Annotated in this window: 40 protein-coding genes (2 of these 40 cut by a window edge); 18 read left to right on the top strand and 22 right to left on the bottom strand. The window is 46.5% G+C overall.

Annotated elements, in window-relative coordinates:
* On the bottom strand, window positions 1–1413 hold the 5' portion of the coding sequence (locus H8K55_RS13955; RefSeq protein WP_186942669.1) for a DUF4214 domain-containing protein. 714 nt of this gene lie to the left of the window's left edge; the window shows 1413 of its 2127 coding nt (coding positions 1–1413); its start codon is at window positions 1411–1413; its stop codon lies off the left edge, out of view.
* A gap of 154 nt (window positions 1414–1567) precedes the next feature.
* On the opposite strand from H8K55_RS13955, the gene H8K55_RS13950 reads away from it, so the two are divergent.
* Entirely contained in the window at window positions 1568–3808 is a 2241-nt protein-coding gene (locus H8K55_RS13950) for an NHL domain-containing protein (protein WP_186942668.1), read from the top strand.
* A 112-nt stretch (window positions 3809–3920) separates the two neighbouring features.
* On the opposite strand, the gene H8K55_RS13945 is transcribed toward H8K55_RS13950, so the two are convergent.
* From H8K55_RS13945 to H8K55_RS13920, 6 genes are all read right to left on the bottom strand, one after another.
* Entirely contained in the window at window positions 3921–6569 is a 2649-nt protein-coding gene (locus H8K55_RS13945; RefSeq protein WP_186942667.1) for a M14 metallopeptidase family protein, read from the bottom strand.
* A gap of 324 nt (window positions 6570–6893) precedes the next feature.
* Complete coding sequence (locus H8K55_RS13940) at window positions 6894–7406, bottom strand: DUF1269 domain-containing protein (RefSeq protein ID WP_230408623.1); 513 nt, start codon at window positions 7404–7406, stop codon at window positions 6894–6896.
* Window positions 7407–7664: 258 nt separating this feature from the next.
* On the bottom strand, window positions 7665–8087 hold the full coding sequence (gene trxC, locus H8K55_RS13935) for a thioredoxin TrxC (protein ID WP_186942666.1): 423 nt from the start codon (window positions 8085–8087) through the stop codon (window positions 7665–7667).
* A gap of 98 nt (window positions 8088–8185) precedes the next feature.
* On the bottom strand, window positions 8186–8395 hold the full coding sequence (locus H8K55_RS13930; protein WP_186942665.1) for a YgaP family membrane protein: 210 nt from the start codon (window positions 8393–8395) through the stop codon (window positions 8186–8188).
* Between the two features lie 80 nt (window positions 8396–8475).
* Window positions 8476–11685, bottom strand: a complete 3210-nt coding sequence (locus tag H8K55_RS13925) for an efflux RND transporter permease subunit (protein ID WP_230408622.1) — start codon at window positions 11683–11685, stop codon at window positions 8476–8478.
* 9 nt (window positions 11686–11694) lie between these two features.
* Window positions 11695–12870: an efflux RND transporter periplasmic adaptor subunit gene (locus H8K55_RS13920; protein ID WP_186942664.1), complete on the bottom strand. Its 1176-nt coding sequence runs from the start codon at window positions 12868–12870 to the stop codon at window positions 11695–11697.
* Between the two features lie 197 nt (window positions 12871–13067).
* On the opposite strand from H8K55_RS13920, the gene H8K55_RS13915 reads away from it, so the two are divergent.
* Complete coding sequence (locus H8K55_RS13915; RefSeq protein ID WP_186942724.1) at window positions 13068–13409, top strand: ArsR/SmtB family transcription factor; 342 nt, start codon at window positions 13068–13070, stop codon at window positions 13407–13409.
* A gap of 30 nt (window positions 13410–13439) precedes the next feature.
* Here the strand turns inward: H8K55_RS13915 and H8K55_RS13910 are convergent, their stop codons facing one another.
* The 4 genes from H8K55_RS13910 to H8K55_RS13895 form a co-directional block, all read right to left on the bottom strand.
* The gene (locus tag H8K55_RS13910; RefSeq protein ID WP_186942663.1) at window positions 13440–13913 is read right to left on the bottom strand and encodes a YybH family protein; all 474 of its coding nucleotides are present in this window, start codon (window positions 13911–13913) and stop codon (window positions 13440–13442) included.
* A gap of 359 nt (window positions 13914–14272) precedes the next feature.
* Window positions 14273–16876 carry a putative bifunctional diguanylate cyclase/phosphodiesterase gene (locus tag H8K55_RS13905; RefSeq protein WP_186942662.1) on the bottom strand — a complete coding sequence of 868 codons (2604 nt, stop codon included), beginning with the start codon at window positions 16874–16876 and terminating at the stop codon, window positions 14273–14275.
* 46 nt (window positions 16877–16922) lie between these two features.
* Window positions 16923–17822 carry a hypothetical protein gene (locus H8K55_RS13900; RefSeq protein WP_186942661.1) on the bottom strand — a complete coding sequence of 300 codons (900 nt, stop codon included), beginning with the start codon at window positions 17820–17822 and terminating at the stop codon, window positions 16923–16925.
* A gap of 61 nt (window positions 17823–17883) precedes the next feature.
* Window positions 17884–18693, bottom strand: coding sequence for a sulfite exporter TauE/SafE family protein (locus tag H8K55_RS13895; protein ID WP_222612477.1), 810 nt, complete (start codon window positions 18691–18693; stop codon window positions 17884–17886).
* Between the two features lie 188 nt (window positions 18694–18881).
* Here H8K55_RS13895 and H8K55_RS13890 point away from each other — a divergent pair, with 188 nt between their 5' ends.
* The 3 genes from H8K55_RS13890 (at window position 18882) to H8K55_RS13880 (ending at window position 21268) form a co-directional block, all read left to right on the top strand.
* Complete coding sequence (locus H8K55_RS13890) at window positions 18882–19742, top strand: MBL fold metallo-hydrolase (RefSeq protein ID WP_186942660.1); 861 nt, start codon at window positions 18882–18884, stop codon at window positions 19740–19742.
* 165 nt (window positions 19743–19907) lie between these two features.
* On the top strand, window positions 19908–20096 hold the full coding sequence (locus tag H8K55_RS13885) for a YgaP family membrane protein (RefSeq protein WP_186942659.1): 189 nt from the start codon (window positions 19908–19910) through the stop codon (window positions 20094–20096).
* A 23-nt stretch (window positions 20097–20119) separates the two neighbouring features.
* Window positions 20120–21268, top strand: coding sequence for a 6-phosphofructokinase (locus tag H8K55_RS13880; RefSeq protein ID WP_186942658.1), 1149 nt, complete (start codon window positions 20120–20122; stop codon window positions 21266–21268).
* A 133-nt stretch (window positions 21269–21401) separates the two neighbouring features.
* On the opposite strand, the gene H8K55_RS13875 is transcribed toward H8K55_RS13880, so the two are convergent.
* Together H8K55_RS13875 and H8K55_RS13870 are read right to left on the bottom strand one after the other, a co-directional pair.
* Window positions 21402–24983, bottom strand: a complete 3582-nt coding sequence (locus H8K55_RS13875) for a bifunctional diguanylate cyclase/phosphodiesterase (protein ID WP_222612476.1) — start codon at window positions 24981–24983, stop codon at window positions 21402–21404.
* Window positions 24984–25404: 421 nt separating this feature from the next.
* Window positions 25405–26724 carry a hemolysin family protein gene (locus tag H8K55_RS13870; RefSeq protein WP_186942656.1) on the bottom strand — a complete coding sequence of 440 codons (1320 nt, stop codon included), beginning with the start codon at window positions 26722–26724 and terminating at the stop codon, window positions 25405–25407.
* A 321-nt stretch (window positions 26725–27045) separates the two neighbouring features.
* Here H8K55_RS13870 and H8K55_RS13865 point away from each other — a divergent pair, with 321 nt between their 5' ends.
* The 3 genes from H8K55_RS13865 (at window position 27046) to H8K55_RS13855 (ending at window position 30196) form a co-directional block, all read left to right on the top strand.
* A complete protein-coding gene (locus H8K55_RS13865; RefSeq protein ID WP_186942655.1) occupies window positions 27046–28032 on the top strand; it encodes a tetratricopeptide repeat protein in 987 nt (328 codons plus the stop codon).
* Between the two features lie 202 nt (window positions 28033–28234).
* Entirely contained in the window at window positions 28235–28855 is a 621-nt protein-coding gene (locus tag H8K55_RS13860) for a YitT family protein (RefSeq protein WP_186942654.1), read from the top strand.
* Window positions 28856–29071: 216 nt separating this feature from the next.
* Window positions 29072–30196 (top strand): beta-ketoacyl-ACP synthase III, encoded by a 1125-nt coding sequence (locus H8K55_RS13855; RefSeq protein WP_186942653.1) that lies wholly within the window; start codon window positions 29072–29074, stop codon window positions 30194–30196.
* 317 nt (window positions 30197–30513) lie between these two features.
* On the opposite strand, the gene H8K55_RS13850 is transcribed toward H8K55_RS13855, so the two are convergent.
* The 4 genes from H8K55_RS13850 to pgmB form a co-directional block, all read right to left on the bottom strand.
* Entirely contained in the window at window positions 30514–31233 is a 720-nt protein-coding gene (locus H8K55_RS13850) for a thiol:disulfide interchange protein DsbA/DsbL (protein WP_186942652.1), read from the bottom strand.
* 68 nt (window positions 31234–31301) lie between these two features.
* Window positions 31302–32936, bottom strand: coding sequence for an alpha-amylase family glycosyl hydrolase (locus H8K55_RS13845; protein ID WP_186942651.1), 1635 nt, complete (start codon window positions 32934–32936; stop codon window positions 31302–31304).
* A gap of 442 nt (window positions 32937–33378) precedes the next feature.
* A complete protein-coding gene (locus H8K55_RS13840; RefSeq protein WP_186942650.1) occupies window positions 33379–35691 on the bottom strand; it encodes a family 65 glycosyl hydrolase domain-containing protein in 2313 nt (770 codons plus the stop codon).
* Between the two features lie 61 nt (window positions 35692–35752).
* Window positions 35753–36403, bottom strand: coding sequence for a beta-phosphoglucomutase (gene pgmB, locus H8K55_RS13835; protein ID WP_186942649.1), 651 nt, complete (start codon window positions 36401–36403; stop codon window positions 35753–35755).
* A 556-nt stretch (window positions 36404–36959) separates the two neighbouring features.
* Between pgmB and H8K55_RS13830 the strand changes: the two genes are divergently transcribed.
* Window positions 36960–37523 (top strand): hypothetical protein, encoded by a 564-nt coding sequence (locus H8K55_RS13830; protein ID WP_186942648.1) that lies wholly within the window; start codon window positions 36960–36962, stop codon window positions 37521–37523.
* A gap of 180 nt (window positions 37524–37703) precedes the next feature.
* Here the strand turns inward: H8K55_RS13830 and H8K55_RS13825 are convergent, their stop codons facing one another.
* Window positions 37704–40760: a VIT domain-containing protein gene (locus H8K55_RS13825; RefSeq protein WP_186942647.1), complete on the bottom strand. Its 3057-nt coding sequence runs from the start codon at window positions 40758–40760 to the stop codon at window positions 37704–37706.
* Window positions 40761–41222: 462 nt separating this feature from the next.
* Between H8K55_RS13825 and H8K55_RS13820 the strand changes: the two genes are divergently transcribed.
* Together H8K55_RS13820 and H8K55_RS13815 are read left to right on the top strand one after the other, a co-directional pair.
* Complete coding sequence (locus tag H8K55_RS13820; protein ID WP_186942646.1) at window positions 41223–41720, top strand: hypothetical protein; 498 nt, start codon at window positions 41223–41225, stop codon at window positions 41718–41720.
* Between the two features lie 173 nt (window positions 41721–41893).
* Window positions 41894–42211 carry a single-stranded DNA-binding protein gene (locus tag H8K55_RS13815; RefSeq protein WP_186942645.1) on the top strand — a complete coding sequence of 106 codons (318 nt, stop codon included), beginning with the start codon at window positions 41894–41896 and terminating at the stop codon, window positions 42209–42211.
* Window positions 42212–42403: 192 nt separating this feature from the next.
* Here the strand turns inward: H8K55_RS13815 and H8K55_RS13810 are convergent, their stop codons facing one another.
* Complete coding sequence (locus H8K55_RS13810) at window positions 42404–43072, bottom strand: outer membrane lipoprotein (protein ID WP_186942644.1); 669 nt, start codon at window positions 43070–43072, stop codon at window positions 42404–42406.
* 394 nt (window positions 43073–43466) lie between these two features.
* Here H8K55_RS13810 and H8K55_RS13805 point away from each other — a divergent pair, with 394 nt between their 5' ends.
* The 6 genes from H8K55_RS13805 (at window position 43467) to H8K55_RS13780 (ending at window position 54334) form a co-directional block, all read left to right on the top strand.
* A complete protein-coding gene (locus H8K55_RS13805; protein ID WP_230408621.1) occupies window positions 43467–45434 on the top strand; it encodes a methyl-accepting chemotaxis protein in 1968 nt (655 codons plus the stop codon).
* A gap of 108 nt (window positions 45435–45542) precedes the next feature.
* Window positions 45543–46385 (top strand): outer envelope protein, encoded by an 843-nt coding sequence (locus H8K55_RS13800; protein ID WP_186942721.1) that lies wholly within the window; start codon window positions 45543–45545, stop codon window positions 46383–46385.
* A gap of 260 nt (window positions 46386–46645) precedes the next feature.
* Window positions 46646–48844 carry a S9 family peptidase gene (locus H8K55_RS13795; protein WP_230408620.1) on the top strand — a complete coding sequence of 733 codons (2199 nt, stop codon included), beginning with the start codon at window positions 46646–46648 and terminating at the stop codon, window positions 48842–48844.
* 268 nt (window positions 48845–49112) lie between these two features.
* Window positions 49113–50342: a cytochrome P450 gene (locus H8K55_RS13790; protein ID WP_186942643.1), complete on the top strand. Its 1230-nt coding sequence runs from the start codon at window positions 49113–49115 to the stop codon at window positions 50340–50342.
* A gap of 176 nt (window positions 50343–50518) precedes the next feature.
* On the top strand, window positions 50519–52906 hold the full coding sequence (locus H8K55_RS13785; RefSeq protein WP_186942642.1) for a patatin-like phospholipase family protein: 2388 nt from the start codon (window positions 50519–50521) through the stop codon (window positions 52904–52906).
* Window positions 52907–52993: 87 nt separating this feature from the next.
* The gene (locus H8K55_RS13780) at window positions 52994–54334 is read left to right on the top strand and encodes an OmpP1/FadL family transporter (protein WP_186942641.1); all 1341 of its coding nucleotides are present in this window, start codon (window positions 52994–52996) and stop codon (window positions 54332–54334) included.
* A gap of 284 nt (window positions 54335–54618) precedes the next feature.
* On the opposite strand, the gene H8K55_RS13775 is transcribed toward H8K55_RS13780, so the two are convergent.
* Window positions 54619–55092: a TFIIB-type zinc ribbon-containing protein gene (locus H8K55_RS13775; RefSeq protein ID WP_186942640.1), complete on the bottom strand. Its 474-nt coding sequence runs from the start codon at window positions 55090–55092 to the stop codon at window positions 54619–54621.
* 232 nt (window positions 55093–55324) lie between these two features.
* Here H8K55_RS13775 and H8K55_RS13770 point away from each other — a divergent pair, with 232 nt between their 5' ends.
* Window positions 55325–56188 carry a hypothetical protein gene (locus H8K55_RS13770; RefSeq protein ID WP_186942639.1) on the top strand — a complete coding sequence of 288 codons (864 nt, stop codon included), beginning with the start codon at window positions 55325–55327 and terminating at the stop codon, window positions 56186–56188.
* A 129-nt stretch (window positions 56189–56317) separates the two neighbouring features.
* Here the strand turns inward: H8K55_RS13770 and H8K55_RS13765 are convergent, their stop codons facing one another.
* Window positions 56318–56767, bottom strand: coding sequence for a YiaA/YiaB family inner membrane protein (locus H8K55_RS13765; RefSeq protein ID WP_186942638.1), 450 nt, complete (start codon window positions 56765–56767; stop codon window positions 56318–56320).
* Window positions 56768–56847: 80 nt separating this feature from the next.
* Window positions 56848–57671: the 3' portion of a toxic anion resistance protein gene (locus H8K55_RS13760; protein ID WP_186942637.1), read on the bottom strand. 472 nt of this gene lie beyond the right edge of the window; 824 of the gene's 1296 nt are visible here — the last part of the coding sequence; its start codon lies off the right edge, out of view — the gene reads right to left on this strand; it ends in the stop codon at window positions 56848–56850.

Below are 57671 nucleotides of genomic sequence, written 5' to 3'. Positions count from 1 at the left end.
TGCACGCGTTTTTTCATATGTTAATGGCGCAGATTGAAATTTTGAGAGATCCGCTGCACGCTCCCTAAGTACGCGAACAACGTTCGCAGTGCCTGTATTACCGATTGCTCTGCCATTAGGATGAAGGATATCCGGTGTTGAAAAATAATTAGTTCGGACACTCAGATCGTTGGGATCTACGCTCCCGTCCGCTTTTAGATCGGGATAAGCCATAATAGTTCGAACATCACCTTCCGCGCTACCCTGCTTAAAACCATGACCAAATTTGTACGGGATTTGCAAATCATCTGCCTTAGCATCATGGCGCGCACCAAAAAGATGGGCGATTTCATGCGAAAAACTATTATTACCAATTGCACATCTCATGTCTACGACGACGTATGCTTGTGTTGCATCTGCTTTAATTTCTTTGGATCGCCCACAGGCGTTAGCATTGGTTGCATTCGTTAATAGCACAGCAACATCAGCGAGATGTGTTTGTCTTGATGTGTGAACTTCATTCATAAACGTATCTGTACTGCTCCAATATCTATCCAGATCGGTCGCAACATTACCAGTTTCGGTATAAGTAACCGGTGCTGCAAACGCTAGTGAAAAACGTACTGGTGCGAGAGAATTAAGTGCTGCGAGATTAACTTGGTCGACCAGCCACTCGATAGCTTGTTGATTTGTCGCGCCCGAAGGGTAGGCTTCTGCTTTTGCGGTGAAGTTCACCAAAATCCGAACGACTGGCACATAATCACTAGGAATTGCCGCCATTACATTTTTACTACCAAATTGTGCTTTTGCCTGCGCCAAGTATTTTTCTTGATCAAATTCTGCGAATTCTATCCGCCTATTCACCGACTTAGACATTACGGGGCTCACTACCTGCGGTAATGGAGGCACAGTGAGCGCGGCTGCCTTATAAGCACGCTCATCATGATCTGGAATCACATTATTCATTTTGAATTCTGCGAGAACATGGGAGCCATCACTTGCTGCATTCACCATATAGCGTTTACCATTGACTGTAACGCTACCAAAGATTCTGCCATCCCGTACAACCAAATGAGTTTCATTAGTTACATAATCGAGCGTTCCCAAACTCGCCTTTGTACTTTTCCCAATCCATACAGTAGATCCACCGTGAGTCGTATAGCGTTTGATACGTTTAGAACTGACCGTTTTGCCGTTAGGAAGCGTAATCGTCATTTCATCCGCATCTAAAGCTTTGGGATTAATACGCAAACCGATTTGCGCATTGATGACAGAAGCATCTCCTTCAAATGGCAAAATCACGCCTTGAGTCAAGCCTGCTTTAACCTGCCCCTGAATATTTCTGCTTCCACTTTTGGCCAAAAACAAGGGTTCGGCAGCATAGCTTAAGCTGTAACATGCGGATAAAAGCGCACTTACTAAGATTTTTTTCACAATCATAGACTTCCTGTGTTGATTAATTTACGAAAATATTTACTGTCTAGAGCTAATTTTTTTGTTAATTAGTAGACAATGTCTTTATAATTGCAAATGTAAAAAAATCAATAAAATAATTTGTTTTTAATCAAGATTAACTCTTCCTATCCTCATGCGACTTTTTTCAGCTCAACATTTTTCTCAATTCCCACTGCATTTTTCACTCTATGCATCACTCGTTACCAGTAGCATTGCACTCATAGCCTGTGGTGGTAACGGTAAATATGAAGAGCCCACTATCCCTCTCACGCCTCCGCAGCGCTTAGAATTCGTTGCTGGTGAATTGGGTGGTCAAGGCAATGCTGATGGCCCAATTGGACGTTTTACTAGCCCTCAGGGTATAGCGGTAGGACCAGATGGTGCTATCTACGTTAGTGAAAGCACGGACGAACCGATTCGAAGTATCAACAGTGACGGGGTGGTGAGTAGTCTGACTAATACCTCGAAAGACAAATTCTGGGTTGAAAAATTTTTTAGAAATGTACCCCCTCCGCGCAACTTGGCTGTCGATAGCGCGAATAATCTGTATTACGCAGTAGAAAATGAATGCCTGATTTACAAACTTGCCACTAACGGTGAAAAGAGTATTTATGCTGGTCAAACGACTTGCGGCTATGCTAATGGACATAAAAATCAAGCGCTTTTCGGCAAAATTAAATCCATCGCGATAGATAGTTCTGGCGTTCTATATCTACCCGACCCTGATAATTCTTTAATTCGTAAAATCGATAGCAATGGCATGGTTAGCACTTTGGCAGGTAAGATCAAGGAGACTGGTACAAGCGATGGTATGAAAGAGCTGGCTACGTTTACAGCCCCTTTAGGAATTACGGTGGATAAGCAAGGCATAGTGTACGTCACCGACGATTTCAATAAAATTCGGAAAATTATGCCTGATGGTCTTGTGATGACCTTAAAACCGCAATGGGAAAACACGCAGGCACCTGTCAAATTGACTGATCTCCGTGGCGCCATTGTTACCGATCAAGCACAAAACATCTATGTAATGAGTGGCATACAAATACTCAAGATTTCCCCCAATGGAAATTCACGGATTCTAGCTGGAGATGCATGGGCATCGTTCGTGCGTGATGGCAAAGGAGAAGAAGCTGGGTTTGGAGCAAGGGCTCGAGACACGATCACCGAAGACGGGGAAGGAGTCGCGCTATGGACTCCAGGACGATTAAGTATCGACCAAAAAGGCTTTCTTTACTTTGCCGACACCGTAGCTCATTGCATACGCAAAATCAGCCCCGAGGGCGCTGTAACGACCATTGCTGGTATCAAGCCACCTGAAAATTGGAGCCATCTTGATGGTCAAGGAAGTGCTGCACGTTTTTTTACAAAGACTTTTAACCCTAATGATTTGTCTATTTCTAAGTTCGAGGAAAGATATACCCTAAAAATGGATAGCAATCAAAATGTGATCGTCACGGGACGCGGCTGGGCATCGCCGAAACAAGTTGCACGGCAAGTGAGTCCCACTGGAATGGTGACTAGCTTACAGCCTTGGGGAATCAGCAACCCTGATGCAATCGCTTCCAATAATAGCAAATATTGGTATTCTGATGAACGTCACAATAACACTGCATACCTGCTATCTAGGAATAAAATTTTCACACTCGACTCCCATGGCGAGCAAATTACATTTGCAGGCGGAGGCAATAGTCAAAGTCTCAAAACACAAGATGGAAAAGGCTCAAACGCCATCTTTTATAATATTACCGACCTCACTTTGGACAATACGGACAATATCTATGTGATTGATCGCGATCTAGTCCCTTCTCCCACACCGTTTGAATTTCCAAACCGACCAGGTTATCTGGCGGAAGGCGGCTTAATCCGCAAAATCACGCCTGCAGGCGTGGTCACCACCATTGCAGGTTCTTTAGACGAACGCGGTCATGTCGATGGTCCGGGCAACAAAGCGCGTTTTCATGCACCGATGAGCATTACCGGAGATAAACATGGCAATATGTTTGTAGCAGACACACTCAATCACGCAATACGCAAAATCAGTCCCGATGGCATTGTGAGCACCTTCGCTGGCACACCTGAAAAAACAGGATACGCAGACGGAATTGGCACCAAAGCTAGCTTTAATACACCCAACATTATCGTGTTTGATCGTCATGGCAATCTCTACGTCGCCGATAGCGGCAACTTTCTGATCCGAAAAATCACTCCGGCTGGCGAGGTCACAACGATTGCTGGAACTCCTGGTTCTCGCGGTGTCATCACAGGCAAGTTACCTGCCAGCCTGTCTTTCATCTCCGGGCTCACCATTGATGATCAAGATACTTTATATATTTTTTCTGAGGGAGCCGTATTAAAAATCGTACAGAAGAAATAACTACTTGCTGTCAAGAACCTCTACACAAAATCATGCACGCTCAGTTAATGCATTCAGTCACTTATGCAGAGGTTCTTCTATGAGGAAGAATTTTTTCTAAACCCTGACGACACTATTCCTCTTCAACCTCATCACCTTCAACCCGCGCTTTTTCAAATGCTTTACCGAAGAACAGCGCATTTTCCAACACGCGGCGACTGCCGACCCAGCCACTACGGAAACCCAAAGCTGCGCTCGCTAAAATCACGCTGCCGTTGCCGACGCGTTCTGCCGTAATTGCTGCTGAGCCTGCGATACGTTTTGCGTTTTCTGGCGAAACATAACCACTGATCACAGGTGCATTGCTATACGCCGCGACCGTGCCGTAACGATCCCCTTCCAATCGATAAACATCGGCTTGCGCGCGGAACACTGGCAAAGTATCGCGAGGAATGCCTGCCGCTATCGGATGACTGCGGTCGATCTCGGTTTCAAAAATAACGCCCGCCACCAATTCTTTAGCACTATTCGCATCTTGATCCTTATAGGCTAAGCGTGTGTCCTTGGATTTCTTTTCGTCTGATTTCTTTTCATCGACTTTCTTGTCATCCGCTTTTTTGTCGTCAGTTTTTTTATCGTCTGCTTTATCTGCGTCTGATTTTTTTGTCGCATCGGCTTTCACCAATTTGGTATGCAAATAACTCTGGCTACTCGCCCAATTCAAGGCACCTTCGACACCAATAATCACGCCACCTTGTTTGACAAAACGCTCGATATTTTTATTGGCTTCGTCGCTTAAACGATAACTTCCATCGGCCATCACAATATGGGTGTAGCGCTCCAATTGCGTTGCTGCCAAGCGATCCGTACCTAACATCGTCGTGGGCAAATGCAAGTGCGTATCCAACCAATGCCAGAGTTCACCAACCGATGTCGAATCCAATCCGGCACCCGTCAATAAAGCAACACGCGGGCGTTCCACCGATTTCAAACTCGCACTACCCAAATCCGTGCCAGTGCTACCTGCGCCAGAGGTTAATACCATTACTTCCACGCTATATTTGGCCGTCGCTTTGCGCACTATCTCGGCCACATTCGCAGCCGGGGTGTTTTGCATCGCAACAGGGATCACGATACTACCTATGCCCAAATCTTTCACGCCTTCGGTGGTTTGTATGCGCATTGGTTTAGTGATGGTGCGCAAACGCAAACCGGTCTGACTCAGTTCCGCCAACAGCAATGCCGCATCGTCGTTCTCCCAAGCAAACGCGTAAGCGATATTCGATTCGGCTTTTAAGCTGGCTTTAGGCAAATCCTGCACCGGATCACCAATCACATCGCCTGCACTTTTTGCGCTGGCAAGATCGTAGGCTTTGGTTACACTCCAAGCCGAGACATCGTAAAAAGTATTGTCTTTAAATTGCGTGCGCAATTCGGTAATGCCTTCAAGCAAGCGGTTTTGTCTTTGATTGAGCGGTACGGCGATTGCATTGCGGGCATCGTAGCGTTGACCATTAATCGTAACGCTGCCCTTGACTTGATGCACCGCGATTCCATGCTGTTTCAGCAGAGTTGCAAAATCACGCAGACGCGCTGGATTGCCTTCAGCCGCAAATAGCATGGCGCGATTGGTATCAGCCTGAGCCATTTTTTTCGCTTCTTCAAAGAAGTTTTTTTGATGGGCGATTAACTGGTCGCGCATAGCATCAGCGGCTTGCAAAGTACTCAGTGAAGTCGTGATTTGATTCGCGATCGTATGTTCAAACTTCAACAAGCCATTGCGCGAATCCTGTACGTGACCACGTGAACTCGCTTGTTCAAACAAAATTCCTACGCTGCCTTGTACGTCAGGATAAGTCGAACCTTTGCCATAGTAAAAATCATCAAAGCCTTCGCGGCTAAAATAAAACTCGCCGCGCGCGTCTAAAGCTTTCACATGAAATTTAGATATTGCTTCAGTCAGGCTTTGATTACTCTGCGGGGTTAAAGGATGGGTACGGGAAGGCACGCCTGGTTGAAAAAAATACGTCGCATCAGTTCCTTGTTCATGGAAGTCTCCAAATATATGCGGACGCCAACTCTGGAACGTCGCGACATGGGCGCGCGATTCTGGATGTTGCAGCCACAACCAGTCACGATTCAAATCAAACCAATAATGATTGCCACGACCGCTAGGCCAGCCTTCTCGATGTTCTAAAGTATTCGGGTCACTCACTAAAGTCTGACCACGATTACTATTCGCCCAATGGGCAAAGCGTGCCAAACCATCTGGATTGAGCATGGGATCAATCACGACCACGGTGCGCTCTAGCATGTCATTCACCGATGCATCGCTGGAACTCGCCAAATGCCACGCCACTGCCGGTGCGGCATTCGCACCACTAGGTTCATTGCCATGCACGCTGTAACCCAGATAAACAACAAGGGGCGTATCGCTCTCACCACGCCCACGCGCCGCTTCGATCTCGGTCAGGTGCTCATGATTTTTGGGGCTAGTAATAATCACATTCAAAATCGGTCTACGCTCATGCGTATAACCGACCACGCGCACTTTAACGCGCGGTGATTGTGTGGCTAATAGCTGATAATAAGAAACCAGTTGCTCCGGGCGCGCATGCCATTCGCCAAGTTCAAAACCGAGCACAGACGCTGGCGTGCTGATTTTATCGACGCGGGCGTGGGCAGGAATGACGGTCGTTGGGGAAGCAGCAAAAACTGGCGCTGCGCTGAGAGTAAAACAAAAAGCCAGGCTGACTGCCTGTGCGATTTTTTTTAGCGACATAGATTTCCTTAGTTTATTTATTATTGAACTCGCGAACTTATACTGCCTAAATGATTTGCTACTAAAACGTGGTGTTGATTTAGATGATTTTGAGCAAGTTCAGCGCATTAAGTTCAAACTTAGCAAATCAACTTTAACATTAGATAAGCAGATCAGTGGCCTTTTTGTTGCCCTAGGAATTGCTTCAATCCACCATTAGTATGGTAAGCACAAGCATACATCGCATTGTAAAAATTGCGGGCAAAAAAAAGCTCCAGTAATTGCCGGAGCTTCATTAGCATAAATACTTGTTTTAACAGTCAAGTGGCTACTGCGATTTTCACCTCAAGAAATAATAGGAATGTGCGGATCGACACCACCAAAATCGACTTCAGGATGACGTTTTTCTATCATGTTTTCAAACTCTTCAACACGATGGAACGGTACATCGACGATCATTAATACTTGCCCCCGTTCTATACGTTCACGAAATGGTGCGAGACTCGCATTCGGTATGGCGGATGCATTCAGACCAGATATCCACGAACCCAAAATCGCACCCATCAATATGGACACCAAAAACCCCAAGAGCCGCGCTTCTATACTATTTAAAGGAAAGAGTAAAAACAAAGAAGCGGCAATCAAACCTGACACCGCGCCGATCAAAATTCCTACTTCTGCGCCGTGCACTAAATCTGTTTTTTGAAATGCATTTGCTTCGGGCATATCGGGTAACAAAGTACCCTCTTTCGCGCAGAAATGGATGCGTCGATATTCCACTCTGGCTAACAACAATTCATCTAACATGGCTCTGGCGCTGCGCACGTCAGGCAACATGTAATATAACCTGCGTTTCATAGTATCCTCCTATCAAAAACCTGACGACAATATGGCTACTATCATCACCACATCGATGAAACGCCACAGGTTTTTTTGATAAAAGAGACTACATCCACCCGCAAGCGGAACAACGATTATGTAAGCCCCTGCCTACACTTTCGTTATAGTCTGAAATTGAAGAACTTCAACCGATAATTTTCAATAAAATCACAGAATTAGTTGGCGATACGCTTACTAGGTTTACTTCGCATTTACTTCATATTTACTGACTATTTTCTATGACAAGTATTGGCGCGCCCAAGCGATAATTTGTGCCGCGGGCATCACACCACTTTGTCTTGCAATTTCTTTGCCATTTTTCATCAATAACAAAGTTGGAATGCTCCGAATACCAAATTGTTGACTAGCCACAGGAGCGGCATCGCTATCCACTTTCACAAAGCGAATGTCAGGCGCCATCTGTGCCGCTTGTTCAAATTGTGGTGCCATCGCACGACATGGGCCACACCATGCTGCCCAAAAGTCGACTAGCACCGGCAGTTCCGTTTGCGCTAAGAATTTAGGTAAGGCCTGCTCACTCAAAGCCACAGGCTCAGCCTCCATCAACGCTTGTCCGCACTTACCGCAGACCGGCTGATCACGCAGCCTTTCATCCGGAATACGATTGGTAGCACTACATTGTGGACATACTAAATGCATGGTTTATCCCCTACTCAATTTATTCAAATCTGCTTGTTCAATTCTGATCCTAAGATACCAATTTTTGATCACGCCATTTGTGCTTCACACATTAGAAATTAATTACCCGCGCTAAAACCCAACTTACGCATAATTTTTTCCATCAAACACCATTGCGTCAATCCGCTCTGAAAAATATTAACACCGATAAATGCTGTAAATGCCAACCACCATTGGTTGATAAAAACCGGACTAGCCGGAGCACCCAGTGCCACACTAATCAACATTAATACACCGGCGACGATACGCACCATTTGCCATGAAGTCATGTTATTTCTCCTCGACGAAAGTAACAGTATTGATAATAATTAACAATCAAAAAAACAAAAATCAAGCAACGCGATCACGCTTATTCCGCACATGCATATTTCTTGTGGTAAGCCGTGAAGTACAACAAAGGAATCACGACTAAAGTGAGCAAAGTCGACACAAAAATACCGAAGATCAAAGAGATCGCCAAACCATTAAAAATCGGATCATCAAGAATAAAGAAAGCGCCCATCATCGCCGCTAAACCTGTGAGGGCAATCGGCTGCGCACGGGTGATAGCGGAATTCACAACGGCCTCTTTGAACGCAATACCCGCTGCGATTTGCACATGGATGAAATCAACTAGCAAGATAGAATTTCGAACGATGATACCCGCCAAGGCGATCATGCCTATCATGCTAGTGGCGGTGTACTGTGCCCCCAATAATGCATGGCCAGGCATCACGCCAATAATAGTCAAAGGAATCGGCGCCATGATAATCAAAGGCGTCAAATAAGAACCAAACTGGGCGACCACCAAGAGATAAATCAACACTAAACCCACTGCATAAGCCGCGCCCATATCGCGGAAAGTTTCATAGGTAACTTGCCACTCACCATCCCATTTCAAACTAAAGCCGCGATAAGGATCTTGCGGTACGCTGATGAAAAATTCTTCTAACTTACCACCATCAGGCATCGTCAATTTGGCGATCTCGCTGCGCATACTGAACATGCCATACAAAGGGCTATCAATCTTGCCCGCCATATCGGCGACCACAAAATTCACGGGCAAGCCATCTTTGTGATACAGCGGTTGTTCGCGCAACGTATCGGTCACGGTCACAAGCTCACGAATCGGCACGATACCACCTTGTGCATTTTTCACACCCAGCGCCAATAAGGTATCGAGATTGCCTTGGTCACTCACAGGTAAATGCAAATTCGCCGAAACCGGATACTTACTCTCATCATGTAAAAATGCTGCTGCATCACCCGCCAAACCTGCGCGTAAAGTCGCAACAATATTCGTTTGAGAGATACCGAGTTGCGCTGCCTTTTTACGATCAACGATCAAAAGCTTACGCGGTGCATGCAAGATGCTGCTGTCATCCACATCGACGATGCCCGCAGTTTTTTCAAAAACCGCGCGCACTTGCTTAGCGGCCTGACGACGCTCAACATCACTAGCGCCGTAGATTTCGGCAACGATAGGCGCCAATACTGGCGGACCTGGTGGCACTTCTACCACCTTCACATTCGCCTCAGGATCGATCTTTTTCGCCAACGCTTGCAATTGCGAACGTACACGCGTGGCAATTACATGGCTCTTGTCTGAGCGATGATGTTTATCAACTAAATTGACTTGAATATCGCCAACTTCACCACCGGCACGCAAATAATATTGACGTACTAAGCCGTTGAAATTGATCGGTGCAGCTGTTCCCGCATACGCCTGATAGTCGCTGACCTCGGGCACTGTCTGCAAATAATTACCTAACTCACGCAACACTGCCGCGGTCTTTTCTGCGGGCGTACCGGCTGGCATATCGACAATCACCTGAAATTCGGATTTATTATCGAATGGCAGCATCTTCAATTGCACCAATCCCAGCACAGGCAAGGCGATCGACAGAGCGATCAGCGCCGCAACGCCAAGCCCGAGCTTTTTGCGTTTTTTGCTACCGGATTGCGTGTCCAAAAAGGGTTTAAATATCTTTTGAAATGTTGGTGCTAATTTAACCGCCAAGCCATCGCCTGCATGATGTCCTTCTTTCATCCAGATGCGCGCTAACCACGGTGTCACGATGAAAGCAATGGCGAGCGACAGCAACATCCCCATACTGGCATTAATAGGGATAGGGCTCATATAGGGACCCATCAAACCGCTGACAAAGGCCATAGGCAATAAGGCGGCGATGACAGTCAGAGTTGCAAGTATCGTTGGGCTGCCGACTTCATCGACCGCGCCGGGAATAATTTCCGCTAAGGTTTTATGCGGAAACAGGGCTTGATGTCTGTGGATATTTTCTACCACCACAATCGCATCATCAACCAAAATCCCGATAGAAAAAATCAACGCAAACAAGGACACGCGGTTGAGTGTAAAACCCCAAGCCCAAGACGCAAACAAGGTGACAGTCAAAGTCAAAATCACAGCGCTACCAACGATCGCCGCTTCACGCCTACCAAGCGCGATAAATACTAAAGCGACTACCGACATGGTGGCGAATAAGAGTTTTTGTATCAGCTTTTTCGCTTTGTCATCGGCAGTTTGACCGTAGTTGCGGCTGACCGATACTTCGACATCGGCCGGAATCACGGCATTTTTCAATACTTCAATTCGTTGACTAACAGCATTTGCCACATCGACCGCATTTTGCCCTGGCTTCTTGGTTACTGCGATCGTGATCGCTGGGTATTCAGCCGCATCCTTACCCGTGGTGCCGTGCCATACATAACGACTAGCAGGTAATGCACCATCTTCTATCTTCGCGACATCTTGCAAGAAAACAGGTCGCTTATTTTTCACTGCAACGACCAACTCGGCAACACTTTGCGCATCACGCAAAAATGGCCCCGCTTCTATTGCCACGGTTTGATTTCCGGCGATCAGCTCGCCACTAGGCAAACCCAAATTTGCGGCACGCAACGCGCCTTGCAAATCCATCACGGTCAATCCATTCGCCGCCAATTTTGTTGGGTCTAGTTCGATATTAATGGCACGTCCCGGACCACCGATGCTGACTACTTCACGGGTACCTGCAACTCGCTTAAGGTCCGCTTCTATACTATGCGCAACCGTCTCCAATGCAGCCGATCCTGTGTCGGGATTTTTACTCCATAAAGTTAAAGAAACGATAGGCACATCGTCGATGCCTTTTGGTTTCACGAGGGGCTCCAAAGTACCGAGATTGGCAGGCAACCAATCGCGATTACTATGGATGGTGTTATACAAACGAACCAGCGCTTCGGTGCGCGGCACACCGACTTGAAATTGTACCGTCACAATCGCCAGACCTGGTCGCGATACCGACATCACATGCTCGACATTCGCAATTTGGCTGAGCACTTGTTCCGCCGGAATACTGACCATTTGCTCAACATCTTTCACCGATGCGCCGGGAAATGGAATCAAGACATTCGCCATCGTGACATTGATTTGTGGCTCTTCCTCACGCGGTGTGACTATGACTGCAAACAAACCGAGTAAGAAAGCCACAACCGCCAATAAAGGCGTGATTTGTGCCGATTGGAAGAAAGCAGCGATACGGCCAGAAATACCCATAGTCTTATCAGAATTGGACATGTGAGCTCCCTATTTCTGTGCGCTGATTTTGCTTGCTTGCGCAGCCGCCAAAGGATCTATCGCAACTTTTTCACCCGCTGCCACGCCGCTCAAAATTTCCTGCTCATTTGCGATTTTCGGCCCCAGTTTTACTTGTCTCAGCATTGGCTTAGCTTGCGCATTGATCACATACACCGCATACAATTCTGCGCGACGAAATACTGCGGTCGCTGGCACATACACTCGCGTTGCGGTAGGATTTTTACCTGCGACATCGGCATCGGTGCCGACGTTGAACGCCAGATTGACGCGAGCGAATAAGCCGGGATTCACAGCTTGCACATCGTTAGGTAAATCAAAGCGCACTTGTACCGTATGCGTAGCGGCATCCGACAAAGGCAATATCGTCATAGCATGCGGCTTAACGAAGCGTTGGGCGCTGGGCAAGGAGGGAAATTCAATCATCACATTCTGCCCGACCTTTAAGCCCGCGATTCGCGCTTGTGGCACGGTGACGATCACGCGCAAATCTTTGGGGTCATATACCGTCATGATCGGTTTTCCCGGCATCACCATTTCACCAATTGCGGATGGCATGTCAGAAACGATGCCGTCATACGGGGCGTTAATTGTATAGAATCCGGATTGCGTTTGGACTGCGCCAGCTTGTGCAATCTGTGCATTCGCCTGAGCGCTGGCAGATTTGAATTGCGCTAATGCACGGTCTAATTGTGCCTGGCTGATGTAATTTTTTTCGAATAATAATTTCTGCCGGTCATAGTCTTTTTCAGCGACCGCCAGATTCGCTTTGGCGGCATCAACTTGTGCCTTACTCGCATTAAATTCCTGCTGTGCAGTGCGTGCATCCATACGCACCAGCAATTGCCCTGCTTTCACGGTATCGCCCGCCTTTACTGGCAGTTGCACGATAGAGCCAGAAATTTGCGCTGAGATCACCGTATTTCTGACCGCCTCGACCACACCATCCACACTCAAAAAAGCATCTGCGTGGGTGCCGCGTGCCGTTGCAGTTTGCAGCGCAGATGTGGACGCTACTGGCGTTTGTGCATATGTATTGACTTGCGCCAGCAACATTGCACTGAGCGCTACTAACTTGATCAAATCCGATGACCAAGGACTTAAAAGCTTGCGTGACAAATTGACGGACAAGAATAACTGCATGGATGAGTGCAAGGATGAACGCATGATAGGAACTCCAAAGAATTAGTGCCTGTGAACTTCAGGACAAAATACGACACATGGAATAAATTAATTTTCAATAGCACGCATAATATACCTATTTGCGCAAATGCGCAAATAGGAGATAAAATGCGTGCGCAAATAGACAAAAGTTTATGCCAGGGTTTATCATCATGACTTCAATTACGCGGACAGGATCAAAAATGGAAGGCTTATCTGAACTCGCCTTAGACCATGTGGCGCAGTATTTCTCAGCGCTTTCTGAGCCTACCAGGTTAAAAATCCTGAATAATTTACGTACAGGAGAAATGAATGTAGGCGACTTGGCGACGGCATGTGATTGTTCACAAGCAAACATTTCTCGTCACCTGTCGACACTGGCAAAACACGGTATGGTGATACGCGAAGGACGTGGTACTGCGGTGTATTATCGGATTGCAGATGAATCTATCTACGCGCTGTGTGACCTGGTGTGTGGCAATGTCGCACGACAACTCGAAGCTCAGGCGTCCTTGTTAGGATCCTTAGCGCCCAAGAAAAAATAACGGTACGGGACTATTCAAGCTCACATCCAGCTAATCTTTTTTACAATTGCAAACATCCGTGCCGCGATCAAATACGATACGCCACACGCCGGATGATTCGAGTCGCCAGATTGAACTGAAATTGGCGATGAGTTTGCCATTCGGATCACGCACGGGTCCAACACTGATCGCCAGATTGCCGCTGTCCAAGACTTCAACTTCTCCCGATTCCCATGAAAACGGTGCTTGCTCGGAGCTGTAAAACCTGCGCCAAGCTTCTGCCACTTCTTGCTTGCCCCGTAAGACCTTGCTTCCCGAAAAAAATATCGCGTCCTCGGCTAAAAAACTGACGAAACTTGCATGATCACGTTGTGCCATGCTTTTAGCAAAAGCGGTTTCGGCTTCTATCACTTGCTGTTTCAGCAGTTTTAATTGATTCGCGTCGGCGGCGTATGTATTGAAAGTTACGCTGAACAATACATACAGGCTTAACAAGAGAACCCGGTATCTAGGGTCTGTTGACATATATTTTAGGCAAGCGAATGCGCGCAAATGGGCACAGGGCTAGGCGCAAGCTGCGCGGTAGTGCGGGCACTATAAGCAGATTGCAACAACGCCATGTGCCCATTTGAGCCATTCCCGGAGGGTTTCACTCAAAACGCACGATGGACAGCGTTGCATCTCTTGCTGGGGCGCCCAGCCGCAGCGGCGAGATGCGCCTTGCCATCCTGCGTTTTGAGTGAAACGCTTGACTAAAATATATGTCAACAGACCCTAGATTGGCATCCGAACTTGATCTTCAATAAAAAATTTTCCATGATTATTTTTCCTAAGGTCGATCGCAATTGACAATCTGATTTCTGAAGAGCGAACTTGCGTACTATCTATTTGAGTAAAATTGGTGCCGCTCGCCAGCGTAAAAACTCCTCGACTGGCATAGGTTTCGCTAAGTAATAGCCCTGCACATAATCGCATTGCAAATCTTTCAGCAAGTTCCATTCGATCGCGGTTTCTGCTCCTTCGGCGACCACCGACAATCCTAAGCGATGCGCCATTACGATGGTAGATTCTAGTAACACGGCGGCGTCGCTACCGGCGACTACATCGCGTACAAATGAACGGTCTATCTTTAACTCTGCAACAGGCATTTTTTGCAGATAAGCGAGAGATGAATAGCCAGTACCGAAATCGTCTATCGATAAACTAAATCCAACGTCGCGCAAGGCGTGCATGATTTGTAGTGCCGCATTTGGATCGTGCATGGCTGCACTCTCAGTCACTTCAATTCGTATATCGCTTGCTTGTGCACCTAGCTCGGCACATAAATTCTGTAAATCAGCCACAAAACCAGGCTTATTTAAGTCGACCGCTGAGACGTTCACAGAGATTTGCAAGGCTGATCCTTGCGCACGTAAGTCTGCACTCAGACGCATAGCGCTGACAAAGATCCATTGCGTGATCAAGACGATGCGCCCGGTTTGCTCAGCAAATGGGACGAATTCTATAGGCCCGACCAAGCCACGCTGCGGATGCTGCCATCGTACTAAGGCTTCTGCACTATCGACCCGCCCACTCGCAAAATTGAATTTCGGCTGCAGAAACATGCGCAATTCGCCCTGCTCTACCGCGCGATTGAGCTCTGACAATAAGCCCAAGTCAGCGCGTCTGGCGCGTTCAAAATCTGGGTGATAGTGCATCCATTGTTGATGTTGCTGACGCGCGCTTTCCAAGGCGAGCTCTGCACGGCGCAATAGCTGCGCCATATCGAGCTTGCCGTCTTTCTGCGACTGATCCGTGTCATCCGTGCTGGCGATCCCGACTGATAAACTGAGATCGACTAATTGCCCGTGTTCGTCAATTGGTTGCGCGAAATCACGTTCTATACTTTGTTTCAGCTGGGGTATTGAATTAATATCCGGCCATAACAAACAAAATTGATCTGCATGCAGGCGTCCCACTTGGGCGCCAGAGAGCACACCGGACAGCGCACTCAGGCGATTACCGGCAACCACTAATAATTGATCACCGATTTGTGGCCCTAGCGTCGCATTAATCGCCCGAAACCGGTCTATGTTCAAAACTAGCACTGCCAGACTTTGACCTTGCTTGAGCATAGCTTCCCCAAGGCGACGTATCATTTCGCGATTCGCCAAACCGGTCAGCGCATCGTAAGACATGAGGCGCACAGCTGCTTGTTTCAACTCTAAAGTTCTGAGTGCTAGCGCAATACAGAACAACAGCGGCAAGACTAAATCCGAGGTCACGCCAAATAAACTACTTAGTGATTCACTGACAATGAATTTGGCAAATAGTGGGATCGGCCATAATCCAAATAATTGATAAGGCGCCCAGAAAATGAACAACATGCAGTTGCTCAACAAGAGTATGCCAGCAGAACGATTGCCACCGCGCCAGGCAATCCAACATCCACAAAACAATACCGGATAAGTCAGAAATAGTATGAGAGAAAAATTGATGCTTTGACCTAAGGGTGCATCTAATAACCAAAGTGGGATTTCTAACAAAAATAAAACTGCCGTCCACTTTGCCAAGCGATTTAAGCGTGGTGCAAAATGAGCAAAGTCCGCGATACGGGCATACGCCAGCATCCACACTGCATTGATAATCGGATACATAAGTCGCGATACCAAGCGTGCCAAGTCGAACTGCGCTGTGAGTGAAAAGATCAAAGGCTCAAAGGGATTAAATACCCGGATCACGACACTCAAAAAGAGATAAGCCGACATCCAGGCATAGGCGGTATCTTTCAAGGTAATGCCAAATGCCAGACAAACAAAAGCGGTAAGCAATACAGCCACCGCGACCGCCAAACTGATATTGCTTTGCTGGCGATTTTGCTCCATCAATTGCGCGACTTCAGCGGACTCAACTTGTACTCCATTAGGAATAATCAAGCCGCCGGATCGCGTGGCAATTCTGACATACAGAGGTAGACGCCATGCAGGATCTACAGCGAAAATCATGTGATTCAAACTCAATACACCAGCAGCATAATCAGGCGATGACCTACTCACCTGATTGTTCAATGCACTCTCTGGGGACTGCTCCAGAATGCGCTCACCTTTGGCAATCAAATGAAACTCTGCATCAAATAAATCCACATTTGCCCAGCCATTCGAGATTACCAATTGCTGCGGCGCACGGGGAACTTGCTGCAAGCGAATCCAGCAATGCGCATACTGTGGATTCAAACGCATACTGCCATCTACGGCGCTTTGCCAAGAAATCGACTGAATATTGACGGGCGCAGGTTCCGATGCAACGGCCTTATTTGAAGCCGTCGCCATTCCCGGTAATTCGCCACACCAATAATCAATCGGCAAAGCATTCGCGCTACAAGCATGACTGAATAAAAATAGACAGAAGATCGCCAAGCTTTGCCATGCCGCCAATACATGATGATGCGCAAATTTCCGCTCGCTCAGAAACCTAGATTTGCCTAACCGATTCATCCCACGTTTTGACATAGACGATCACTCTCACAGAGTTTAGACGCTTTTAGCGTCATTCAAATCAAGTCCAAGTGCTTTCACCATAGATTGCATCATAATCAGGAACGGCAAAAGCTTCTACCCCAACTGCCTTTAAAAAATACAGTTTGCCGATGTCGCGATCATTTTCTGTGTGCACAAACCACGCAGGTTGAAAGCGTGCCGGAAAATCCTTGTAATACTTAGCCCGTTCTATCAGCAACCAACGCAAGAACACTTCATTCTCAGCCAAGCCCAAACCAAGGATTGCCAACGGGCGATGAAATAAGATCTGCAGCCAAGTGTTCGCGCCATCCCAAGCGTGTATTGCGCCACCCGCAGATAATCGGCCACTGCCCTTGTGCAGACGCACGCGCGCCCGTTCAACCGAGCCCATGTAGTGTGTCAAACCAAGTCGTATGCTGCGATGATATTTCTGCATACCATTGATGTGCCAAATGCCAAATCCTGCGCAAGGCTCACTTAATTCCTCGGTCGAAAAATATGCTTCCCAAGGATAAAAATCAGTGAAACTGGCGCCTTTGCCGATAAATGCTTTGCCACCAATCGCGTCGCTTAAGCACTGTTCAAAGTTGGTCGTCAATACAGGACTTGCATGTTTCTGAGCCCATGCCATCACATAAGCATGTTGCGGCATCGCCCGCCAATCTGCCATCAAATCGCAAAATTGCTGTTGCAAGCCCGGCGTCTTTTTCGAGCTTGCTTGTCCACGCAAACCTAGATCCAATACGTCGTAAAACTCGGTAAGCGACATTCCCGGCGGTAATTGTTTGCCGAATTCTGGCAGATGCTGTTGCGCCAATTGTGTCAACAAAGCATCCCAAGAGTTATTGCTGGCATGGCTGTTATAGCGATTAATGCCGTTGCCTATCAAGAGTGCCAGATCTTTTTTGTGACGGCTAAGTAGTGTTTTTAATTGCATAAATATTTAAGTAAATAACTTCTCAAATTAAAAACTCAACTTTACATCAACAACCGACCAATCAGTAAATTGCTTTGATTAAAAAACTGATCGCTACACCGCAGAGCAGTGCCGCAAAAATTAGTTGCACAGTCATCGAATCTAAGCGATTCGCAATTTTTCGACCGTAGGCGACTCCAATCACGGATGCAGCCGCAAACACGGTCGAAAACAATATGGGTAAATGTATACCATGTGAAACTGCGGATGTGACCGCAACAGCCCCTACCAAAGCGATCACCATCAGCGAAGTGGCGGCGGCACTTTGCATGCTTAAATTCGAAAAATGGCGCAACAAGGGCACGATAATAAATCCACCACCAACGCCCAATAAACCGGTAGCGAATCCCGCGCAGGCACCAATCAGGCCAATGATCGCAGCGGTCGCCCAACTCCAGTCAAATTTACCCGTTTGCTGATTGACCATCGCCATCGCATCGGTTCTGACCGCTGCACTGGCTCCTGCCCTTGCTTGTAAAACTAAGCGCATCACGACAATCAACAACACCGCAGCAAACGCCAACATCAACATTTGTTGAGAAAGCTGGCTCGCGACGAACACGCCTAGCGAGGTCATCGGTGCGCCTGCCACTGCCATGAGCAATGCCGCTTTGTAACGAACCTGGTGCCGACGTAGTCCGTCAATCGCACCAATCAGAGCGCCCAGGCTCACTGCTAGCAAGGCCACTGGCATTGCTTCCTGCATAGTCCAGCCTTGGCTATATACCAAGGCAGGTACAGCCAGCATGCCACCACCAGCACCGGTTAAGCCCATGATCAAGCCAACCGTAATGCCAATCATGATCACTAACAATATCGCAAATAAACTCATTGAATAAAATTCGTGCACATAGTACGACAAAGAAAATACGACAAAGAAAAACAAGGTGCCACATTATGTGCCAAATCAAATCAAAGCGGAACGACTGTGGTTTCGCACGCAGATCTAAGAAATCTGCTTGCGTTCGAGTTCTGGTTTGCTATGATTGAGCATCACTATTTAGTTGACACCGAAGCCGCATGAAACCTCAGATACAAAGCTTTTTTGACCCCAACACCTGCACCATCACTTATCTCGTGTACGACGAAATCGGCGGGCACGCAGCGATAATTGATCCGGTGCTAGATTACGATCACAAATCCGGCCGTACCAAAACCCACTCCGCCGATCTGGTGCTGCAAGCGCTGCAAGACAAACAATTGCAACTCAGCTGGATCTTAGAAACCCATGCACACGCTGATCATTTTTCGGCTGCGCACTATTTGCAAACCTGCGCAGGTGGAAAAATCGCGATAGGAGCGCATATCCATCGGGTGCAAAGCGTTTTCAAAAAGCTTTTCCATCTCGAAGCAGAGTTTGCGGTTGATGGTTCGCAGTTTGATCATTTGTTTGCTGCAGATGACATTTTTTCGATTGGAAAATTACAAGCAAAAGCCTTGTTCGTGCCAGGACATACGCCGGCCGACATTGCCTATCAGATCGAAGATGCGATCTTTGTTGGTGACACCATGTTCATGCCCGATGTGGGCACGGCGCGCTGTGACTTTCCTGGTGGCGATGCACGTATGCTATTTGAATCGATTCAAAAATTGCTAGCATTGCCCGATACTACACGGCTCTTTATGTGCCACGATTATCCGCCTAACGGTCGCGCAGTCAGTTTTGAGACGACGGTCGCCGAACAGAAACAGAAAAACATTCATGTGCATGCAGGCATCAGTGCCGACGACTTTGTCGCCATGCGCAATAAACGTGACGCAGGTTTAGAAATGCCTTTATTAATTTTACCGGCAGTACAAATTAATATCCGCGCGGGGAATCCACCGCCGCCCGAAGAGAATGGAGTCAGCTATCTTAAAATTCCCCTAAACGGACTTTAAAGCGGACCTTATAGCAGACTTTAAGCGGACTCTAAGCGACTTAGGCAAGTGCATTTGAATGTCGCACTTGCTCGCGTTTCCACGTGATTTTCTAGGGATTGTTTCATCTTTTTTCACCGCAACACCGAGCAACAATGAGCAACATTCACCAAGCTGGAGAATAAAATGAAAATCAACGTAGGTAGCACTGATCGTATTATTCGCATCGTCGCTGGTGTATCACTGATCGCCGCAGCTGCGACTGGCTATATTGGTATGTGGGGATATCTCGGCATAGTGCCCGTATTGACAGGCACTTTCCGTTTTTGTCCGGCTTACTTACCATTTAGTATTTCCACTTGCAGCAAAGACTAAACTGTACACCCGCAAACCCTATCATGACTTCACCACTCAATCAAAGCACACCGTCACAGCCAATACGCCGCGTCGCCATCAGCACAGGCGGTGGCGATGCGCCAGGCTTAAATGCAGTCATCCGCGCGGTCGTACTATCAGCACTACAACGCGGTTGGGAGTGCTTCGGTATTCGTGAAGGATTCAATGGGATATTGCGTCCAGATCGCTTTCCAGTTGATGGTGTCTTTGCACTCAACAAAGATCATGTGCGCGGCATCAATCATTTAGGAGGCACCATACTCGGCACCACCAATCACGGCAATCCTATGCGCTTCGTGGTGACTCAGCCAGATGGCAGCCAAGCTGAAATTGATCGTACAGGTGACATCATCAGCCATCTACGAGCAATGCAGATTGATGCTTTAATTTGTATCGGTGGCGACGGCACACTCACAATCGCCCACGCCTTGCATCAACAAGGTTACGCGCAAGGTCTGCGCGTCATCGGCGTTCCTAAGACTATCGATAATGATCTAGACAAAACTTACACCACCTTTGGTTTTGATACCGCAGTGGCATTTGCAACGGATTGCATCGATCGTTTGCATAGCACGGCTGAAAGTCACAGACGGATTATGGTGGTCGAAGTGATGGGACGCTATGCCGGTTGGATTGCACTACATGCAGGGATGGCAAGTACCGCACACGCGATTCTCATTCCAGAGATTGCTTATGACGTAGAAAAAATTGCGCAAAAAATTCAAGCAAGGACACAGGCCGGTCGCCATTACAGCATCGTGGTGGTGGCAGAAGGTGCGCAGCCAAAAGATGGTCAGCGCTATCTGGAAGAACAGGCGCAATTGGGCGGTGTAGAGCGCTTAGGCGGCATCGGCGAGCAACTCGCTCATCAGTTAGAGGCCATCACAGGCAAAGAGGCGCGTGCTGTCGTGCTAGGTCATTTATTACGTGGCGGCAGCCCTACCTCCTTTGATCGATTATCCGCCATGCGTTTTGGCGCTGCAGCTGTGCGGGCTTTAAAAGAAGGCTACTCTGGGATTATGGTGGCGCTGGCATTTCCTAATGTAAATTATGTGAATCTGGATGAAGTGGCTGGACGCATGAAGGGTGTTCCACTCGATGGCGATACCTTGCAAACTGGACGTGATATCGGTATTTGCTTTGGTGATTAGATTTGTGGATTAAGCCGTGTTCGATTTAACTTGGTCAGCTTGTTTGGATCAGCTTGTTTGGATCAGCTTATTGAGCTCGATATGTTGTGCTAGTTTTGTGAAACGCAGTTTGCAAGATTCAATTCATTCAAATCTAACGCTGACGCATGAACTCTTCAAACTGCGTCGCAGCCATTGGACGAGCGAAGAAATACCCCTGCACTTCATCGCACGCTTGCTCGCTCAAAAAGTTTAACTGCTCTTCAGTTTCCACTCCCTCTGCTATCGTTTGCAAACCCAAAGTTTTTGCCATACTGATGATGGCGCGAATAATCGCTTTGTCTTCTGGATCGCTGCTGATGTCGCGAATAAAGGATTGATCAATTTTCAGCTTGGAGACTTTGAATTTTTTCAAATAACTGAGTGAAGAATAGCCTGTTCCAAAATCATCGATTGCCATGCGTACCCCACGCCTATGCAAATCGTTCATGATCGCAATCGCACCCGCAGGGTCGGTCATTGCGACTCCTTCAGTTAATTCCAATTCCAAGAAATGCGCTGCTAACTGGGCAGCCTCTAAGATTTGCGAAACTGTGCCAGGTAAATCCGTATGTCTAAATTGTATCGCCGACAGATTCACCGCGATACTCAAGTGATTCCAGCCTAGCGCATGCCATTGCTGGGTCTGCATTACCGCAGTGCGCAAGACCCATTCACCGATAGTCAAAATCAAGCCCGTCTCTTCGGCAACAGGAATAAATTCGGCCGGAGAAATCGTCCCCAGTTCAGGATGGTGCCAACGTAGCAAAGCTTCGGTACCGATAACGCGACCACTTTCCAGATCTATTTGTGGTTGATACACGACTTGCAATTGCTGTCTTTCCAAGGCATACCGCAAGGCATTCACCAACTCTAAATGACGACCAGATCGCGCCTGCATTTCTTGCGTAAAGAAACGGAAATTATTTCGCCCATCTTGCTTGGCTCTATACATTGCCGTATCCGCATTGCGTAACAAAGTTTCAAGATCTTCACCATCTTCAGGATAGACCGCAATGCCGATGGAGGCAGACACATTCAAATCATATTGACCGACCAGATAACTTTGATTCACGGTTTGTAAAAGCTTCTCGGCCACACGTTCTGCACCGATCTCATCCACACCCGATAACAACAAAATAAATTCATCACCACCCAAGCGCGAAATAATATCGTCTTCGCGCAATACGTCACGCAAGCGACGTGACAGTTCAATCAAGAGCGCGTCACCGGTACTGTGCCCCAATGAATCGTTGATATTCTTAAAGTGATCCAGATCGAAAAATATCAGGCTTACCGAAGCCGCTTTACGCTTGGCCGAGCTCAATGCAAACTGCGCGCGCTCTTCTAACAAGACGCGATTCGGCAAGCCTGTTAGCACATCGTAATGTGCTAAGTATTGGATTCTTTCTTCAGTCCGTTTTTTGTCGGTAATATCTTCTTGTAGCGACAAGAAATGCGTGACCACACCATTCCCATCACGCACGGGGGAAATATGCGCGAGCTCTATCGTTTCCTTGCCGTCTTTATAGAGATTCGTCAATTCACCTTGCCAACTTTCACCTTTACGCAAGTGTTCCCACATTTCCTCATAGACAAATGAAGGCGTTTTGCCAGATTGCAATATGCTCGGCGTCTGTCCCGTCACTTGCTCCAAATTCATACCAGTTTTTTCTACAAAGGCTTGATTCACATATTCAATGCGAGCTTCGGTATCGGTAATGATAATGATATTCGGACTTTGCTCGACAGCTTGTGACAGCTTGCGCAATTTACTTTCGGTCCTGTCTTTGGCGATCGCCAGGGCTAAAAAGTGCGCAGCCATTTCCAATAAACTGATATGCCACGTTTCAGGTTTCGTTGGTACCGCGTGATAGATTGCAAAAGCACCTAATACTTGTTTATTCGCAGAGCGAATAGGCTCTGACCAACAAGCAGCCAGCTTCGCGCTTAGGGCTAACTCTTTAAAATCGCACCAATAAGGATGGCTTTGAATTTCTTCCACGATGGTACGTTGACCGGTAAACATCGCGTGACCACAAGAGCCTATGCCATCGCCTATCGCCTGCCCTTCTATCGCTTTGACAAAAAACTCAGGGAAATCCGGCATCGCACCAATACGCAAATGCACGCCATCTGGATCAAGTAAAACGATAGAACATAGACTGCCAGGCATCATTGTTTCCAGATGCTTTACAACTTCGTAAAACAAATTCTCTAAAGATTTTTCAGCATTAATTTGTTCCAACATGAAACTACGCAAAGCTTCCATTTGACGTGAGCGCTTGCGACTCATTTCTAACTCGTAACGATTGAGAGCGAAACTCAAGTCCATTGCCATCTCAACCAAAAGAGTTTGAATTTCTTCGTCAAACGCGTAGCTGCTGCCGGCGTACAAATTGATCACACCGTACACTGCACCGTTCTTAAATAAAGGAATCGCCGCCGATGCAGCCCAGCCATATTGCTGCCCTAAGGCACGCCATTCTGGATCTGCCAATTCTGTCGCCCAATCTTGCACCCAGCTGGCGCGCGCCTGTTGAACCGTATCACTGAAGGTCTGCAGATAAAGGCTTTGTCCAAAATCAGGCTGCACCGTTGGCGCAACTGGGGCGGCCATCTCAAAACTCTTGTGCTCTAGAATTTCAACCCCAGTGCCATAGGCAGCAAGCGGCAGTATCGTTTTTTGTTCGGTATCGAGTAGACCTACCCATGCCATTCTGATACCTGCATATTGCACCATATCGTTACAGATTTGCTGCAACAATTCATATTCGGAATGGCTACGGACGATCGCCTGATTGCACTGACTCAGTACATTATAAAATTGGGTCAATCGTTGATTGCGTAGTTCCGTTTGCTGCCGTTGTTGTTCTGTGTTTGCTAAAGCTGTATGCGCAATCGAAATCAAACCTAGCACACTTTTTTCTGCCTGTTTTGGAATCTGGATGGGTTCGGAAAAGTCCGCTCGGCCCAGTTTATCGAGATGCGCACGCAACTCCGCGACAGGCGCACCCAAGGTCAATTGAAAACTTTGATAAGCTCGCCACAGTAAAATCACCATCAATACGCAAATCACCATGACTAACAGGCGTAATTGATAGGCTACTTGCTGCGCGTGTTTCACTGCCTCCAGGGTACGCGCCTCCATCATCTGATGGTATTCAGCGATTGGCCACATAATGCTGGCCTTGGTCACCCTATAGTCTTCACTGGTCAATAGCGCTAAGGGTTTGATAGTCGAAGACGTACTGCCATCACGTAGCGCCTCCACCAGATCCATCGCCTGGCGTTCGAGCAGACTAAGGCGGTTAGAATTTGCCAATGCTAAAGTCAGCTTTTGATATTCTGCTTCGCTGATTTTTGCCTGACGGATCAGGTCTTGAAAAGAGATTTTCTCGCCGCTCGATGGTCGAGGCCTTTGATTATCGGACAATACCAAATCCCAATAAATCTCATGGTAATTCAAAGGGCGCTCGGCACGACCGTCTCGGATTGCCAGTATTTCATCGTAATATTGACGATAAATCGGCATACCCGAAGTCGCATAGGCACGAGCCATGCGCGTCAAATCATCCGATGATTGACGCATTTCATTCCCTAATGCATGGGCAGCGAAACGCTGTTCATTGGCGATATCAACTTTTTTCTCGGCTTGGACGTAGATAGTAAACGCAATTGAAAACGCCAAAATCATGGCTAGAGTTAGCCAGAAATTTCGGGTGAATTTTGTCAGACTATACGTAGAGATCATAGCGATCATTGTTATTTGTCGTTCAAGATGGGAGCCGCGGATCAAGCCAAATAGGACCAGACTCGTCTATGCATAGACAGGCAGGAGCTGACCGGGTTCATTTTGTGAGCAATCAACTATCTTGTTTATAACACGTCAAACTGTTGATACCTTGATCGAAAATAAGAAAGCTGTCTAGGGAAATATGTAAAACAATCGCTGCAATGCGACAAAAAACATTCCTAAAAAACAAGCAAAAAAAATGGATGTCATGCGTAACTTCCATGACATCCATTACATCCATTCTTTACTTACCTTGATTTACCTCGACTTACCTCGGGCAGTGTTAGCCAACACCAACTTCGCTTTGCCCCATCAATCAAGCTCAATCCAGTGTATCGCTCTGCTCTCCTGTTTTAGGATGCACACGTACCAACACGATGCGTGGGCCATTCATCTTTTTCACCACCACATCAAATTGCGGGAATTCTATCTTTTGGCCTTCCTCTGGTAGATCACCGAGCGCATGCATAATCAATCCACCGATGGATTCAACTTCTTCGCTATCAAGATCGATGCCTAAAGCAATTCCCAGCGTAAATAATGGTAGGCTACCTTTACCAATCAAGGTGCCATCATCGAGCAGCGTCCAGTCGTTATCATTTTGACGGAACTCATCCCGAATCTGTCCGACCAAGGCGCTCAATAGATTATCCAAAGTTAAAAAACCTACCGGCTTACTATCGCGATAACCAACCATGGCGAAGTGTGGCGCTCCCTTACGGAAACGACGGAATAATTCAAGTGCAGGCGTATTCGGTGGCACATATTCAACATGGCGCAAATGCTTGCTAAGATCATCTAGAGACTTACCGCTTTGCTGCGCCAAAAACAAATCCTTCAAGTGCAACATGCCAAGTACAGTTTCTCCGTCACTATCGATATACGGATAACGGCTAAAACGATTGCGTGCCGCGGTCGCCATGTTTTCTTCCAGACTCACATCCTTATACATCGCCACGACTTCATTAATAGGGCGCATTAGATCTGAAATCTCGAGATCGCCGAAATCCAGCATCTGCGCCATGATGCTCCATTCATCCGGTGTGAGTTTTTTACTGGCATGACTGCCACGCAAAATCATTTTCAACTCTTCGGGAGAATAATGCGAATCACTGCCATGACTGGCATCCAAGCCCAACCACGATAAGACGGTATTGGAGCTTTTATTCAATACCCAAATCGCCGGAAACATCGTCCAGTAAAACAAATACAAAGCTGGCGCAGTCCACAAGGAAACTCGTTCAGGCGTACGGATCGCCATCGATTTTGGCGCCAATTCGCCAACTACGATATGCAAAAATGAGATCACGAAAAACGCGAAAAATAAGGAAATGCGATGTATCCATTCGGCAGAATCAATACCGACCATGGTCAGCAAAGGCTCTAAGATACGTGCGAATGCGGGCTCACCGACCCAACCTAAACCTAGCGATGCCAGCGTAATACCGAGTTGACAAGCAGAAAGATAGGCATCGAGATTTTGATGTACAGCAACAAGTAAGCGGCCACGAAATCCACCGACTTTGGCCAGGCTACGTACTCGGGTTGCCCTGAGTTTGACTAAGCCAAATTCTGCCGCCACAAAAAAACCATTGAGCAACACCAGAAACAATGCTGCCACGATATACAAAATATTATCCAACGCCGGACTTTCAAAAATAAACCAAGCTCTACTTTACCCTAGAAATACGACAAGATTGTGGCAAAACCAACTTGCCGCATAAGCTATCCCCCCAAATTGCCGGTCAAGGTACATTAAAAATTCCCATAAAGTCGATTCGGTAATTATCTCAATCAGAAAAATTGCACTCCTTTCATTCCGCTTTTCCGTCATTTCATCATTGTTAAATTCTGTGTCATCGCATTTTGATTGACAAGCGTTAATACAAAATTGACACTGCACATCGCTTCACAATTTGCACCAGTTTTTGCTTTCACATGTCGCTCTAGATGGGATTAAACAATGAACACAAAATACCAACTCTCCGCTGTATTCTTACTATTGAGCATCAGCTCTCTACAAATCAGCCAAGCTCACGAGTATGAAGCTTTAATTAAGGCAAAAAAATATGCCGAAGTCGAAAAAGCCACCAGCACTAAACTCAGCAGTGAGCCCAACAATCCAGATGCCTTAGTCGCACGAACAGAACTCATATTAATAGAAGGCAAAGAAAGCCGCCTTGACGAAGCCGTCAAACTCGCCGAGCAATGCATTGCTGCCAATCCCAAAAACTCCGAATGTCAGGAAGCGCTAGGCAATACGCTGGGCACTAAAGCAATGCGCGGTGGCGTCATGTCTGCCATCAGTTATGTCGGCAAGATTCGCGACTCCTTCAAGAAAGCCATCGAACTCGATCCATCGAACTTCAGCGCACGCAGCTCTTTGATGCAATTCTATTTACAAGCGCCTAGCTTCGTCGGTGGCGGCACAGGCAAAGCCAAAGATTTTATCGTCGAAACCATTAAATACAGCCCTGCTGCAGGCGCACTGCTACAAGCTTCACTCGATTTACATGAGGAAAATATAGAGCGCGCAACTTCTGTTGCCCTGGCGGTTAACACCTCCAACTCAGAGGCGCTCGCCAAGCATCAACGCAATGTACTGTCGAATATTGGACACGCCTTAGTCAACGATAAAAAAATGACGGAGGCAGAAAAAGTCTTCCGTGAATTATGTAACCGTTTTCCCGATTCATCGCTGGGATTTTATGGTTTAGGCAAGACTTTGCAAGAGCAAGGAAAAGCAAAAGATGCGCTGCCATTCTTAGAAAAATCCGTGGTGATTGATGCCAGCGCAAATGCACTTTATCGCATAGGCAAAGCATGGCAAACACTAGGCGATAAAGTCAAAGCGATCGCTGCCTATGAAAAAGCTTTGAGTTTCAAACCTGAACTATCTAAGAAGATTAAATCGGAAGTAGAAGATCAATTGAAAGCCTTGAAGTCATAAATCTTGTTTAGTCTTGGGGGGAGCTTAAATCAACGAGCTCCCCCTGAGCCCGCCCCCTCCCTGCATTCGCTTTGACAAGCATCAAGTAAACCCTGAATAGGCCAGGAACGTGGCCAAGTCAGGCGCAAGACACCGCTACAATGTGGACTGAGAATCCTCTCAAATCAGTCGATTAGCCAAGTTTGCCTTTATGAAAACTGCGATGTCCACCCCGCCACGCCCACCTGTTGCTGTGCCTCATAATCTTTTCGAAGATGTGCTGGCGATTTTTACCGGTACCTTATTGGTCTCGCTGGGTGTCGCCTTATTTAATCAAGCTGGCTTATTTACTGGCGGCACGGCGGGTTTGGCATTTCTGATTCATTATGCAACTGACTTATCTTTTGGCGCAGTCTTCTTTGTGTTGAATCTACCCTTTTATTGGCTGGCTTGGAAACGGTTGGGTTGGCGTTTTACGCTCAAGACTTTTATTTCTGTCGCCTTAGTTTCTGTCATGTCAGGTCTGCATCCTAAGATGGTGCAACTGAGCGCATTGACACCTTTTTATGTCGCAATGATAGGCGGCTCCTTGATGGGTGTTGGTTTTATTGTGCTATTCAGACATCAAGCTAGTTTGGGTGGTATCAATATTTTGACGCTGTATTTGCAAGAAAAACATGGCATTCGTGCGGGCAAAATGCAAATGGGCATTGATCTGTGTATTGTATGCGCCTCGTTCTTACTGGTATCGCCCATGGCAATGTTGGCTTCTGTGATTGGTGCGGTGGTCTTGAATTTGGCGATCATGCTCAATCATCGCCCAGGGCGCTATCTGGCCGTGTGATGCCGATTGTGATTCCTATCGTCATGCCGATTTTGATGCTTATCCTGATGCCCTATTGCCTAGATTTGCGCAACGAAAGTTTCGAGGATATCCTCTAAGTTCTCGAGGCGAAGGCAGTGCTGACAAAATACTTGTGTAAAATCGGTGAGCTAAGCACCGCCGACAGAAGCAGTGCTATCCTTCACTCCACTCCAGAAACCCAGCGAGGAAACCCAGATGAATCAAGTCGTCATCAGCGGCACCGGTCTTTACACGCCCACCGAATCCATCTCCAACCAAGAACTCATCGCTAGCTTTAATGCCTATGTCGAGCAATTCAATCAAAGCAATGCTACCGCGATTGCAGCTGGCGGGATTGCAGCGCTAGAAACATCCAGCGAAGCCTTCATTGAAAAAGCTTCTGGCATTAAATCGCGCTATGTAGTCAACAAAGCTGGCGTATTGGATGTCAATCGCATGGTGCCACATATCGCTGAACGCAGCGATGATGAGCCGTCGATCATGTGTGAAATGGCAGTCGCGGCTGCCAAGCAAGCCTTAGAGCGCGCCGGTAGAACAGCAGCGGATGTAGATGCGGTAATTTGTGCAGCCAGCAATATGCAACGTGCCTATCCAGCGATGGCGGTCGAGATTCAGAACGCCCTCGGGATTGATGGCTATGGCTTCGATATGAATGTGGCTTGTTCGTCTGCGACTTTTGGCATACAGGCTGCCATGAGTGCGATTCAAAGTGGACAGGCACGCGCAGTCTTAGTCGTGAATCCAGAAATCACCAGTGGTCATTTAAACTGGCGTGATCGTGATAGTCACTTCATTTTTGGTGATGCTTGCACGGCGATTCTTTTAGAGCGCGCAGATCTAGCGACCTCAGCACATCAGTTCAGCATTTTGGGGATGAAACTGAAAACGGCATTTTCAAATAATATCCGCAACAACTTTGGTTTCTTAAATCGTGCCGACGAAAGCGGTATTGGTAAAGCCGACAAATTATTCCGCCAGCAAGGTCGCAAGGTGTTTAAAGAAGTCTGTCCTATGGCCGCGGAAACTATCACAACTACCGTGCAGGCAGCAGGATTAGAAGTGGACAAAATTCAACGCTTCTGGCTGCATCAGGCAAACTTGAATATGAATTTGCTGATCGCCCGTTTGATTTTGGGACGCGATGCCAGCACAGAGGAATCACCAACCATTTTGGACACCTACGCCAATACGTCTTCTGCAGGTTCTATCATTGCTTTTCACAAGCATCAGGATGATTTAGCAAAAGATGCGATAGGTGTTATTTGCTCGTTTGGTGCGGGTTATTCGATAGGTTGTGTGGTGGTGAAGAAGCTCAACTAAGCAGCTGTTTTTTGAAGTCTTGAATCGCCCGCCCCCTTTTGAAGGCATAGGCATCAACACAAATCCTTCAGTATCATGAAAGAAACGATAAAACAGTGAAAGTGTGTCATTCCTGCGTAGGCAGGAATCCAGTGACGTTCGTTAAGCAAGCAAAGACACTGGGCTCCTGCCTACGCAGGAGCGACGACAAATACTTTCACTGACTATTCAACTTGTTATATATCTATACTTTTAATGGGAGAAAATTATCAGTATATTTCGCATCGCGCTATCTTGAATCTATCAAGCACTAATCGTCTCGCCATCCATCCCATAATTCATTTGCCAGCACCAGCCTTCTCTTTTTGCGCCTTCGCAATCAGCCAATCCAAGACTGGCAATAAAGCCTGATTCGCTTGCTCTTCAGATGGCCGTCCATATTCATTACCGGCCATAGACGGTGAGGTGTGGAAGCGTCCATCGACAATTAAAGTCGGCCAAGAGCTGACTTCATAATCAGCCATCACCCGTTGCGAACGACCTTGTTTGGTCTTCACTGTGAATGAGTTATACGCACTAAAAAATGCTGCTTTATCGATACTAGTTTTGTTGATGAAATCACGCACCTGTTCATCCGTCATCAATCGATTACGTTGCACGTGATAGGCGTCAAAGATTTGGTTATGCAATTCATCTGCCTTACCGATGGCATCGAGCGCGAAGAATAATTTTTGTTGCGTTTCCACACCGGGATTCAAAACATGGATGCGTTTGAAATTGATTTTGTCACCCTGCTTTTTTACCCACTCAGCAAGGGTCGGCTCTAAGCCATAACAGAAGTGGCAATAGTAAGCGAAGAATTCAATCACTTCGATTTTAGAGCTGGAACCAGTACTCTGCACTTCTGACAAAACCGTGTACTCGCGACCTACTTCAGGTTTGACGATAGACGCCTGTACATTCATGCCCAGATTCAAATTCAGGCACCCCAATCCCGCGACGGCAATGAATTGTGAGAAGCGGCGACGTTTCCATTGTGCGTCCACACTATTTTGCATAGCTTTTATCCCAAAAAATAGTCTAATGAAATTGAAAGTCGCAGTATAAACGGAATCTCTACAATCTATCAGCCACGTCGTTTCAAACCTATCCAGGCACCATAGGCGGGCAAGCTTAAGCTAGCGCCGTCTTTCTGCCCCACTAAGCCATGCCCCGACAAAACGATAGCATCTTGTATCAAAGGCCAGTCTATTTGTTGCACTTGCGCGGACAAATTAAAGACCGCATACACGCTGGGTGCCCCCTCCAAGTCACGACTCAAGGCCAATAGAGGTTCGGGTAAATCGTAAAAATGGATATCGCCACGCAATAGCTGAGGAATACTTTTACGCCAGCGCATCACTTTACGCACAAAATTCAGCACAGAATCTGGATCAAGCTCTTGCTGGCTCGCTGCCAAAGCAACATGCTCCATGGACACAGGCAACCAAGGCTTCGCATCTGAAAACCCCACATACGGCTGATCAGCATCCCAAGGCATGGGCGTACGACAACCATCGCGCCCTTTTGACTCGGGCCAAAAAGTAATCCCCACCGGATCTTGCAAATCTTCATAAGCCAGCTCCGCCTCGCTCAGTCCCAACTCATCGCCTTGGTAGATACAAGGAGTACCCTTCAACATCAATTGCAAGCTCATGATCATTTTGGCGAAAGCAGGTCCAGCCGACTTGCCACCCCAGCGCGTCTGCACCCGCACTACATCATGATTACCAACTGACCACGATGCACCACCATCTTTCACGCGCGCTTCAAAGGCTTCTACTTGTGCACGTATATGCGCTACCGAAAACTCGGCGGTCAGCAAATTAAAGCTATACGCCATGTGCAAACGCTTACCACCTTCGGTGTATTGCGCCATCACTTCAAGCGCATCATCGGCACCGATTTCTCCTATAGAGATCGCCTGATATTCATCGAGCAAGATTCGCACGCGCTCCAAAAATGCTAAATTTTCTGGACGCGAATTATCGTAGATATGCGCCTGCATACCATACGGATTAGAAGCCGCAACGTTCACTGTATTTTGCTTCGCTGCAACGGGATTGTTCCGCAATTGCTGATCATGAAAATGATAAATGCAAGCATCCATACGAAAACCATCAACACCGCGTTCCAGCCAAAATCGCATGTTTTCCAAATGCGCATCTTGCACCGCAAGATGATGAAAATTCATATCCGGCTGACTGGTCAAGAAATTATGCAGATAGTATTGGCAACGACGCGTATCCCATTGCCACGCAGAGCCACCAAATATCGATAACCAATTATTCGGCGGCGTACCATCGGCTTGCGGATCGGCCCACACGTACCAGTCGGCTTTAGGATTATTTCTGCTGCTGCGACTTTCAGCAAACCAGGGATGACTTTCTGCAGTATGTGACAAGACCTGGTCGATCATGATTTTCAAACCCAGCTCATGCGCACGCGCAATCAGCGTATCAAAATCGGCCAGCGTGCCAAACAAAGGATCGACATCACAATAGTCGGCAACGTCATAACCAAAGTCTTTCATCGGCGAAGTGAAAAAAGGTGAAATCCAAACGATATCAACGCCCAGACTGGCGATGTAATCAAGCTTCTCGGTGATGCCTGGTAAATCTCCAATACCGTCACCATTGCTATCGTTAAAACTACGCGGATAGACCTGATAAATCACAGCCTCGCGCCACCAGTCTGTTTTATTTGCAGTGAAATTTTTCATTGCTTTGCCATAACTTATTTCGCAATAATAAAGAACGTATTTGACCCGTCATTGACAACTTAGTTCCCACCTGACAAATCACGAAAACACACCAACATCCCAGATAAAAAAAGCCCCTCACTTACTCACGCAAGGAGGGAGCCGAAACTCATCATCGAATTATTTTCCCCTCCGATGTGAGCAAGAAATTCTGGTTTTACTCCTTCCCCTTCAAGGGGAAATTCTTGGTGTTTCGCAAAGCACGCTTTGCGCCAAGAATTTCTAAGCTACTTGCAAGTAGCGCGGTGGACGGTTGGGATGGGGATGGGTTATTGTCGGCTATTTTACGGCGCTTCCATCTTGAACCTTAAACCCATCCCCACCCTAGCCCTCCCCTTGAAGGGGAGGGAATATTCGTTGTACCTTGACGTTTGCCTTTATATCAGTATCAACACAAAGCACATCACCGCGCCACCGTCAAAATCTGACGAGCAGCCACTTGCTTTTCCGCACCTGTCAGTTGCAAACTCAAACCCACATCCGATTCATTTTCTATCATGATAGAACCACTAGAAACGGTCACTTTCAACAAGGCACCACGAAAGGTAATACGGAAAGAATAGCCCTGCCATTGCTTAGGCAAACTAGGATTTAAATGCAATACACCTTGCTGTACACGCACACCGCCAAAGCCTTCGACCACCGACATCCAAGTGCCTGCCATCGACGTGATATGCAAGCCATCATCGGTATCATGGTTGTAATCATCGAGGTCCAAACGCGCAGTCCGCAGATAAAATTTGTACGCCAAATCTTCATAGCCGAGCGACGACGCCAAGATAGAATGAATACATGGCGACAGCGAAGACTCATGTACCGTCAGTGGTTCATAGAAATCAAAATTCTTCTTCAGCGTCTCTTTATCGTAGTTCGCCTCAAAGGTGTAAATTCCCTGCAAAACGTCGGCTTGCTTGATATAGCAAGAGCGCAAAATTCTATCCCATGACCAATTTTTATGAATAGGGTATTCGCCCTTAGGAATCGCTGACATCGGCAACAATTCTTTATCCATAAAGCCATCATGCTGGATAAACACGCCAGTTGGCGCGTCCACTGGCAAAACGATTTTTGCAGCAACGTCGGCCCAAATCGTTTCTTCGTCTTCGTGTCCACCTAGCTGGGTCTTCGCTACGATTTCAGCATAGCGCACAGGATCACTGGCTTTGACTTGCGCTAAAGACTCACGGGTGTAATTCAGAGTCCATTGCGCCAGCAAATTGGTATACCAATTATTGTTGACGTTATTTTCGTATTCATTCGGCCCCGTCACACCCAACATGATGTAGCCATTGCGACGATCTGACCATTGCACGCGTTGACGCCAGAAACGAGAAATTGCGATCAAGACTTCCAAGCCATATTCTGCCAAGTAGCCAACATCACCCGTATGATTGATGTAGTTGTAAATCGCAAAACTCATGGCGCCATTGCGGTGAATTTCTTCGAAGGTAATTTCCCATTCGTTATGGCATTCTTCGCCATTGATGGTCACCATAGGATACAAAGCCGCGCCATGTTTAAAGCCCAACTTGGCGGCATTTTCGATCGCGCGACCAAGATGTTTGTAGCGATACACGAGCAATTGACGCGCTACTTTGGGGTCCGCAGTTTTCAGATAGAACGGCAAGCAATATGCTTCGGTATCCCAATAAGTCACGCCGCCGTATTTCTCGCCTGTGAAACCTTTAGGACCAATATTTAAGCGCTCATCTTCGCCGGTATAGGTTTGATTCATCTGCAAAATATTGAAGCGAATTGCTTGCTGTGCAGCGACGTCGCCTTCGATAGTGATATCGCATTCTGCCCATTTTTTCGCCCATGCTGCACGCTGCTCGCTCAGCATTTGTTCATAGCCTTTTGCCTGAGCAGCCGCTGCACTTGCTTGTGCTGTGGTTTGTATCGTCGCCTTCTCTGCATAGAGCGATGAAATCACGGCGACGTATTTAATCAAGCTGACAGACTGTCCCTGTGCGATATCAACATGCACGACATTCGCGACAAATTTTTCTTTCGATACAGGTTCAGCTTGCAAAGCCTGAGGTGCACCATCGATTTCCAAAGATAATGAAAATGCTGTCGCTACATGAAATGCTGTCTTCTTTGTTTCGCCCGTAATCGCTGCGCTACCGGTTTCCGCAGTACGCGAAATTTCTACCCAAAACTGTTCATCGTAATTGGAATCTTGATTGACGACATTCAAGTCCAATAGAGGAGTGAAACTGAGTTTGCCACTGAAATTCAATGCCTTGACCGTATAGCGAATCACCGCATTGTCCGTATCAACAATGCTAGTAAAACGCGTAGACTGTACTTCGATCTGCTTGCCTGATGCCAGCGTCGCCACAAAGCTGCGCTGCAAGAGTCCTTCTTGCATGTTCAAGACGCGCTTAAAATTCGCCACACTCGCCGTTGCCAGATCGAGTTCTTCACCATCAACGTTGACGTTAATACCTATCCAATTAGTCGCATTGAGCACCTTGGCAAAATATTCTGGATAGCCATTTTTCCACCAGCCGACACGGGTTTTGTCAGGGTAATAGACGCCAGCCACATAACTACCGCGCAGACTGTTGCCACTGTATTTTTCTTCAAAATTAGCGCGCTGGCCCATCTTGCCATTGCCTATCGAAAAGATACTTTCGGAGATACGATTCAAAGCAGGATCAAAGCCTTCTTCGATAATATTCCACGGGTCTTTTTTGATGTAATCTCTCATTGCTGTTTTGTCCGTCTTTGATATATTTTGTTAACTAATTTCATTCACTATTTTTTTTGAATCAGGCAAAGCGCGCCAACACATCCGCAACACTCAAACCCGCAAAATTGGGTAACACAAAATGCGCCTGGTCCAACACCACCGCGCTACCGATGCCGACCACCTTCATGCCCGCATTGCGCGCAGCTTGCACACCTGCCACCGCATCTTCAAACACGATGCAATCACTGACTGGCACCGCCAATTCTTCCGCTGCTTTTAAAAACACTTCAGGATCAGGTTTGGCCTTGCTAACTTTATTGCCATCGACAATCGCATCAAACTGATCGAGCAACTGGATACGCTCTAAGATCAAAACCGCGTTTTTACTCGCTGATCCCAAAGCCACTTTCATGCCCTGCTCGCGCACCGAACTCAAAAACTCCGCCGCTCCCGGCAAAATTTCTTCCGGTCCGATTTGCTGTATGTATTCCAGATACCAGCCATTCTTACGTACCAAAGCCGCATCAAATTCCGCTGCATCGAGCTCTTTGCCGCCTAAGTGCAAAATCAATTTCAAAGACTCAATTCGACTCACACCTTTGAGTTGCTCATTGTCGTGCTCAGTAAAATCAAAACCCAAACTATTCGCCAAACGCTTCCAAGCCAGATAGTGATACTTCGCGGTATCCACAATCACGCCATCGAGGTCGAAAATGCAGGCTGGTTTCATAGGTTTACTCGTATTCTGAAAAAATTAAAAGGCGCTGAATTAATGGTTTCTAGTGATTTTGAGGGATTTTCAAGATCAAAATTCAAAGCGCTTTGGATTGTTTCAAAGTTTAATTCAAAGCGCTTTGAAAAGTAAAGAAAAGAATACGAGATTTTGTTGTTTTGTGGACTCCGATAATTTTGATTCATTCGAGATTACGGAGCAACTTATTATGCAGCTAACAATAAGTAGTATGAATGCTGTTATGCCGATTTTCTATAGATCAAAAATTGGTACAAATTTTGTATGTCTTCCTATACGATTGAAGTATCATTGCGTTTTTTAATTTCTATATTAGCTTTTCTTTCTCGCTTCAAAACCAAGAGAGACCATATGAAATGCGTAATAGCCTTAATGTTCATGCTTGTCGCTTCGTGCGCTCGTGCCAACTGTCAAGACAGTTGGTTGGAATAACATCGCGATCCAAAACGATGAAGAGTTGTTAGTCAAATGCAGATTGTCATAACCAAGCACTATGAATACCTTTTCATGATCAAATTAACAAAGCGGAGCATCTATGAAAACTATCTCTAAAATTATTGCAACTCTATGCTGTTCCTTTGCGCTACTTAGCCATTCTCAGCTAGTCAACGCGGTCAATAATCCCCCACAAAATACCAGCCAACAACAGGCAAGCACAAATTGTTCAAGTCAACTGCCTCCATTTCGCGACCTTGATTTTTTAATAGGAGACTGGGAGTTTTTTACGCAAAATGGAATCAAAATAGCAGACCAGCATTATAGTAGTCGCGGCCAAGGCTGTTTGATTCTTGAAGACTGGAAAGAACTTTCTGGTGCCACCGGGACAGGAATGAACTTTGTTGACCCATCTTCAGGAAAATGGCAACAAGTTTGGATGAGTGCGGACTTCCATATCAACTATTCTGGCGGCATGAGAGACGACGGCAGCTTTGTTTTAGAAGGTCGTATTTTTCCAAACAGTGGAGCCGCGTCTTCACTCTTCAAAGGTATCTACTCAAAACAAGCTGATGGATCGGTTATCAAGGAATTTTTAATTTTTAGTGAAAAATCCAACTCTTGGCAACGTTTCTTTATTGGAGTTGCCCGGCGCAAACCTTAAAAAAATCAACTAGAAAAGTTTATCCGCCAACCGAAAATCAAACTCTTATTATTAATTAGAAATTCATACAACCGATACTGCATCATTCTTGACGTGTTTCCCATAAAAAAACACCAAGCAGAAAATTGCTTGGCGTTTCTTATGCGTTTCTTATGCGTTTCTTAAGTTCAAACGCTAAATTTACTCGACCTCAAATTCCCCCACAAACACAGTACTACCTGCATCCTTTAAACGCAGCGTCAGCATTTTTTCCTGTTCTTTTGGGGTGCCAAAATGCAAGATGAGTTTGACTTGTAGTGTGGTTGCGCCAGCAATGATTTGTTGGCGGTTGCCGTAGAAATTAGTTTCTATTTTGTATTTGCCTGGAAGCGCTTTGCGTAATGAAAATTCTTCTGGGCCATAACCTTGAGTCGCATCGCGGGTCATGCGTCCACCTTGTGCCGTCGCATTATGACCGAAGTAGCATTTTTCGCCTAAAGGATCGCTGACCCATAAATCCATGTCGCTGTTATCCGCATCCCAAGTCATGACGACACGAATATCGAGTGGAAGGTTTTTCAAGAGGCGCGTATCGATTGCACTCAAATTGAGTTTGATGTCTTCTGCTTGCGCTTTGGCGATGATGGCATTCATTTCGGCTAGGCTAATTGATTCGATATCGACAAAACGACCATTCCATTGTCCTTGCGCTACTTGATAAAGATTGTCGATCGCGGCTTGATATTGTTTATTAGCTGCCAGTGCTAAACCATAATCACGGAATGATTGCGGCTCTTCCTGCGCGATGCGGGTGATTTTTTCAAAAATTGGTAAGGCAATTTCGGCCGCATTTGCTTCCAACAAACGGTAACCCAAAATACGCAATATGGCGCGATTTTCCAATTCCATTTCCGCCAAATTGGAGAGCACACGCAAGGCTAAATCGCGTTCTCCTTTTTCAAATAAGATATCGGCTGCATCAAGAAAGAATGCGCTGCTATTGGTGTAGCTAGGTTTTTCATCGAGATAGATTGAATACAAATTCGCCTTATCAGCTTCTTTCATGCGGCGAATATAAGCTGCATCTGAAGTCCATTTTTTCATACTGATGCTGAGCTGCGTGTTACGGCTGAGCGCTGGCGTCGCTACTTCCTGATCGCTGGCGCGTATATTCGAGCCTGTAACGGTGATCTTGGATCTTGCTGCTACAGGTTCAGGTGACCTTTCCGCAAGCATGATGGGTCTGATTTGCGGTTCCGGAACAGGAGCCGCCTCTGATCTGGAAAATCCATTGTTGGTTCTTGTAAGCACTTCGGACGGCGCGCTTCTTTGTGCGTCGACACTATCTTTCATTGCGGCGAGAGATTTTTTATAGGCTAGGATTTTTTCACTGAAATCCGTTTCCCACCATGTGACTTTTCCTTGAAATTGTCGAACAATACTTTCAAGCTTGTTTTGTTTTTGCTTGCTTAAGCCCATTTCGGATTGCGCTTGTAATTGCTCGACTTCTTTACGCAACTCTTCCGGTGGCGTGATGTTATGACGAGCATAATCATCAGCCCTTTCTAAGACAATTAGAGACGTTTCGCTGGTCGGGATGCTGAATTGCTGACCGATACGGCGAATTTCACCGCGGTGGCGTTCAGGATTCGCCTCTAATTCTTGCAAACGATAACGCGCCCATAGATGTGCAGCTAAAGGAGAACTAGGCGCATTACTATTAATGTTGAATGGAAGCTTGATTATTTTCCCTTGACGCATCAAACGCAAATTCAAGGTACTGGTTGGCGCACGCAAAATGCCACTGATACGTAGGAATTTTCCGCTTGGTGATGTACTTTCAAATTGCAGATCACTGATATTATCTCCTATCGCATCGAGCACACGCACACCCTCATGCAGTAATTCCTGCGCAGCTCGACCGGCATGTTCACGATGGACGCGAATATAACGCCCACCATTTTGTTGTGCCAAGGCGACTAGACTCGGGCTATTTGTACTGCTCGCTGAAGAGAGTATGAATAAGCGTTGGTCTTTATTCAAAGTCGGGTACTTATTTTCTCCGTAATTAAGTAAGCCATCGCTGAAGAATAAATATTCTTCAACCTGACGCTCTACTTTCCAATCACCTAGTGCACTCGCACCATCGTAAATAGTGCGCTCTAATTCTTTGCGTAAGCTAACCCAATTTCCATCCTTAACGAAAAAGCTAATTGTGTCGTCGGGACGATCACGCAGACGGGTAAGGCGTACTTCCGCATTGGTAACCGCTTTGAAATACAGATCTAGTTCATTGAGTTCGGCTTGAATGTCACGATTTTTTCCTGAACCGGAACTATCCCACAACAAGCCTATCACTTTGGGTAAAAGTCGCGCTTGTATAAGATTGTCTAACTTAAGCTCAGCCAGAAAATAGCTTTGCCCTTGAAATTCCTGAATGAAACTTTGTGTTTTTTGCGTATCGCCTACTTGTATTAGCAGCGGACTATTTTGACTTAGATCTTGGTCATCTAATTGCAATACTTGTTCTCGACTTTTTCGTTCGAAATTCCATTTTTTTGCACCTAAAGTTGCATATGCTTGGGCATTTTCGCTTGTGCTCTTAATCGTGATACGTGACGACTTCGCCCCTTTAAAACTCGCTAGTGCAAAAGGCAATTGCCATTGTCCATTTTTGTTTTGCAAGACATGTGCGAGTTGGATTTCTACTGTACGTTTGCCTAAAGCTGGCAAAGGGTAAACACGTAATTTGAAATTATTTCCTTGCGTGACTTCGAGCAAACCAGGATCAATTCCGCGTCGTTGAATTTCTTCAAAGACTTGTCTACCTTTCGCTTTTTCTACTGGAACAGCACTGCGTTGCTTGCCGTTGATATCCAACGAGAATCCGGTAATGCTTTGCCCATCTTGCAAAGGAAATTCTAAATTTCCTTCAAGTAGGCGATGATTCGGATTGTAAAACACCATCGTGACACTGGATTGCGCCATGCTTCCAGCGACCACCGTATTGATTTCTAAACGTTCGAGCTGAATAGCCTGTTCCGCTTTGGCCACTCTGATCAAAGTAGGGAAAATCGGAGTTCGGGGTGGGTGTGGAATCGATGGTGGGGCTTCAGGAGGTGTAATTTTCTTTCGTGGTGAAGGAGTATTCTGCTCACCCTGCGCTCGACTTGTTGAAATACAACTGATACTGAGTATGACGAAAAGTGTGAATCCCAGTGCACCAACAACAAGATCGCGCATAGTTTTTTGTTCCATAAACAACTCCTAAAGCAGTTAATACAGTTTCCAAATATGAACAGATTTAACTGTTAAATTAATTTCGTCCACCCGATCGTCTTGCGCATTATGAGTGGACTGAGCGTTCAAGCGATCCACATCTGCGCTTGCGAAATTCCCTTGACAATCGCAAGCATGAATTTATGGATGCGGATAAAAAATGTGCAGGTGAATCGTCGACACAAGTGTAGTGGATAATTTACACATAGTCATGCCTATTTACATAGGGGACGATTTGTATTCTTCCAATTTTTTGATTGACTCATGCAAATATCATCGCCAGAGTCAATGCTGATGCTAATATCCGATAAGTGAATTCATGGAATCAAATAAATATCACGCATGCTTGCCCGAACAAAGATGGGGAGTCTCCGCAACCTCTGCGTTTAGTAGCTTTGGTGGACACCCTCCCTCCTCTACTCACTTTGAATTAAAAACGCGATGAAAATCTGGATCGCAGCGCTCGCAGCAGTACTAATTCAACCACTAGTGCTAATCGCACGGTTGGCACCTGAGTACTTAGCGTCACCACAGCCACTTGACGGTACCTGGTTTATGTTGAACGCCGTATTGATTGTTGCGACCCCAGTGGTTCTGATTTTAGGCATGCCAACATTTCTGATACTTCGTAAGATGAGCAAAGACAGTTGGCTTTCTATGGCGAGCGCTGGATTCATTCTAGGTGCATTACCAATTGCTGTTTTCTGGCCTAGCGAATTAAAAGGCTACTCTGCTGCCCAAAACTGGCACGGCAAACATGTCAGCACCTATATAGATGGCATTCCGACTAGCTATGCTTGGCTCACCTATGGCGAGGAAGTCTTTTTCATGGCTATACATGGCCTCATCGGCGCACTTGTTTTTTATACTGTCGTGCGCCGGATTGAACTGGCAAGCGGTTCAATCAAACATAACCATCAAATCAATAAATCCAAATGATAGGCACCCAACATGTATGAATCGCGGACATGAAACTTACCGTTCAATTTTAGCTATGTCTAATTAATTCAATCACGGCCCCGATTTAGAAAATGTTGTAAATACATTTGTCAGAATAACGAGTCTCATTGGCACTATAATGCGATTCAATCCATATTCACAGAGCAATCAAGATGATAGACGCACTAATCGCAGGACGCTTATACGGCATCGCTGAACAAAGAACCGGGCATGCGGGCTCTAACTATGTGACGTGCAAAGTCAAGGCAATGACGGATGATGGCGATAGCATTATGTGTAATGTGATCGCGTTTAATGAAACGATACGTCAAACTTTGTTGCGACTGGAAGATGGAGCGAGCGTGAGTTTGTCGGGGGCTTTAACGCCGAAGGTCTGGACCGATAAACAAGGCAATGCGCGCCCTGCTCTCGATCTGGTAGCACATAGTTTGCTGGCCACTGGGCAAGCAACGCCGAACGAGCAGGACTAGATAAGATCGATATCCATACAGCTAAGTCTCTATCAAAAAATACAGACAAAAAAAATGACAGCTCGAATTCTCTCTAGCTGTCATTTTTTTTCTGCATTTTGCTCAGTGATACTCAGATTGAGTTAATTGTCCAATCTAGGTATTGGTATCGATAAATACGCTGAGTTTGCTATTGGTCAACGAAAAAATATCTTACTCATTACCGACTAAACGACCGTCCACTAATTTGACACGATCGCCTTCGCGCCAATCTGGTTTGTGCTCAGGTTTAAACGTGCGCATTTCACCGTTGTCCATTCTGACTTTGACCTCGTACACGATATGTGTGTTGCGACTTTTTTCGATTTCATTGCCCGCATAACCACCGCCGACGGCACCCGCCACGGTCGCCAACTTTTTACCATTGCCACCACCAACCTGATGTCCGAGTACACCGCCCAAAACTGCACCTGCAACTGCGCCAACGCCACTACCTTTTTCGGCTTTTTGTTCTATGCTGCGCACGGACTCGACCACACCGCATTGATTACAGATAGGCTTTGCGGATTTCTCGGCAACTGTGCTGTCGTCTTTTGCTTTGTCTGCGTGATGACTCGATGCGGTTTTAGCAGCTACTGCACTAGAAGCACTGTGTTTGGCAGATGCAGATTGTTCTGATTCCGCTCCGCTTGCATTCGCGTCTTTATTGTCTGGCGCGAGTGCGGTCAGATTAGTGCTTCCTGAATCTGGCTTCACTTCGCCTTTAGAGCCAGGCAATAAACCTGTCATGGCAGCAACGCCAACTAGGCTCAAGACGGTGACTGATACTGCTGCGATGGCGATTAAAGGATGTAATGATTTTTTTACTTGACTATCGCTCATTTTGATTTCTCCATTGAAAAGGGTATGGATAATAACGGATTATTGCGTGCGATGGTTGACCTAAGGTGTTTCTGATCAATGTTAATAAGCAATCTGCCATCTTCGTACGACGCAGATTATTTGAGCAATAGAGTTTAGCTATCAGCGGTTGCCATTTAGCAACGGCAAAGCTTGCGATTCAGCTCACCTGGGGCTATAAGTAAGCTAGTCAAATCAAGCACTTCCTCAGATTCCCGCGCAGACTGAATCGAGTAAGGTAAAAGCCTTTCCTGCCAGAGTGGACAATTATCGTAACAAATGTAGTTAACGCACAAACACCTTTTCACTTGCCGTATCGGACACTTCTTAATTTACATGTTCAGGAAATTCAAGACCTGACATTTTCGGAGTCCTTATGAACCTCATTAGCACCTTTGTTCTCAGCTTGTTCGGCAACCTCACTATCCGCAAGAAACTACTAGCAAGCATGACAGCCTGCTTGCTCTTATTTCTGATTATTTCGACGGCCTTAAGCTTCAACATGATAGGTAACACTGTCAAAGAACGCGCGGTTGAATTGGAGCTGCCGGCGATTGTCGGTGAAGTGCGTAATGATATTTTGCGGCAAATTGGTGCACCACTCGCCAGCTCGCAAGCGATTGCGAGTAATACTTTCTTGCACGCATGGGAAGCGTCTGGATCTGACGATGAAGGACTAGAAGCATGGAAAAAATATGCGCAGACAATACAAAACAAGACTCAGGCTGCCAGTGTATTTTGGGTGTCTGGTGACAGCGGCAAATACTTCACGCAAAAAGGCTTGGAGCGCACACTAAATAAAAATGATTCGTCTGATCAATGGTTTTACAGCTTGATGGCTAGTAACAAACCCTACACGCTAGATATCGACAAAGACAAAGGTGGCGACACCTATATGCTTTTCATTAATGCCCGCTACGATGCCGGCAGTGGGAAAGCGGGCTATGCAGGAATAGGTTTATCAGTCAGCAAATTAGCCGAAACTATCAAGAACTATAAGATCGGCAATTCTGGCTCGGTGTACCTTGCGCGGGCTAATGGTACTTTGCTGATTCACAGAAATGCCGCGTTGGTCGAGTCGCGTACCGAAATTAGTAAGCTACCTGGCTTTTCGGATCAGCTTGCGAAGAGCCTGTTAAATGGCAAACCCTTTTTCCACACCACCTATTCTTCCCCAGTCGGCAAGCAGATTGTGGTGTCTTCTTTTGTGCCGGAACTCGATCTTTATGTGATCGCCGAAGTGCCAGAAAGTGAAGTGATAGGCAAAGTGATGACATCGGTCGGCTGGTCGGCACTGGTCGCGGGCATCGTTGGTGGAGGTGTGGGCTTGCTGGTCATTTTTTGGGTGAGCTCAGCCATCGCCGCACCAGTCGGACGCGCCGCTAGTATGTTGGGCGAAATCGCTGATGGGAATGGTGATTTAAGTCGCCGTATGTCAGTCGAAAGTGAAGATGAAGTCGGTATGCTGGCAGATGCATTTAATCGCTTTGTGGCTTCGCTGAATCGTACAATCAGCGAAGTGCGTGCCAGCACTGAAACCATCGCAGCAGCGTCGAGTGAAATTGCTACTGGCAATATGGATTTATCCAATCGCACAGAAAATCAGGCTTCGAATCTGGAGCAAACTGCCGCTGCGATGGAAGAGCTCACCGCCACCGTCAAGCAAAATACCAGCAATGCGAATGAAGCGAATCAATTAGTCGCCAGCGCATCCAATTATGCAGTGAAAGGTGGTGAAGTGGTCGGACAAGTCGTCACCACCATGGGTTCGATTTCGGAGAGCTCACGCAAAATTGTTGACATCATCGGCGTGATCGATGGCATCGCGTTTCAGACCAATATTCTGGCGCTGAATGCGGCGGTTGAAGCAGCACGCGCTGGTGAACAAGGGCGCGGCTTTGCGGTGGTCGCATCGGAAGTCCGTAGCCTAGCGCAACGCTCTGCCAGTGCGGCAAAAGAAATTAAGAGTTTGATTGATGATTCGGTCAGCACGGTAGAAGCTGGCAGTAAATTGGTGAATAGCGCGGGTGCCACCATGACGCAAATCGTCAACTCTGTGCAGCAGGTCGCTGAATTAATGAGCCAAATCGCAGTCGCCAGTCATGAACAGGACGAAGGCATTACCAACGTCAATCAAGCGATTACCGAGATGGATGATGCAACTCAACAAAATGCGGCACTGGTCGAACAAGCAGCGGCGGCAGCTGGCTCACTACAAGAGCAAGCAGCCAAACTGGCCGAAGTAGTGAGTGCTTTCAAATTGGATGATAGTTTACATAGGCAAGGGAATACGCCTGACTACAATATTCGTCCCGCAAGTATGTCGGCTCGGCGCCTGCGCTAGAGCAGCTTTAAGACAACTTTAAAGCAACTTTGCAAAAGCTCAGCCCTCATTGATCGCAAACTCTTAGCATAAGGATTGACTATGAAACATCCATCTTTTCCAGCAAGTATGTTCGCCATTTTTATGATGACTTGCGGTGTTACTGCCCCTGTTCATGCCGCCGACTGGAGCGATACTTCACTCAGTTTTCGCACTGGTCAGCAGTTTCGTGAACCATTCAATCCACAAGCGATCAGCAAGAATATTTTTGGATTAACCCATGCTAGCGGCTATCAATACGGCAGCAATTTTTTCAATGTCGATTTTCTGCATTCTGATAGTAAAGATCCTGCATCACTCACTCAAAGCAGCGGCGCACAAGAAGCTTATGTCGTGTATCGACACACCTTGGACTTGGGAAAAATCTCCGGAAAAAATATGCAATTTGGCGCCGTGCGTGGCGTCGGTATTACGGCTGGTTTTGATTGGAATACCAAGAACGACGTTGGCTACAATTCGCGCAAACGCATGTTGGTACTGGGGCCGACCTTGATGTGGGATGTGCCGGGCTTTCTAAATACCAGCCTGGTTTTACTACAAGAAAGTAATGCGCCTAGTGGTGCCTTTCCACCAATCTCGAATGTCAAATCACGCTATCACTATAAAACCCATCCTATGCTGACGATGAGCTGGGGCATACCGTTTAGTGAGCACATTTCTTTCGAAGGCTATGCTAATTTCATTGCGAGCAAAGGCGTAAACGAAGTTGGTCAGCAAACTGGTGCAGAAACGAATATTGACATGCAATTGATGTGGGATGTCAGCCATCTTATTGGCAGCAAAGTCAAAACCTTTAAGCTAGGATTCGAGTATCAATGTTGGCGCAATAAATTTGGTAATACTGCTGCGATCACCCATGGCAATGGCTACCACGCCAAATCACCGATGGTGCGCGCCGAATACCATTTTTAACGCGAAACCGTGGCATAGATCTTACAGACATGTTTAAAGTAATGTTTCTGAAAAAACCTATATTGAGATCTGTGCACGAGTGTCACGAGCGTCTCAAGTTTGGCGCGAGCAGCGCACCTGTGCCAGGACACAGCGACGCATCGACAAATTCGCAGTGTCAAAATTGTGACGCGCAGTAGCTCGTGCGCAAGTCTCATATTGAAATTTATGCAAATCTCTCCTAAGATGCGTTTCTCACTGTTTTATTTACAAGGATTTTTATGTCCCTTAAGAATTGGTCTGTGCTCGGTGCCTCGATGGTGCTGGCGATGAGTACAACACAAGCGACAAATGCGCAAACGGCTAATGCGCAAACCGCAGATGCCCCAGCAGTCACGATGGCTCCTGCAGCACCTATGATGGGAGGCAAAGCCGTGCCGCCAGTCGCCGCCAAAGCAGCTTGGTCAGAAGTGCGTCATGGTGAAACTGTCACGGACGATTATCGCTGGTTACAGAAAAAAGAAGACCCTAAGGTCATCGATTATTTGAATGCAGAAAATGCCTACACCGAGGCAATGACTTCTGGAGTTCAAGCCTTAGCGGATAAATTATTTGCCGAAACCAAAGGTCGCATGAAAGAAACGGATCTGTCAGTTCCTGTGCGTCGCGGCAAATATTATTACTATTCACGCACAGAAGCGGGCAAGCAATACGGTATCAATTGCCGTCGTTTGGCTGATGCGCAAATGAATTACGACGACAAAGCTGCAGAAGAAATTCTGCTAGACCAAAACGAATTGGCGAAAGGCCAAAAATTCTTCATGGTCGCAGGTTCACTGATCAGCCCAGATGATCGTTATATGGCGTATCTGACTGACACCACCGGCTACCGTCAATTCAAATTACAAATCAAAGATTTGAAAACAGGTGAGCTGCTCAAAGATACTGCTGAACGCGTTACTAGCATGGCGTGGGCAGCGGATAATAAAACCATGTTCTATGTACAGGAAGATCCAACGACGAAACGTTCTGATCGCCTGTTTCGCGTAGAACTCGGTGGCAAGCCAATTGAAATTTATCACGAGAAAGTCGAGCAATTTGGTATTGGCGTCGGCACGACCCACGACAAAAAATTCATAGAATTATCTGCGTATGCAACTGATACTAGCGAAACTTGGTTGTTAGATGCAGACAAGCCACAAGGCGACTTCAAATCCATCTTAGGACGGACAAAGGGACACCGCTATAACGTAGAACATCGCGACGGCACACTGTTCATCCGCACCAACAAAAACGCGAAAAACTTCCGCATCGTAACAACACCGGTCGGCAAATTAGCCGAGAAAAATTGGAAAGAAATCGTTAAACATGACGACAAAGTCTTGATAGGCAATTACGAAGTCTTCCGTGATTTCTTAGCCGTGACAGAAAAAACACAGGCCTTGAATCGCACGCGCATCTATAACTTCAAAACGAAGAAATGGACTAGTGTGCAATTCAATGACGAGGTCTATCTGGCTAACAGCGCAGGTACACCAGAATTCACCGCGCAAAAACTGCGTATGTCTTACCAATCCCCAACCACGCCTTCCATGGTGATGGACATTGATATGGCCACGGGTGAACGTACGATTCTGAAACAAACTGAAGTCGTTGGCGGTTTTGACGCCAGCAAATATCAGGCTCGCCGCTTATGGGCAACTGCGAAAGATGGTGTCAAAGTACCTTTGTGGGCAGTGTATAAAAAAGGCGTGAAATTGGATGGCAGCGCGCCAACTTTGCTGTACTCCTATGGCAGTTATGGTATCTCCACCGAAGCGACTTTCTCTTTAAGCCGTCTGAGTTTGCTCGACCGTGGTGTGATTTATGTGCAAGCCCATATCCGCGGCGGCACTGATCTGGGAGAACGCTGGCATGAAGATGGCATGTTGATGAAGAAGAAAAACACTTTCACTGATTTCATCGCTGCTGCCGAATATCTGATCCAGGAAAAATGGACTAGCAAAGACAAATTGATTATTCAAGGTGGCAGCGCCGGCGGCTTATTAATGGGTGCAGTCGTCAATATGCGCCCGGATTTATTCAAAGCGGTACATGCTGCCGTGCCATTTGTGGATGTGATGAACACCATGATGGACGCGAGCCTACCGTTGACTACTGGCGAATATTTGGAATGGGGCAATCCTAACGAAAAAGCTGCCTACGACTATATGCGTAGCTACTCCCCTTACGATAACGTCGAGAAAAAAGCTTACCCGGCGATGTTGGTAACGACGGGCTTAAACGATAGCCAAGTGATGTACTGGGAGCCAGCGAAGTATGTCGCAAAATTGCGTGCACACAAAACCGATAACAACCCACTCTTACTGAAAACCAATATGGCGGCAGGTCACGGTGGCGCGTCTGGTCGCTATGATGCGATTAAAGAAGGCTCCTTTAATTTTGCCTGGATGTTGTCGCAATGGGGTATCACTGAATAAGTTGCAGGGTCTACGCCCTGCTCCATTAAAGGAATCAGCCTTAGTCTGATACTTGCACTACACACACTCTTCACATGCCAGCCTAGGCTTAGACCTAGACTGGCATTTTTTTTGCATAGCACTTCCACAAGCGATTTGAAGTGACAAAACAACTATTCACAAATAAATATGTAAGAAAATAGACTTTTTAACATAGTTACTTTAACCTTCATTGCTCAATAAGTTTTACGAATAAAAATAGATTTTATCAACCAAATGGGCACAGCATATGGACTTCACGACACGTATTAAAAATTCGATCACCACTTGGGCAACGAATCACTTGCCCTTCATCTTTGGGCTTTTGCGCACCTTCAAGCCTAATCTGGTACTCAAAGAATTTGCGCTCATCACTCGCTACAGCGACGTACAAGAAGCTTTATCACGACCCGATGCGCTCGGCGTCACCTATGCCGAAAAAATGGGCAAAATTACCGCGGGGAGTAATTTTTTCCTCGGCATGAATGACACCCCGACCTATACCCGCGACGTCTCCAATATGCGATTGGTCGCACGCCGTGAAGATGTGCAGCAAGTCATCGCCCCTATGGTAGAAAAATTCGCGCAGCAGTTGACGGCGCAGGCCAAAGGCAAGGGAAAAATTGAAGTCGTGAGCGAGTTGAGCAGCATAGTGCCATGCCAATTCAGCGCAGAGTATCTGGGTGTTGCTGGCCTTACGCAGCAAGAACTCTTCGATTGGACTAGTAGTATGTTTGCGTATTTGTTCTATCCGAGCAATCCGCCCGAAGTCGATCAGGCGGCTTTAAGCAATAGCGTCAAAACCTGTGCTTATCTCGACCAATTAATCCAACAGCGCAAGGTCGAAGCGACTCAAGGCAAGGAAAAAGACGACATCATCGGTCGTTGCTTAAAATTACAAGCGAGTGGCACACCCGGCATGAGTGATTTGGAAATTCGCAACAACTTAATCGGCATCATCATCGGCCTGATGCCGACGACTTCTAAATGCGCAGTGCTGGTCATAGATTATTTGCTTGATCATCCAGACTTACTCGCCAATGCACAACGCGCGGCACTGGCTGACGATAACGAAACCTTGCGCAAAACCATGCTAGAAGCGATGCGATTTAATAGTTTTGGCGCTGGTGTATTCCGCGTCGCAAATGAAGACTATGTGATCGCCAGCGGTAGCTTCCGCTCTAAGAAAATCCCAAAAGGTAGCAAAATCTTGGTGTCATTACAGTCTGCAATGTTGGATGGGCGCGAACTCGATGATCCAAAATCTTTCCGCCTCGATCGTCCTGATTATCAATACATGCACTTTGGCTACGGCATGCATACCTGCTTCGGTCAATACATCAATATGGTGCAGATACCGATGATCGTCAAAGCTTTGCTACGTCTTAAAAATCTGCGCCGTGCACCTGGTGACGCGGGCAAAGTCCAGTATCAGCAAGCTTTCCCGGTCAGTCTGCACCTAGAGTTTGACCCAAGCTAACAAAGCTCAACATCCCAAACGAGGGGCGCTCAGTTTACGCCCCGCTCTGTCCTATACAAAACTGAGTAAAGCTGTTGCGATTGATCACATCAGCGGGGAAGCCGTAAAGGCATACGACTTGTTGACAAGTAAATGCCACAACTTCCCCCACTCTTTACATGGAAAAGAATCGTGCTATGAATCCCAAACATCAACTACTGCAAGAAGTCTTCAAGGCAGAATTAGAAGAAATCAATCAACGCACCATATTAGGTAAGGATGGTCAGCTCATCCATAGGCGGGACACCGAGCTGATTGATTTCGATGCGATCTTGGTCGCTCCAGAAAAACGATCTGAAGTCTTACATCAAGTATTAGAAGATATCCGTCAAAGTCAGGCTGCATGGAATGCCGATACCAGCGTCGCACATAAAGGCTTAGTGGGATTGGCATTTTCTGGTGGAGGCATCCGTTCTGCTACCGTCAATCTCGGCGTATTGCAAGGCTTACGCAAATTAGGCTTGCTGAAAGCCGTGGATTATTTATCCACGGTGTCTGGTGGCGGCTATATCGGCTCTTGCTACAGTGCAGTGAATGCGGCTACTTCTGCTGTTTCTACAGCAGGTTCATCAAATGCACACGCATCAGATGCACCCGATGCACCAGATCCATCAGCAGCACAGACGGCAAACAATGCCACAAGCAATCCTGTTGAAACTAAGCAAGCGCTCGCACACGATGCTCTATTTCAACATCAACCCGGCGTCCCTGAGAATCCCATATTCCGTCACTTACGCAATAACGCCAACTATATGGCACCGAATGGTTTGATCGATGTTTTGCGTGTGCCAGCAGTATTTTTACGCGGGATGGTGATTAATTTTCTGATCGTGTTTCCTTTCATTTTGTTGTTCGCGGCGCTCAGTGCTTTACTCATCACCGCACCGATCTCGATCAACAATAGCTTGGTCAAGCTCTATGCACAACTTGGACTGGCACTCAGTCCTGACTTCATTTTCACCAAGAGCCTGATCATTCTCACCCTCTTACTTTTTATTGTTTCACCTATCGCCAACTTACAGTGGAACCGTACTGAAAAGGAAAATCCACATTTGGCATCCGGTGAGAATACAGGCTGGCAAATGCGGAATGTAGCAACGCGCTTATTGGGCTGGTGTGTCGCTGCCATTGCTGCTAGTTTTGTGATCGAATTGCAGCCCTTGGCAATTGCGCTTTACGGCAAACTGCAACAAAACCGTTGGAATTTTCAGCAAATGGCATTAGCTGGCAGTGCTGGTGGTTTTGCACTCAGCGGCTTGGCTTCCAAGCTATTACCGAAGCTCGCGAATACGTTTTCTCGTCTCGGGGTTTATTTGGTCGGCCTGATAGGATTTTTGGTGTTCTGGTTGTTTTATCTGCATCTGAGTAATGATTTATTGTCAGGTGCAAACGCCACTGCAGACCTTACTACCAGCACAGATTTTCAATGGCGTAGTCCCTTAGGCTTCACCCTGATCGCTGCCGCATTATTATTGTTTGCCTGGCTCACCGGAGACAGCAACTTCACCAGCATCAGTCGCTTCTATCGTGATCGCTTGAGCAAGGCCTATATCTTTGGCTTTAATGCAGAGCAGAAAATCGAACAGACAGACACGTTGAAACTCTCTGCTTTAGACTCTCACTTTACGCCCTATCACTTACTCAATAGCACACTGAATTTGAGTCGTACCAGCCAAGCGTATAGCGACGACCGTCGTGGTGATTTTTTCTTTTTTAGTAAACGCTATGTCGGCAGCGTCAGTACCGGTTACTGCAAAACGACAGAGATAGAAAAACGCAATCCTGAATTCAATCTCGCGACCGCAATGGCAATTTCCGCAGCCGCTGCTGCACCGAATCTGGGAAAGAATACAGTCAAGCCTCTCGTGTTTATTTTAGGCATGCTCAATATACGCTACGACTACTGGCTACAAAATCCGGCTTGGATTAATCAGGCGAAAAGCATAAGTCAACGTCCGGGACCAGCGTATTTTTTACGTGAGCTTGGCAGCAACTTAAGCGCCGATACATCGTATGTCAATTTGTCCGATGGCGGTCACATAGAAAACCTAGGCATTTATGAATTGATACGACGCGAATGTCGACTAATCATCGCTGGCGATAGTGAAGAAGATTTAACACTGACCTTCTCTGGTTTAGCAGATCTGATTCGCCTCGTGCAGATCGACTTCGGCGTGATCATCGTGATGGATGGTTTAGATGAAATTCGTGATGGAAAACAGCACTATGCCATAGGTAATATTTACTATCGTAATGAAAAACTTGGTAAGTTAATTTATCTAAAAACCTCATTAACTGGCGATTTTAGTCTGCGTGATAGCTTGGGTGAAACAGCTTACAGCAGTTCGCATTTGCGCCACGACGATTTTAAGTTTGATAACAATCCTTATCTGGCGCACTACAAAACGCAGGATCCCACTTTTCCACATCAATCGTCGGCGAATCAGTTCTACGACGAAACGCAGTTCGAATGTTATCGCGCCTTGGGCTTCCAGATGGTCAGCACTTCGCTGGGGCGACGTTAACACTGAATCACTACATTCAGCTTATTTATAAATCTATTTTCAAATCTATTTTTTGATCCAATTTTTCACCTTATTCAGGAGCCTGTAATGAAACTAAAAACCAAACACCAAACCCTCAGCATCATCGCCCTCAGTGTCGCCAGTTTGTATCCAAATATCAGCTCAGCGAATGGCTACCATTTCTTACATCAAAGCGCGACTGGCATGAGCACTGCCTATGCGACCAATGGCACAGGTAGTCGCGACATCAGCGCGATGTTTTCTAATCCGGCCTCATTAATTCGCTTCGATGGCACGCGCGCTTCGGCTGGCTTCGTGTTGGATTTACCTAAATCACGCTTATACAATGCGACTGCTACCGCACCTTACACCGACGGCAAAGTGGCCGTCAGCGGCACGCCTGCAGAACCTAAGCAACCTATCGACACCGCTTACGGAGCGGCAACTTATCTAAGTCATCAGGTCGATTCTGATCTCGTGTTAGGTGTCGCTTTTGGTGCGCCTTATGCCTATGTGTCCGAATATCCAGAAACAGCCGTATCGCGTTATACCGCGACCAGAACTGCTTTGACAGCACTCAATCTTAGCCCCAGTGCGGCGTATCGCATTAACCCAGAACTCGCTATCGGTGCCAGCCTGAACTTCCAGTATTACACTGCGGGTTTAGATACCATGGTTGCCACCTCGACTTCACCCACAGTCGCGACCGATGTCAAAAGTAGCATCAAGGCTAAGGATTTATCTTTAGGATTTTCACTGGGCATGGAATATCAAGCCTCGCCAGAAACTCGTATTGGCGCATCGTTCCGTTCACCGATACATCACAGTTTCCGTGGCAATGCTGAATTGACTGGCACACCTGCCAATTACGCCGCTTTGGTAGCAAGCGCCAAGAAATTAGGTGTCACCATCACCAATCCAAAATCCAGCGCGGACTTTGATATCAACACACCGTATATGCTGCAAATCGGTCTTGCGCACAAAGTCAACGAACAAGTCGAACTGTATGCCAATGCGAATCGATTTGGCTGGAGTGCATTTAAAAACACTCACATCAAATACAACAATGGTTTGGCTGAAACCGTGGTCGATAACAACTGGCGCGATAGTTGGTCCACATCGGTAGGGCTCGGTTATCAATACAGTCCAGCATTACAAATCCGCGCCGGTATGATGTATGACTGGACTCCGACACCAGCACCAACAGTCAGCCCGCGTGCGCCAAACAATGACCGCTGGAATATTGGTACCGGCTTTAGCTACGATATCGATAAAGACTGGAAAGTGGATGTCGCTTATCAGTACATACAATTTACCAAAGTGACGATAGCACTCGAAGGCGGTAATAATATCCCACGCGGAAATTTGCATGCGAATTTGGATTTACATGCGAATGTATTGATGGCACAGATTAATCGCCGGTTTTGAGTCAACTTTAAATTAAGTTTTCAATACAACTCAACGACAGTTGAAAAAGATGCCGGTCAATCCGCAATCCCGCTCAGTTAAGTGGCGAAACTCATAGTTTGTCGTTCCCGCGTAGGCGGGAACCCAGTGACGTAACAGTTTAAAGACACTAGATTCCCGCCTGCGCGGGAATGACAGTTCAACTTGCAGGGTTTAACTGAACGACATTTCCGGTCAGTCCGGCATCTTTTTCGTTGGAGAAATTCAATCAAAAACTTCGACTGAAGAAACTCAACTAAAGAGATTCAATTAAAGATATTCAACAAGTCGGCTGCAATTTCAACGACATCAAATACGTCCACATTCTCAACAAAATTTCCCTTGTTTGCATCTTTATTCGCTTGTTGCTTTACCTCTCCAAGATTTGTGCCAATTTTATCTAAAGCCTGTTTTCCAGGCATGCCATACTGCAAAATCATCTTTTCCAATTCACCGCTGTCGAGCCAGATTCCCATGCAGTCGGGACAGACTTCGATTTCTATTCCCTTAACCGTCAGGGTCATCATCGCTCTGCAATTGGCTGGGCAAAACCGTTGATGTTTGCTGACCTCAATAGTCTTTGAATTGGCCGCCTGATGTGCCCGCATGGCTGCCTGTGCCATCACATCGCGAAACAATTTTCCTGGCAAAAATACGCCGTGACAGCTAGCACATCGATGAGTCAAGGCATCGCTAAATGTTTTTTCATACAAATCGGAATGATCAATGGGGCAACGCATATAGTTAGATCTCTGGGCTGTCAGCGAAAATGAGTGAAAGTTAGTGAAGGTAAAGTCTCAACAAGGGCGTCATAGCTTATCATTAGTGACTCAATTCACGCTCGAGTATTTTCAAGTAACATTTACCGTTCATTTTACGGTTTGCCCGCAGCCGTGAAAACAATGCGAGCATGCTCGTCAGCACAGAACAATGCTATGATCTAATTGATTTTTTCTGTCATCAATATTTGCTATGCGGCCTTCTGATCCTAAATATGTTGCGTCAAATCGCCCAGTTAATAGTCGAACTTGGGCGAAAAAAAATCCGTCTCAAGCTGGTACGGAACAAAATACAGAACACCACAAGAAGCTTAGAAACAAATTCCATCAGCGCATAGCGAAACTCCAAAACAAACAGCAATTGGGCCCGCCCTTACTAGAGCAGCTAAATGCCACATCATCTACTTCACTTCATCAAAAACCAGGCACCGGCATCATACTCAGTAGCTTACTCTGCTCAGCTTCTGCTCTAGGCTTACTATTGGCTGCGATACAGAAATCCTTTAATACTGGCATCGTGGCGGGGGTTGGCTTGTTGGCTGGATTAGGAATGATCGCGTATCTGCGTTCAGTGCGCTCAGTGCGCTCAGTGCGACAAGCTAGCGCCACGCTCGCAAAAAATGACTCTGCATTATTTGATATTGCGAGCTTACAAGCTTTTGATCAAGCGCTGGCTGGTATAGCGGATGAGCTCAGTGATGAACTGCGCGCGCAATTAATTGCATTTAAAGATCAAGTCTGGCGTCTATCACATCTGGTACAACAGAGTAGTGATACGAACTGCCTTTCTTTAGAAGATCGCCATTATCTAAATCAGAGTTTACAGCGCTACTTACCAGATAGTTTGCAAAGTTATCTGCGTATTCCTAGTGCTCTACGCAACACGCAGATCATCGATCAGGATTACACCGCAGAGCAATTACTGGCACAACAAATCCAGTTATTGCAAAGTGAATTCGACAAATATGAACTTCAATTAAATCAAAGCGCCGCTGAGGACTTAATCCAACAGCAGCGCTTTTTAGAATTGAAAAGTACCGAGCGAGATACTGCTTAGTTTCAGCTTAGTTTCAGCTTAGTTTCAGCTTAGTTTCGACTTAATTTCAGCTTAGTTTTAGATCAGTTCCAAGGTTTGAACAGATCCCTGTCCACTAGTCAGTAAGCATAATCAATTTACGCTCAGAGCTTACTGCACTTTAGTTTCTTCACTCACAAACTGTGTACGTTCCATCAGCTCAACTTCATGCGCATCACGCACAGTTTTGGCCAAGGTGAAAGTTGAACTGATCAGAAACAACCAACTAATCAACATATAGTTTTTTTCCCAAGGTGGAATTATCATCCTCCACAAACCCCAGGCAGTCAATAAAATCGCCGCCGCAAAAGCTGCCCACACTGTGAGTACCCAAGAACCCGTATCGACTTGACCATCACGATTGTCCCGTATCATCTTGGCCAAAGCGAAGCAGACAAACAAACTGAAAAATAGACCCAATGCGACGAAAGCGCGGTCGAGCTCTTGCCCCGGCAACTGCAAGACACCAGCACCGCAAGCGAACACCGCGATACCGAAAGAAAGCCAGACTTGAATTCTCCAACCACTACTGTCACGTTGCATTACATATTGCGTTGCCATGTTAAATTTCCCCTTTATATGCATTGGCTATCAAACTACATCACATCAGAAATAAATACCCCATCAGTACAATCACAAAACTACAGCACTACCGGACCACTCACAGAAACTTTACTTGCCTCTCGTGCCTGCTCCTGACGATAACGATCTAAGTAATGTTCTGCCTTTTCCAATTGCTGTTGCATAAGCTGACGATTTTGTCCCATCACTTCGATGGCTTTGCTGCGGAACTGATCCATCGCGTCCATCGCTTTAAACGTTTGGTCAAACATATCCTTCAATTTGTCGATGCCTATCATAGGATTTTGTGAAAATTGCCCGACTCTATCTGCATGTTGGTTTAACTGACGTCCTGTTTCACTGATCAAATTTTCTATCGTGTGATTTATCCCTTCCAAGGTATCCATCACTTTGATTTGATAACCGCTTGCACGCGCTACCGTTTGAGCTACCGCTAAAGCACTGATGCCGGTGGTTGCAACCCGACTACAGGCATTCATCATTTCACGCCCTGTTTTTTTGAGAACATCGAGCACCAAATAACCATTGGTGCAGACCGCTTGTTGCGTCAGCATATCCTGCAAATTCTGACGCACATAAAACAAAACCTCCTGCTCTAAAGCACTCGCACGCTGAGGATCCGTCGCCTTCAAGCTACTCACACGCTCATACAAATGCGCATCCAAAGTTACGGCAAAATGGATGGTGCCCTTCAGCTTTTGCATCGCCTCCCATAATTTAACGCGGGTCGCTTCAATATCCACGACGTCGCGCTGTAAATCATCGCGCGCCGAGTAGAGTTGCTGCATACTGGTTTGCAATTGCGCGGAAGCCGCTTGATATTTACGGAAATAACTTTGCAATTTATTTCCATAGGGGATTAAACCAAACAGTTTTTGCGGTT

This window comes from Affinundibacterium flavidum (assembly GCF_014284175.1).
In the GTDB taxonomy this organism is placed as follows: domain Bacteria; phylum Pseudomonadota; class Gammaproteobacteria; order Burkholderiales; family Burkholderiaceae_D; genus Undibacterium; species Undibacterium flavidum.
The sequence above is the reverse complement of the archived record's forward strand: the minus strand, read 5'-3'. Positions and strand labels throughout refer to the sequence as shown.

Coding starts and splice junctions, on each gene's coding strand:
- H8K55_RS13930 (WP_186942665.1), bottom strand. CDS start 8,395: ATGACTTCATGGCAAATGGTGCGTATCGTCGCCGGTGTATTAATGTTG.
- H8K55_RS13775 (WP_186942640.1), bottom strand. CDS start 55,092: ATGCGTTGCCCCATTGATCATTCCGATTTGTATGAAAAAACATTTAGC.
- H8K55_RS13805 (WP_230408621.1), top strand. CDS start 43,467: ATGAACCTCATTAGCACCTTTGTTCTCAGCTTGTTCGGCAACCTCACT.
- H8K55_RS13855 (WP_186942653.1), top strand. CDS start 29,072: ATGAATCAAGTCGTCATCAGCGGCACCGGTCTTTACACGCCCACCGAA.
- H8K55_RS13940 (WP_230408623.1), bottom strand. CDS start 7,406: ATGAAACGCAGGTTATATTACATGTTGCCTGACGTGCGCAGCGCCAGA.
- H8K55_RS13830 (WP_186942648.1), top strand. CDS start 36,960: ATGAAAACTATCTCTAAAATTATTGCAACTCTATGCTGTTCCTTTGCG.
- H8K55_RS13765 (WP_186942638.1), bottom strand. CDS start 56,767: ATGGCAACGCAATATGTAATGCAACGTGACAGTAGTGGTTGGAGAATT.
- H8K55_RS13790 (WP_186942643.1), top strand. CDS start 49,113: ATGGACTTCACGACACGTATTAAAAATTCGATCACCACTTGGGCAACG.
- H8K55_RS13840 (WP_186942650.1), bottom strand. CDS start 35,691: ATGAGAGATTACATCAAAAAAGACCCGTGGAATATTATCGAAGAAGGC.
- H8K55_RS13785 (WP_186942642.1), top strand. CDS start 50,519: ATGAATCCCAAACATCAACTACTGCAAGAAGTCTTCAAGGCAGAATTA.
- H8K55_RS13780 (WP_186942641.1), top strand. CDS start 52,994: ATGAAACTAAAAACCAAACACCAAACCCTCAGCATCATCGCCCTCAGT.
- H8K55_RS13850 (WP_186942652.1), bottom strand. CDS start 31,233: ATGCAAAATAGTGTGGACGCACAATGGAAACGTCGCCGCTTCTCACAA.
- H8K55_RS13810 (WP_186942644.1), bottom strand. CDS start 43,072: ATGAGCGATAGTCAAGTAAAAAAATCATTACATCCTTTAATCGCCATC.
- H8K55_RS13895 (WP_222612477.1), bottom strand. CDS start 18,693: ATGAGTTTATTTGCGATATTGTTAGTGATCATGATTGGCATTACGGTT.
- H8K55_RS13910 (WP_186942663.1), bottom strand. CDS start 13,913: ATGTCAACAGACCCTAGATACCGGGTTCTCTTGTTAAGCCTGTATGTA.
- H8K55_RS13820 (WP_186942646.1), top strand. CDS start 41,223: ATGAAAATCTGGATCGCAGCGCTCGCAGCAGTACTAATTCAACCACTA.
- H8K55_RS13905 (WP_186942662.1), bottom strand. CDS start 16,876: ATGTCAAAACGTGGGATGAATCGGTTAGGCAAATCTAGGTTTCTGAGC.
- H8K55_RS13825 (WP_186942647.1), bottom strand. CDS start 40,760: ATGGAACAAAAAACTATGCGCGATCTTGTTGTTGGTGCACTGGGATTC.
- H8K55_RS13795 (WP_230408620.1), top strand. CDS start 46,646: ATGTCCCTTAAGAATTGGTCTGTGCTCGGTGCCTCGATGGTGCTGGCG.
- H8K55_RS13900 (WP_186942661.1), bottom strand. CDS start 17,822: ATGCAATTAAAAACACTACTTAGCCGTCACAAAAAAGATCTGGCACTC.
- H8K55_RS13885 (WP_186942659.1), top strand. CDS start 19,908: ATGAAAATCAACGTAGGTAGCACTGATCGTATTATTCGCATCGTCGCT.
- H8K55_RS13800 (WP_186942721.1), top strand. CDS start 45,543: ATGTTCGCCATTTTTATGATGACTTGCGGTGTTACTGCCCCTGTTCAT.
- pgmB (WP_186942649.1), bottom strand. CDS start 36,403: ATGAAACCAGCCTGCATTTTCGACCTCGATGGCGTGATTGTGGATACC.
- H8K55_RS13815 (WP_186942645.1), top strand. CDS start 41,894: ATGATAGACGCACTAATCGCAGGACGCTTATACGGCATCGCTGAACAA.
- trxC (WP_186942666.1), bottom strand. CDS start 8,087: ATGCATTTAGTATGTCCACAATGTAGTGCTACCAATCGTATTCCGGAT.
- H8K55_RS13950 (WP_186942668.1), top strand. CDS start 1,568: ATGCGACTTTTTTCAGCTCAACATTTTTCTCAATTCCCACTGCATTTT.
- H8K55_RS13880 (WP_186942658.1), top strand. CDS start 20,120: ATGACTTCACCACTCAATCAAAGCACACCGTCACAGCCAATACGCCGC.
- H8K55_RS13915 (WP_186942724.1), top strand. CDS start 13,068: ATGGAAGGCTTATCTGAACTCGCCTTAGACCATGTGGCGCAGTATTTC.
- H8K55_RS13920 (WP_186942664.1), bottom strand. CDS start 12,870: ATGCGTTCATCCTTGCACTCATCCATGCAGTTATTCTTGTCCGTCAAT.
- H8K55_RS13945 (WP_186942667.1), bottom strand. CDS start 6,569: ATGTCGCTAAAAAAAATCGCACAGGCAGTCAGCCTGGCTTTTTGTTTT.
- H8K55_RS13860 (WP_186942654.1), top strand. CDS start 28,235: ATGTCCACCCCGCCACGCCCACCTGTTGCTGTGCCTCATAATCTTTTC.
- H8K55_RS13845 (WP_186942651.1), bottom strand. CDS start 32,936: ATGAAAAATTTCACTGCAAATAAAACAGACTGGTGGCGCGAGGCTGTG.
- H8K55_RS13770 (WP_186942639.1), top strand. CDS start 55,325: ATGCGGCCTTCTGATCCTAAATATGTTGCGTCAAATCGCCCAGTTAAT.
- H8K55_RS13890 (WP_186942660.1), top strand. CDS start 18,882: ATGAAACCTCAGATACAAAGCTTTTTTGACCCCAACACCTGCACCATC.
- H8K55_RS13875 (WP_222612476.1), bottom strand. CDS start 24,983: ATGATTTTGGCGTTTTCAATTGCGTTTACTATCTACGTCCAAGCCGAG.
- H8K55_RS13925 (WP_230408622.1), bottom strand. CDS start 11,685: ATGTCCAATTCTGATAAGACTATGGGTATTTCTGGCCGTATCGCTGCT.
- H8K55_RS13865 (WP_186942655.1), top strand. CDS start 27,046: ATGAACACAAAATACCAACTCTCCGCTGTATTCTTACTATTGAGCATC.